Annotated in this window: 43 protein-coding genes and 6 tRNA genes (1 of these 49 running past the window's edge); 18 read left to right on the top strand and 31 right to left on the bottom strand. The window is 45.0% G+C overall.

Features of this window, described 5'->3' with window-relative positions:
• The 15 genes from rpoB to E2R66_RS13940 all read right to left on the bottom strand — a co-directional run.
• Window positions 1-2,755: the 5' portion of a DNA-directed RNA polymerase subunit beta gene (gene rpoB / locus E2R66_RS14010; protein WP_133231753.1), read on the bottom strand. The gene continues 1,049 nt to the left of window position 1, outside the view; only the first 2,755 of its 3,804 coding nucleotides appear in the window; it begins with the start codon at window positions 2,753-2,755; its stop codon lies beyond the left edge, outside the window.
• A 192-nt stretch (window positions 2,756-2,947) separates the two neighbouring features.
• Window positions 2,948-3,331: a 50S ribosomal protein L7/L12 gene (gene rplL, locus E2R66_RS14005; protein WP_073405423.1), complete on the bottom strand. Its 384-nt coding sequence runs from the start codon at window positions 3,329-3,331 to the stop codon at window positions 2,948-2,950.
• A 61-nt stretch (window positions 3,332-3,392) separates the two neighbouring features.
• Window positions 3,393-3,911, bottom strand: a complete 519-nt coding sequence (gene rplJ / locus E2R66_RS14000; protein WP_133231751.1) for a 50S ribosomal protein L10 — start codon at window positions 3,909-3,911, stop codon at window positions 3,393-3,395.
• Between the two features lie 2 nt (window positions 3,912-3,913).
• Window positions 3,914-4,612 (bottom strand): 50S ribosomal protein L1, encoded by a 699-nt coding sequence (rplA, locus tag E2R66_RS13995; RefSeq protein ID WP_133231749.1) that lies wholly within the window; start codon window positions 4,610-4,612, stop codon window positions 3,914-3,916.
• Between the two features lie 103 nt (window positions 4,613-4,715).
• On the bottom strand, window positions 4,716-5,156 hold the full coding sequence (gene rplK / locus E2R66_RS13990) for a 50S ribosomal protein L11 (RefSeq protein ID WP_128531932.1): 441 nt from the start codon (window positions 5,154-5,156) through the stop codon (window positions 4,716-4,718).
• Between the two features lie 193 nt (window positions 5,157-5,349).
• Window positions 5,350-5,892, bottom strand: coding sequence for a transcription termination/antitermination protein NusG (gene nusG / locus E2R66_RS13985; protein ID WP_133231747.1), 543 nt, complete (start codon window positions 5,890-5,892; stop codon window positions 5,350-5,352).
• Window positions 5,893-5,906: 14 nt separating this feature from the next.
• On the bottom strand, window positions 5,907-6,101 hold the full coding sequence (gene secE, locus E2R66_RS13980; protein WP_133231745.1) for a preprotein translocase subunit SecE: 195 nt from the start codon (window positions 6,099-6,101) through the stop codon (window positions 5,907-5,909).
• Window positions 6,102-6,119: 18 nt separating this feature from the next.
• A tRNA-Trp gene (locus E2R66_RS13975) sits at window positions 6,120-6,190 on the bottom strand.
• Between the two features lie 127 nt (window positions 6,191-6,317).
• The gene (gene tuf, locus E2R66_RS13970; RefSeq protein WP_133231743.1) at window positions 6,318-7,505 is read right to left on the bottom strand and encodes an elongation factor Tu; all 1,188 of its coding nucleotides are present in this window, start codon (window positions 7,503-7,505) and stop codon (window positions 6,318-6,320) included.
• Between the two features lie 65 nt (window positions 7,506-7,570).
• Window positions 7,571-7,642, bottom strand: a tRNA-Thr gene (locus E2R66_RS13965).
• A gap of 85 nt (window positions 7,643-7,727) precedes the next feature.
• Window positions 7,728-7,803 (bottom strand) — tRNA-Gly (locus tag E2R66_RS13960).
• 134 nt (window positions 7,804-7,937) lie between these two features.
• Window positions 7,938-8,018 (bottom strand) — tRNA-Tyr (locus E2R66_RS13955).
• A 63-nt stretch (window positions 8,019-8,081) separates the two neighbouring features.
• Window positions 8,082-8,154: transfer RNA gene (locus E2R66_RS13950), tRNA-Thr, on the bottom strand.
• 432 nt (window positions 8,155-8,586) lie between these two features.
• Complete coding sequence (locus E2R66_RS13945) at window positions 8,587-10,272, bottom strand: hypothetical protein (protein WP_133231741.1); 1,686 nt, start codon at window positions 10,270-10,272, stop codon at window positions 8,587-8,589.
• An 85-nt stretch (window positions 10,273-10,357) separates the two neighbouring features.
• A complete protein-coding gene (locus E2R66_RS13940; protein ID WP_133231739.1) occupies window positions 10,358-10,615 on the bottom strand; it encodes a DUF6886 family protein in 258 nt (85 codons plus the stop codon).
• 113 nt (window positions 10,616-10,728) lie between these two features.
• Here E2R66_RS13940 and E2R66_RS13935 point away from each other — a divergent pair, with 113 nt between their 5' ends.
• Window positions 10,729-12,465, top strand: coding sequence for a thiamine pyrophosphate-dependent enzyme (locus E2R66_RS13935; RefSeq protein WP_133231737.1), 1,737 nt, complete (start codon window positions 10,729-10,731; stop codon window positions 12,463-12,465).
• 7 nt (window positions 12,466-12,472) lie between these two features.
• Window positions 12,473-13,138 carry a phosphatase PAP2 family protein gene (locus E2R66_RS13930; RefSeq protein WP_133231735.1) on the top strand — a complete coding sequence of 222 codons (666 nt, stop codon included), beginning with the start codon at window positions 12,473-12,475 and terminating at the stop codon, window positions 13,136-13,138.
• Between the two features lie 155 nt (window positions 13,139-13,293).
• Here E2R66_RS13930 and trxA read toward each other — a convergent pair whose 3' ends face one another.
• On the bottom strand, window positions 13,294-13,593 hold the full coding sequence (gene trxA / locus E2R66_RS13925) for a thioredoxin (RefSeq protein WP_133231733.1): 300 nt from the start codon (window positions 13,591-13,593) through the stop codon (window positions 13,294-13,296).
• Window positions 13,594-13,926: 333 nt separating this feature from the next.
• On the opposite strand from trxA, the gene ispG reads away from it, so the two are divergent.
• A complete protein-coding gene (ispG, locus tag E2R66_RS13920) occupies window positions 13,927-15,960 on the top strand; it encodes a (E)-4-hydroxy-3-methylbut-2-enyl-diphosphate synthase (RefSeq protein WP_133231731.1) in 2,034 nt (677 codons plus the stop codon).
• Between the two features lie 215 nt (window positions 15,961-16,175).
• On the opposite strand, the gene E2R66_RS13915 is transcribed toward ispG, so the two are convergent.
• A complete protein-coding gene (locus E2R66_RS13915) occupies window positions 16,176-16,487 on the bottom strand; it encodes a hypothetical protein (RefSeq protein ID WP_133231729.1) in 312 nt (103 codons plus the stop codon).
• Between the two features lie 237 nt (window positions 16,488-16,724).
• Here E2R66_RS13915 and E2R66_RS13910 point away from each other — a divergent pair, with 237 nt between their 5' ends.
• From E2R66_RS13910 to dnaK, 5 genes are all read left to right on the top strand, one after another.
• Window positions 16,725-17,849: a sensor histidine kinase gene (locus E2R66_RS13910; protein ID WP_133231727.1), complete on the top strand. Its 1,125-nt coding sequence runs from the start codon at window positions 16,725-16,727 to the stop codon at window positions 17,847-17,849.
• Entirely contained in the window at window positions 17,846-18,565 is a 720-nt protein-coding gene (locus E2R66_RS13905) for a LytR/AlgR family response regulator transcription factor (protein ID WP_133231725.1), read from the top strand. The genes E2R66_RS13910 and E2R66_RS13905 overlap by 4 nt, the downstream gene beginning before the upstream one ends.
• A 330-nt stretch (window positions 18,566-18,895) precedes the next feature.
• Window positions 18,896-20,056: a helix-turn-helix domain-containing protein gene (locus tag E2R66_RS13900; protein ID WP_133231723.1), complete on the top strand. Its 1,161-nt coding sequence runs from the start codon at window positions 18,896-18,898 to the stop codon at window positions 20,054-20,056.
• A 189-nt stretch (window positions 20,057-20,245) separates the two neighbouring features.
• Complete coding sequence (locus E2R66_RS13895; protein ID WP_133231721.1) at window positions 20,246-21,325, top strand: hypothetical protein; 1,080 nt, start codon at window positions 20,246-20,248, stop codon at window positions 21,323-21,325.
• Between the two features lie 226 nt (window positions 21,326-21,551).
• Window positions 21,552-23,447, top strand: a complete 1,896-nt coding sequence (gene dnaK, locus E2R66_RS13890) for a molecular chaperone DnaK (protein ID WP_133231719.1) — start codon at window positions 21,552-21,554, stop codon at window positions 23,445-23,447.
• A gap of 192 nt (window positions 23,448-23,639) precedes the next feature.
• On the opposite strand, the gene E2R66_RS13885 is transcribed toward dnaK, so the two are convergent.
• Window positions 23,640-26,027 (bottom strand): outer membrane beta-barrel family protein, encoded by a 2,388-nt coding sequence (locus tag E2R66_RS13885; protein WP_158288414.1) that lies wholly within the window; start codon window positions 26,025-26,027, stop codon window positions 23,640-23,642.
• Between the two features lie 232 nt (window positions 26,028-26,259).
• Between E2R66_RS13885 and E2R66_RS13880 the strand changes: the two genes are divergently transcribed.
• From E2R66_RS13880 to E2R66_RS13870, 3 genes are all read left to right on the top strand, one after another.
• Window positions 26,260-31,236: a YCF48-related protein gene (locus E2R66_RS13880; RefSeq protein WP_133231715.1), complete on the top strand. Its 4,977-nt coding sequence runs from the start codon at window positions 26,260-26,262 to the stop codon at window positions 31,234-31,236.
• Window positions 31,236-31,943 carry a fibronectin type III domain-containing protein gene (locus E2R66_RS13875; protein WP_133231713.1) on the top strand — a complete coding sequence of 236 codons (708 nt, stop codon included), beginning with the start codon at window positions 31,236-31,238 and terminating at the stop codon, window positions 31,941-31,943. The genes E2R66_RS13880 and E2R66_RS13875 overlap by 1 nt, the downstream gene beginning before the upstream one ends.
• 116 nt (window positions 31,944-32,059) lie before the next feature.
• Complete coding sequence (locus E2R66_RS13870) at window positions 32,060-32,845, top strand: DUF4261 domain-containing protein (RefSeq protein ID WP_133231711.1); 786 nt, start codon at window positions 32,060-32,062, stop codon at window positions 32,843-32,845.
• A 16-nt stretch (window positions 32,846-32,861) separates the two neighbouring features.
• Here the strand turns inward: E2R66_RS13870 and pth are convergent, their stop codons facing one another.
• The 4 genes from pth to E2R66_RS13850 form a co-directional block, all read right to left on the bottom strand.
• Window positions 32,862-33,422 carry an aminoacyl-tRNA hydrolase gene (gene pth, locus E2R66_RS13865; RefSeq protein WP_133231709.1) on the bottom strand — a complete coding sequence of 187 codons (561 nt, stop codon included), beginning with the start codon at window positions 33,420-33,422 and terminating at the stop codon, window positions 32,862-32,864.
• Window positions 33,423-33,576: 154 nt separating this feature from the next.
• Entirely contained in the window at window positions 33,577-34,161 is a 585-nt protein-coding gene (locus tag E2R66_RS13860; RefSeq protein ID WP_133231707.1) for a 50S ribosomal protein L25/general stress protein Ctc, read from the bottom strand.
• 94 nt (window positions 34,162-34,255) lie between these two features.
• Window positions 34,256-35,200: a ribose-phosphate pyrophosphokinase gene (locus tag E2R66_RS13855; RefSeq protein WP_133231706.1), complete on the bottom strand. Its 945-nt coding sequence runs from the start codon at window positions 35,198-35,200 to the stop codon at window positions 34,256-34,258.
• 146 nt (window positions 35,201-35,346) lie between these two features.
• Window positions 35,347-35,417: transfer RNA gene (locus tag E2R66_RS13850), tRNA-Gln, on the bottom strand.
• Window positions 35,418-35,631: 214 nt separating this feature from the next.
• Between E2R66_RS13850 and E2R66_RS13845 the strand changes: the two genes are divergently transcribed.
• Entirely contained in the window at window positions 35,632-38,778 is a 3,147-nt protein-coding gene (locus E2R66_RS13845) for a glycosyltransferase family 117 protein (protein WP_133231705.1), read from the top strand.
• A 216-nt stretch (window positions 38,779-38,994) separates the two neighbouring features.
• On the opposite strand, the gene hpf is transcribed toward E2R66_RS13845, so the two are convergent.
• From hpf to rpsU, 3 genes are all read right to left on the bottom strand, one after another.
• Window positions 38,995-39,342 carry a ribosome hibernation-promoting factor, HPF/YfiA family gene (gene hpf / locus E2R66_RS13840; protein ID WP_133231704.1) on the bottom strand — a complete coding sequence of 116 codons (348 nt, stop codon included), beginning with the start codon at window positions 39,340-39,342 and terminating at the stop codon, window positions 38,995-38,997.
• Between the two features lie 12 nt (window positions 39,343-39,354).
• Window positions 39,355-40,263, bottom strand: coding sequence for a tyrosine-type recombinase/integrase (locus E2R66_RS13835; protein WP_133231703.1), 909 nt, complete (start codon window positions 40,261-40,263; stop codon window positions 39,355-39,357).
• Between the two features lie 90 nt (window positions 40,264-40,353).
• Entirely contained in the window at window positions 40,354-40,545 is a 192-nt protein-coding gene (gene rpsU / locus E2R66_RS13830; RefSeq protein ID WP_128531938.1) for a 30S ribosomal protein S21, read from the bottom strand.
• Between the two features lie 147 nt (window positions 40,546-40,692).
• Between rpsU and E2R66_RS13825 the strand changes: the two genes are divergently transcribed.
• Entirely contained in the window at window positions 40,693-42,009 is a 1,317-nt protein-coding gene (locus E2R66_RS13825) for a sensor histidine kinase (RefSeq protein WP_133231702.1), read from the top strand.
• On the opposite strand, the gene E2R66_RS13820 is transcribed toward E2R66_RS13825, so the two are convergent.
• Window positions 41,999-42,685: a carboxypeptidase-like regulatory domain-containing protein gene (locus E2R66_RS13820; protein WP_133231701.1), complete on the bottom strand. Its 687-nt coding sequence runs from the start codon at window positions 42,683-42,685 to the stop codon at window positions 41,999-42,001. The genes E2R66_RS13825 and E2R66_RS13820 overlap by 11 nt on opposite strands.
• Window positions 42,686-42,786: 101 nt before the next feature.
• Window positions 42,787-44,757, bottom strand: coding sequence for a M1 family metallopeptidase (locus E2R66_RS13815; protein WP_133231700.1), 1,971 nt, complete (start codon window positions 44,755-44,757; stop codon window positions 42,787-42,789).
• Window positions 44,758-45,165: 408 nt separating this feature from the next.
• Here E2R66_RS13815 and E2R66_RS13810 point away from each other — a divergent pair, with 408 nt between their 5' ends.
• On the top strand, window positions 45,166-45,675 hold the full coding sequence (locus E2R66_RS13810) for a hypothetical protein (protein ID WP_133231699.1): 510 nt from the start codon (window positions 45,166-45,168) through the stop codon (window positions 45,673-45,675).
• Between the two features lie 278 nt (window positions 45,676-45,953).
• On the opposite strand, the gene E2R66_RS13805 is transcribed toward E2R66_RS13810, so the two are convergent.
• Entirely contained in the window at window positions 45,954-46,715 is a 762-nt protein-coding gene (locus E2R66_RS13805; RefSeq protein WP_133231697.1) for an ATP-grasp domain-containing protein, read from the bottom strand.
• A 1,040-nt stretch (window positions 46,716-47,755) separates the two neighbouring features.
• Here E2R66_RS13805 and E2R66_RS13800 point away from each other — a divergent pair.
• The 3 genes from E2R66_RS13800 (at window position 47,756) to E2R66_RS13790 (ending at window position 53,124) form a co-directional block, all read left to right on the top strand.
• Window positions 47,756-50,383, top strand: coding sequence for a non-ribosomal peptide synthetase (locus E2R66_RS13800; RefSeq protein WP_133231695.1), 2,628 nt, complete (start codon window positions 47,756-47,758; stop codon window positions 50,381-50,383).
• Window positions 50,384-50,988: 605 nt separating this feature from the next.
• Entirely contained in the window at window positions 50,989-52,431 is a 1,443-nt protein-coding gene (locus tag E2R66_RS13795; RefSeq protein ID WP_204985926.1) for a sensor histidine kinase, read from the top strand.
• 6 nt (window positions 52,432-52,437) lie between these two features.
• Window positions 52,438-53,124 carry a LytR/AlgR family response regulator transcription factor gene (locus E2R66_RS13790; RefSeq protein ID WP_240049318.1) on the top strand — a complete coding sequence of 229 codons (687 nt, stop codon included), beginning with the start codon at window positions 52,438-52,440 and terminating at the stop codon, window positions 53,122-53,124.
• A gap of 95 nt (window positions 53,125-53,219) precedes the next feature.
• Here the strand turns inward: E2R66_RS13790 and E2R66_RS13785 are convergent, their stop codons facing one another.
• Window positions 53,220-54,836, bottom strand: a complete 1,617-nt coding sequence (locus E2R66_RS13785; protein ID WP_133231693.1) for a carboxylesterase/lipase family protein — start codon at window positions 54,834-54,836, stop codon at window positions 53,220-53,222.
• 345 nt (window positions 54,837-55,181) lie between these two features.
• Window positions 55,182-56,195: a hypothetical protein gene (locus E2R66_RS13780; RefSeq protein WP_133231691.1), complete on the bottom strand. Its 1,014-nt coding sequence runs from the start codon at window positions 56,193-56,195 to the stop codon at window positions 55,182-55,184.
• Window positions 56,196-56,457: 262 nt separating this feature from the next.
• On the opposite strand from E2R66_RS13780, the gene E2R66_RS13775 reads away from it, so the two are divergent.
• Entirely contained in the window at window positions 56,458-57,276 is an 819-nt protein-coding gene (locus E2R66_RS13775; RefSeq protein ID WP_133231689.1) for an SDR family NAD(P)-dependent oxidoreductase, read from the top strand.
• Window positions 57,277-57,485: 209 nt separating this feature from the next.
• Here E2R66_RS13775 and E2R66_RS28805 read toward each other — a convergent pair.
• Window positions 57,486-57,671: hypothetical protein (locus E2R66_RS28805; protein WP_204985925.1), on the bottom strand; the 186-nt coding region annotated here is incomplete at its 5' end.

Here is a 57,671-nt window from a genome sequence, read left to right as displayed (position 1 = left end):
CAAGCTTTTCAATCTGCGCTTTCTCTTCGGCTTTAGTTGTCTTTTTAGCACGGCTGAACAATTTGGTATCGATAACCACACCAGCAATTGATGGCGGAGTTTTTAACGATGCATCCTTAACGTCGCCTGCTTTATCACCAAATATGGCACGAAGCAATTTTTCTTCCGGTGAAGGGTCAGATTCGCCTTTAGGGGTAATCTTACCAATCAGGATGTCGCCTTCTTTAACCTCGGCGCCAACGCGGATGATACCGTCTTCATCCAGATCCTTAGTAGCTTCTTCAGAAACGTTAGGGATATCCGGTGTCAACTCTTCTTCACCACGTTTGGTATCGCGTACTTCAAGCTCAAACTCTTCAACGTGCAATGATGTAAAGATATCCTGAGACACAACGCGCTCAGATATTACAATCGCATCCTCAAAGTTGTAACCCTGCCAAGGCATGAATGCCACTTTAAGGTTACGGCCCAATGCAAGCTCGCCATTTTGCGTAGCGTAGCCTTCGCAAAGCACTTCGCCTTTTGTAACCCTTTGGCCTTTCTTAACGATTGGTTTAAGGTTGATGGTGGTGCTTTGGTTGGTCTTTTTGAACTTGGTTAAGATATAGCTCTTCGTATCGCCTTCGAAAGAGATCAAACGATCCATTTCGTCGCGGTCGTATTTAATTTTTATTTCGTTAGCATCAACATACTCAACCACGCCATCGCCTTCGGCGTTGATAAGGGTACGAGAGTCTTTTGCCACACGGCCTTCCAAACCTGTACCTACTATCGGCGCTTCGGGGCGCAACAATGGTACGGCCTGGCGTTGCATGTTCGAACCCATCAGGGCACGGTTAGCATCATCATGCTCCAAAAATGGAATCAGCGATGCTGCGATAGATGTGATCTGGTTTGGCGCAATGTCCATCAAATCCAATCTTTCCGGCTCGATGATCGGGAAGTCACCCTCGAAACGTGCTTTTACTTTTGGTAAAGCAAATACACCATTGTCGTCATAATGCGCATTAGCCTGGCCTATGGTTTTACCGTCTTCATCTTCTGCAGATAAATAGATAACCGGCTCGTTAACCTGTACTTTACCTTCAACCACTCGTTTGTACGGAGTTTCTATAAAGCCTAAGTTGTTGATCTTAGCGTGTACGCAAAGTGATGAAATCAAACCGATGTTAGGGCCTTCCGGAGTTTCGATGGTACACAACCTACCGTAGTGGGTGTAGTGTACGTCACGAACCTCGAAACCGGCACGTTCACGTGACAGACCGCCGGGCCCAAGGGCTGACAGACGACGCTTGTGCGTGATCTCTGCCAGTGGGTTGGTTTGGTCCATAAACTGCGATAACTGGTTTGTTCCGAAGAACGAGTTGATTACCGATGAAAGTGTACGTGCGTTGATCAGGTCGGTTGGTGTGAACACCTCGTTATCACGAATGTTCATACGCTCACGTATAGTACGTGCCATACGTGCCAAACCAACACCAAATTGTGCATAAAGCTGCTCGCCAACGGTACGAACACGACGGTTGCTCAAGTGATCAATATCATCCACCTCGGCTTTTGAGTTGATTAATTTGATCAGGTACTTAACAATCGCAATGATATCCTGCTTAGTTAACACCTTAGTTTCGTCAGAGGTGTTCAGCTTTAATTTACGGTTGATGCGGTAACGGCCCACATCGCCCAGGTCATATCTTTTATCAGAGAAGAACAAGCGATCGATGATACCACGTGCAGTTTCCTCATCAGGTGGTTCGGCGTTACGCAATTGGCGATAGATGTGCTCCACCGCTTCTTTCTCCGAGTTCGAAGTATCTTTTTGTAAGGTATTATATATAATAGTATAGTCACCGCTGGTGGCAGCATCTTCCTTGTTCAGGATGATAGTTTTAACACCAGCATCGATGATCATATCAATATGGTCGTCTTCCAAAACGGTTTCGCGCTCAAGGATAATCTCGTTACGGTCGATAGATACCACTTCACCGGTATCCTCATCCACGAAATCTTCTACCCATTTTTTAAGCACCCTTGCAGCAAGCTTACGGCCAATGAATTTCTTCAAGCCGCTTTTGCTTACTTTCACCTCGTCGGCCAGTTCAAACAATTCTAATATATCTTTATCAGAATCGTAACCTATGGCGCGAAGCAGCGTTGTAACCGGGAATTTCTTTTTACGGTCAATGTAGGCATACATCACGTTGTTAACGTCTGTAGCAAACTCAATCCACGATCCTTTGAAAGGAATAACACGGGCCGAGTATAATTTTGTACCGTTGGTGTGACGGCTTTGGCCGAAGAACACACCTGGTGAACGGTGTAACTGAGATACAATTACACGCTCGGCGCCATTGATAACGAAGGTACCCTTAGGTGTCATATAAGGGATGGTACCCAAATAAACGTCCTGTACAATCGTTTCAAAATCTTCGTGCTCGGCATCGTTACATGATAAGCGAAGTTTTGCTTTTAATGGCACACTGTAAGTTAAACCGCGCTCAATACACTCGCGTATATCGTAACGTGGCGGATCAATAAAGTAATCAAGAAACTCCAAAACGAAGATGTTCCTTGAATCTGATATTGGAAAGTTTTCGGCAAATACTTTAAACAACCCTTCTTTGTAGCGGTTGTCTGACGTGGTTTCCAATTGAAAAAATTCCTGGAAAGACTGTAACTGTACATCCAGGAAATCCGGGTAATCAAGTACCTTTCTGCTGGTTGCAAAGTTTACTCTTTGGTTATTATTGTTTGCCAAGGTATTATAATTTTAGTTTATTAAACCTGTATTAGATATGGGATTTTATATCAGGATTTGAGACAAAATGAAAAAACACTTTTAAATAAATGCGAGATTTCATATCCCATATCTCACATCTCAAATCCCTTTAAACAGCAATAGACCCCGACCAAAAAGGTCGGAGTCTGATGCTATTTGGTGTGGGCTAAATTATTTAACCTCAACTACAGCTCCGGCTTCCTCTAATTGTTTTTTCAGAGATTCAGCTTCTTCTTTAGTTACGCCGGTTTTTACCTCTTTAGGTGCGCCGTCAACTAAATCTTTAGCTTCTTTCAAGCCAAGGCCTGTAAGGTCTTTTACTAATTTAACAACTGCTAATTTAGCGCCACCTGCTTCTTTCAGGATAACGTCAAACGCAGTTTGTACTGCTTCAGCAGCAGGAGCATCATCGCCACCTGCAGGAGCAGCAGCAACTGCAACAGCAGCAGCAGCAGGCTCAATGCCATACTCATCTTTCAAGATCTGAGCTAATTCGTTTACTTCTTTTACTGTTAAGTTTACCAACTGTTCAGCAAACGCTTTTAAATCCGCCATTTTATTTTAATTTTTTACTTTAATGCTTTTTGTTTATTTCGAACTTTTACTGAGGCGTTCGTTAACCTCTTTCTTGTAATGTTTTCACGAGGCCCGCAATAGTATTTCCGCCTGATTGTAGTGCAGAAATAACGTTTTTGGCTGGTGATTGCAGTAAACCTACAATCTCGCCTATCAACTGCTCTTTCGATTTCAGCTTGGTTAAAGTATCCAACTGGCTATCACCAATAAATACTGCTGAATCTATGTACGCTGCTTTAAGAATTGGTTTTTCGCCTTTTTTCCGCAATTGTTTAATCAACTTTGCCGGGGCAGTTGCTGATTTTGAGAAAAAGATAGATGATGAACCTTTCAATACATCGTATATCGAGCTGAAATCACCACCGTTAGCTTCCATAGCTTTTTTGATCAAGCTGTTTTTTGCTACCTTCATGGTGATATCTGCCTCGAAGCACTGGCGACGGATATTGTTAACTTTTGCAACTGTAAGATCAGACGTATCAGTAATATAGAAATTACCATACTCTTTCATCTGCTCGCTTAGAGCAACGACAAGGTCGTATTTTTCTTCTTTATTCATGATTAAATTCCCGTTACTGATTTAGTTTCAACTGTTATACCCGGCGACATTGTTGAAGAGATGTGAATGCTCTTAAAATATGTTCCTTTTGCTGCTGATGGTTTTAATTTAGAGATGGTTTGCAATACTTCTAATGCATTCTCGTAAATTTTATCGGCAGGGAAAGACGCTTTTCCTATCGAGGTATGGATGATACCTGTTTTATCAACCTTGAAATCGATCTTACCAGCTTTTACCTCGGTTACAGCTTTACCAACTTCTGGTGTTACTGTACCCGATTTAGGGTTAGGCATTAAGTTACGCGGACCGAGGATACGACCCAAACGACCAACTTTAGCCATAACGCTAGGCATAGTTATGATAATATCAACATCAGTCCATCCGCCTTCAATCTTGGCAATATATTCATCCAAACCTACGTAATCTGCACCTGCGTCTTTAGCTTCTTGTTCCTTATCAGGAGTACAAAGAACTAATACACGTACAGTTTTACCGGTTCCATGAGGTAAAGTTGCGATACCACGCACCATTTGATTGGCTTTACGCGGATCTACACCTAAACGCACATCGATATCAACAGACGAATCGAACTTGGTTAAGGTTAATTCCTTTACCAAAGCTGATGCTGCTTCTAATGAGTACGATTTGTTCGCCTCAATTTTGGATAGTGCCGCTTTTTGATTTTTTGTTAATCTAGCCACTGTCTTAAACTGATTTGTATTAATTAATAATTTAGACTTGAGATATTAGATGTGAGATTTGAGATTATAAATCCGAAATCGAACATCCGACACTCAAAATCATTTAGTTCCAGGGAGCCGTACCTGATACGGTGATTCCCATACTGCGGGCAGTACCTGCCACCATTTTCATGGCTGATTCTACTGTAAATGCATTCAAGTCGACCATTTTATCTTTGGCGATTGTTTCAACCTGTTCCCAATTTACATTGGCAACTTTTTTACGGTTGGGCTCTGCCGAACCACTCTTTAAGCCTGTTGCTTCTAAAAGCTGTATAGCTACCGGAGGGGTTTTGATGATAAATTCGAAAGACTTGTCGACATAAACAGTAATAAGCACCGGTAACACTTTCCCAGCTTTATCCTGGGTACGTGCGTTGAACTGCTTGCAAAACTCCATAATGTTCACACCTTTTGCACCCAATGCTGGGCCAATTGGTGGAGATGGGTTTGCAGCGCCGCCCTTTACCTGAAGCTTTACCATCGCACCGACTTCTTTTGCCATTTTACTTTGATTTAATTATAACTCAATGTTAGTAAGTGGAAGCTAAGTAACATTTAAGATTTTGTGAGTGGTGAGTTGAGATTGGTGAGTGGTTAACTCATTGTCCGGTTCAACACTCGTGTGTGTAATATTTTATCTATTTGGTTTCGGTTTCGGCAACTATTCTCTAATCAACCATTCACCACCCACCAAACTATTCTTTCTCTACCTGCATGTAATTCAATTCAAGCGGCGTACGGCGCCCGAATATCTTTACCATTACTTTCAGTTTCTTCTTTTCCTCGTTCACTTCTTCTATCACACCGCTGAAACCGTTAAAAGGACCATCCATTACCTTAACGTTTTCGCCAACGTAATAGGGTACGTTCATGGTTTCGCCCTGTGCGGTCATCTCGTCAACCTTGCCTAAAATACGGTTAACTTCGGCCTGGCGAAGTGGGATAGCATTGCCTGCTTTATCGCCAAGGAAACCAATTACACTGTTAATGTTTTTGATGATGTGTTCCAACTCGCCATCAAGCGCGGCTTCCATCAAGACATATCCAGGAAAATAGTTGCGTTCTTTAGCAATCTTTTTTCCATCGCGCATTTGGTAGTACTTCTCGGTAGGGATCAGTACCTGCGGTATAAGATGGGTTATGCCTAAGCGATTTACTTCGGCATCGATATATTGCTTTACCTTTTTTTCTTTACCGCTGATAGCCCTAACTACGTACCACTTTAATTGATCGCTCATCTATAATATATAATTTAGGCTACTGATGTATAGAATGTTTTTAGCAAGTACCCGATAATCTGGTCCATACCAAAAATAACCATGGCTATAATAATAGCAGCAACCAGCACCAGTACGGCACTGTTTTGCAACTCCCTCCAAGTTGGCCAGGTTACTTTCTCGGTCAACTCGATGTATGATTCTTTTATATACTCAGCTACGCCAGCCATATTTATTGATACTTAAAGCACGGGAACAAGGATTCGAACCCTGATCAAAGGTTTTGGAGACCTCTATTCTACCGTTGAACTATTCCCGTGTATTATTAAACCTCTTGTTTAGAGAGATTTGCTATGTTACTTATATTGTGAATAAAGTACCGAAGCGAAAGCTCCGGTACTTTACACAAAAATTAACCGTTTTGCTACCCATTTAAGGGTAAGAAATTATTTTAAAATTTCAGTTACCTGGCCGGCACCTACTGTTCTGCCACCTTCACGGATAGCGAAACGTAAGCCTTTTTCCATTGCGATTGCGTTGATCAACTTTACAGTGATGGTAACGTTATCGCCAGGCATAACCATTTCTACACCTTCTGCCAGGCTTATTTCGCCTGTTACGTCTGTTGTGCGGAAATAGAACTGAGGACGGTATTTGTTGAAGAAAGGCGTGTGACGGCCACCTTCAGCTTTTGATAATACGTAAACTTCTGCTTTGAAATCTGTGTGTGGTTTTACTGAACCTGGTTTGCAAATAACCATACCGCGACGGATATCGGTTTTCTCAATACCACGTAACAATAAACCTACGTTGTCACCAGCTTCGCCACGGTCAAGGATCTTGCGGAACATTTCCACACCTGTAACTGTAGATTTTAAGTTTTCGGCACCCATACCCAGGATGTCTACTTGCTCGCCAGAGTTGATAACACCACGCTCGATACGACCAGTTGCAACAGTACCACGACCAGTGATCGAGAATACGTCTTCAACAGGCATCAGGAACGGAAGGTCTGTCAAACGCGGAGGGATAGGGATGTAGCTATCTACAGCATCCATCAACTCCATAATTTTGCCAACCCATTGTGGATCGCCATTCAAGCCACCTAAGGCAGAGCCTTGGATAACCGGGATATCATCACCTGGGAAATCGTAGAACGATAAAAGTTCGCGGATTTCCATTTCTACTAATTCTAACAATTCTGGATCATCAACCATATCCACTTTGTTCATGAATACAACCAATGAAGGTACACCTACCTGGCGAGCCAACAGGATGTGCTCACGAGTTTGTGGCATAGGACCATCAGTAGCAGCTACAACAATGATTGCACCGTCCATCTGAGCAGCACCTGTAACCATGTTTTTCACATAATCCGCGTGACCTGGGCAGTCAACGTGAGCGTAGTGACGGTTTGCAGTTGAGTACTCAACGTGCGCAGTGTTGATTGTTATACCACGCTCTTTTTCTTCAGGAGCTGAGTCAATTGAATCAAATGAACGAGCTTCTGATAAACCTGCATCAGCTAATACTTTAGTGATAGCTGCAGTAAGGGTTGTTTTGCCGTGGTCAACGTGACCGATAGTACCGATGTTTAAGTGCGGTTTACTGCGGTCAAATTTTTCTTTTGCCATGATTTATATTTGTTTGTAGGTTAATTTATACTTTAAAACGTATTATACTTATTATTAATATAATGAGCCAACAATGGGATTTGAACCCATGACCTCTTCCTTACCAAGGAAGTGCTCTACCCCTGAGCTACGTCGGCTTATGTTCAGTTTGCAGTTATCAGTTGCCAGTTTGCAGTAGATATAGCTTTTGCCAACTGCTAACCGCCAACTGCCCACTTATTTTGGAGCGGAAGACGAGGTTCGAACTCGCGACCTATAGCTTGGAAGGCTATCGCTCTACCAACTGAGCTACTTCCGCAATTTCAGTTTGCAGTTCCGGGTTTACAGTTGGCAAACCCGAAAACGCATTCTAAAAACTTTTTATTAAGTAAGCAGTTTACTATTCCGGCGTGCTACTGCAAACTGAGAACTGCAAACTGCCTACTCAAAAAGTGGGGGGAGAAGGATTCGAACCTTCGTAGCCGAAGCAGCGGATTTACAGTCCGCCCCATTTGACCGCTCTGGTATCCCCCCATTGTTGATTTCGGATCTGCCATGCTCAATTGGAAGCTAAGCATCACATCTCCGAAATAACAGAGCCTCCTATCGGGATCGAACCAATGACCTACTGATTACAAGTCAGTCGCTCTACCAGCTGAGCTAAGGAGGCTTAATTGTTACCAATTTGCAGTACTCACATTTAGCTTTCCCAAAATCGGCGGCAATTAATATTGCGCTATTTTTTTATTTTAAAGAACCTTTCCGTTTGCGGCGGGGATGTTAATGACCTCTCTGAAACGGATTGCAAATCTACAAAAATTTAGAGCCGTGCAAAATTATTTTTCAAAAAAAATAAAGGGGTGTTAAAGCAGCATAATCCGGTTGATTTTGTGCTGAAAACAGGCCCTTACGCCCGGTGTACAGGTGCGCAGGGGTATCTTTATCACTGTCAAAACGTTAAGTTTTGCGCCAGGGCGGGCCTTGAAGATTGGATGGGAATTGTTTTTGGGGTGTAAACGGCAAACACAACCGGGCATTTGCGGGGAAGAAAGCTATTCATAGTTATGCCCGATAATGGTGTGGTAATACAAGCGGCCACCGTTTAAGTAAATAATTGCTTCTTTACATAGGCAAGCAAGTTGTTTAATTTATTGCTATACCTGTTCTTTTCTTGTTCTTTAATTAATAGCATTAGATAATCAGTACTGAAATATTTTTTGGCAAGCTCAAATAATTGGGGTACAAAATCTTCGGCCTCTTTTTGTCGCATCTCGCTATAAAACCAGCTGTCGTCAGATTTTCGTACTAAGGCGTTTAATAGCTTCGCTTTATCTGCGGCAACCATTGGCTCAAAATACTGCAATATTAATCGGTACGGTGTTTTCGACTCAATGTAGTCTATCATTTTTTTATAGTTCCCCTCATGCTCCATCAATTTAAAACAAAATTCTAATGCACGGGTGTCGGGGCCGTGAGAAGTATTCCTTGCTTTTGTTAAAACTTTGGTGCGCCATTTTTTTTGCTCATCGGGTTGTAAGCGGGCTAAAATAAAAAGGTAGTCATCGAAATTAAAATCATAAGGAAAAAGCTGTGTTAATACATTAGCCAAATTGGCTTCGTCGGTACTGGCGGTATAAATTTGTTTCAGCAGCTTAAAATAAGCTACGTTGTATTCGTCGCGATAATTGGCTTTTATTTGTTGATTGCAATATTTTTCGGCAAGCTCTGTATGGTTATTCTCAATTAAAAGGGCAATTAGTTTTTCGTTAAACCCGTTTTCGAAATGTATTGGTTTAAACATATCATAATATACGGGGAAAAGGTTATTATCGTTAACAAGGCCGAAAATAACCTTAGTGTAATGGTCGCCGTTTAACAACGCATCGGGTTTAACTTTTTTATACTGGCCAGCAAGTGCGGCAATTAGCTTACCCCTTTTTTCGGTGCCGGCGGCGTTTATAATGGCTTGAAGGTGCAGCAGGTAGTACATCCTTACTTCATTTTTCCCTTCAAAAAGATTATTGATAAAAAAACCGGTAGCACGGTACCAGGCCTCATCGTTCTGCAAATTGTTTATCGGCGTTTCCGAATCTTTTAAAATCGCCTCCAAATACTTTGTTATCCTAACGCTGGTGGTATTAATGCCAAACTGAAACTGGTAGCAACACTGCAGCATGGTATGCAGGTTTTTAAAGGCATTCTCATCCATTACGCCCAGGTAATAATGGTCAACTATCGGCTTAAGCACTTCCGCCCACAGTTCCACTAATTTTTTCACCTGTGAGGCATCTACGTTCTTTTTGTTGCAACCTGCCGCCTTTACAGCATTACTAACAAGCTTTACAACATCTTCGGGCTCGTACTCCTTGTTTTTGGCCGAAAAGTATTGAACAAAAGCCAACTCAATATCCTTGTTTTTGCGGATGATGCCGGTTACCCATTCTTTCAGCATGGCAAATTCAACACCATTCATCAAAGTTTCCGTGGCACTTTCTTTCTTCTTTAATTTTAGGGCACTTTTTGGCTTTCGGTCTTTAACAATATGGTTAAGCAGCGCTATTTTGTGCCTGCAATAAGCAATCTTGGTGCCGCAGTCGCAATCGCTTTTGCCAATTTCGTTACCGGGCAACATCGTTATTGATACATCAAAACTGTTATTGCCTTCATCAACATAAGCAACAAACTGCCCTGCTTCGGTTTCATCACATTCCCTTACCGTATTTTTTTCGGCCAGCTGTAATAGTTCTTTGGGTAGTTCTTTCGTATAATTTTTAAACGTTAACGCCATAAAGTTTTACTACTGTTTTAAACCACTAAATTAGTTAACGCATTGCTTGCAGAAAAGCAAGTAAGGCAAATAAGGCAAATCCGCTTCAAAACGGAGTTATTACAAGTGTGGCTTTTGATGGGCCGATAAACCTGCACCTATCCGCCTGCGTGGTTTGTTCGCCTGCATAAAAAGTAACCGGTTGGCAATTGCGCGGCAGCAAGTAGTTAAGCAATAGTTTATCGCTAATTGCAAAAACCACATCGCCGGTAATTGCCTCGAGATATGAGGCCGGTGGCCGCAGCGCAAATAATTTGGCGCCTGCTTCTTCGCTCACATGATATAAATTGTTGGTCTGTTGCATTTGAATAATTATACCTGGACTAAGATATAGGCAAATTCCAAATAATATCCACCCAATTAACAAATTTTAAAACCCGCGCCGCTGTATCCGGTTACCTACTAAAACAACACAACATGGCAAACGTAGCAGATCAACTGGTAGCAATGCTGGTAAACGCAGGCATTAAAAGGATATACGCCGTTACCGGCGATAGCCTAAACGAAGTGAACGATGCCGTAAGGCGCGAAGGCAGCATACAATGGGTGCACGTACGGCACGAGGAAGCCGGCGCTTATGCCGCAGGGGCCGAAGCGCAACTCACTGGCAACCTGGCTTGCTGCGCCGGGAGCAGCGGCCCCGGCCACGTGCATTTGATCAATGGCTTGTACGATGCACACCGTTCGGGCGCGCCGGTTATAGCCATCGCATCAACCATACCGAGTTTTGAGTATGGCACCCAATACTTCCAGGAAACCAATACCATAAAACTATTCGACGATTGCAGCCATTACAACCAGGTAGCCGCCACGCCAAAGCAGTTCCCCCGTATGTTGCAGGCCGGCATACAGGCGGCATTGCATCGTAAGGGTGTTTCGGTAATTGGTTTGCCCGGCGATTTAACCAGTATGGATGCGGAAGAAATCACCACTGCTACGGTTAGTTTCAATCCTAAACCTGTTATCCGTCCATCGGATGAGGACCTGGCTGAATTAGCCGCGTTGATTGGAGAGCATAAAAAAACCGTCATTTTTTGCGGCATAGGCGCAACCGAAGCGCATGATGAAGTGGTGCAACTTTCGCAAATGCTGAATGCGCCGGTGGCTTATTCGTTCCGCGCCAAAATGGGCATTCAGTACGGCAACACCAACGAAGTAGGCATGACGGGCCTGCTGGGTTCACCATCCGCCTATCATAGCATGCACGAGGCCGATTTATTGCTATTGTTAGGAACAGATTTTCCCTACACGCCATTTATGCCTACCGATTGCAAGATAGTGCAGGTAGATATCAGGCCCGAGCAAATAGGCCGCCGCGCCAAGGTAGACATTGGACTCTGCGGCGACGTGAAAGATACCCTTACCGCGCTGATGCCCCTCATTACCCAAAATACCGACGATAGCTTTCTGAAGGCACAGCTCGATTTTTACGCCGGGGTAAAAAAGAATATGATGACCTATGTGGAAGATACCGGGAAAAATGAGAAAATACATCCAGAGTACATTGCAGGGTTACTTGACGAATTAGCCACAGATGATGCTATATTTACCGCAGATACCGGCATGTGTTGCGTTTGGGGCTCCCGTTATATCAACGCTACCGGCAAACGCAAGATGATCGGTTCGTTCAACCACGGCTCTATGGCTAATGCCATGCCGCAAGCCATTGGGGCAGCGCTGGCATGCCCGGGCAGGCAGGTAATAGCGCTTTGCGGCGATGGCGGCCTTTCTATGTTGCTGGGCGATCTGGCGACCATTGCACAATACAACCTGCCGGTGAAGCTTATCGTGTTCAACAACCGCTCCTTAGGTATGGTGAAGCTGGAGATGGAAGTAGCCGGCCTGCCTGATTGGCAAACCGAAATGCACAACCCCGATTTTGCCATGGTGGCCCAGGCAATGGGCATCAGGGGTGTTACAGTTAAAGAACCGGAAGAGGCTAAAGAGGCAATCCGCGAGGCGTTAATGTTTGATGGGCCGGTGCTGGTAAACATATTTACAGACCCCAATGCCTTGGCCATGCCGCCAAAAATTGAATTTAGCCAGGTGAAAGGGATGGCATTATCTATGACGAAGCTTATGCTTAATGGCCGGATGGATGAAGTACTTGACACCGTGAAAGCGAATTATAAACATTTAAAAGATTTGATATAAATTATAGATGAACAAACGCAGGCAACACATCTTATTTTTGGTATTGGCTATCATCAGCATCGGCTTTATCGCGCTTACCATTTTGGTGATGTTGCACCCTACCTCGTTCATCGATATCGAATTCTCGGAGGAGATTCAGGAACATCAGAATAAATTCCTGGATACGGCGATGTATCTCATCAGTTGCCCCGGCTTTATGCCCGAATCGCCCATCATGATTGTTTGTACTAGCCTGCTGCTTTTTATTTTTAGATATAAAAAGGCCGCGGTATATATATTGTTCACCATGATAGCCGGCCTGGTAAGCACCATTGCAAAAGTACTAATAAACCGCCCCCGCCCTACCGATGATCTGGTGCGGGTAGTACTTAAAACCACACAGCAGAGCTTCCCCAGCGGGCATGTGCTTTTCTATGTGGTATTCTTCGGCTTCGTTGTTGTGTTGATGTATCAGCTAGAAGGCATTGCCAAATGGGCAAGGGTATTGGTAGCATCAATCAGCCTTTTTATGATATTTGCAATACCCTTCTCGCGTATTTATTTAGGCGCACATTGGTTTACAGATGTTGCTGGTGGCTTCCTGCTCGGCCTGTTATGCCTCTACCTGCTATCCTGGTTGTACCTGCGCACACCGGCAAAACGCGACGAGGCACCTGTGGCAGAGCAGCAATAATTTCCACGTATCCTGCTTTTTGTTTCGGCAATAATAATTGTATCTTCAAGGATCAAACCCTGGCAATTTATCTGAAACAGAATTTACAGGATTTGACAATAATTCTTTCGAACCGGGTCTTCCTTTTTAACTTTTCCAACCCTTCCAACCTCACCTCACTTAATAAATTGCTGTATTACCTGCTGCAATTGGCTAGCGGGTATTACGCCGCTTTGGCGCCATTTACTTTCGCCGTTCTGGAAAACCATTAGTGTTGGTACGCTTTGCACATGGTAGGCGTTGGCCGCCGAGGGGTTTTTATCGATATCTATCTTCAGGATGGTAACTTTATCGCCCAGGGCATCTTTTACCTGTTTTAAGATAGGTGGCATCATTTTACAGGGGCCACACCACTCGGCGCTAAAATCAATCAATACCGGTATTTCTGATGCAATGATGTCTTTGAAGTTCGCCATGGCGTTTTCTTTTTATGCAATATTAACGGATGAGTTGGTAAAACGTTTCGAAAATATTGCTGTTTGCTGTATATTTTACTCCCCACTGAAAAATACCGACTATCGGACAGCCTTAATTAGCCCTTTAAGCTCGTCTACCAACTTTTCTTACCTTTTCCAACCTTTCTAACCTTTTCTAACCTTTTCTAACTTTTCCACCTTTTCTAACTATCGCCAACTTTTCTAACCTTTTTAACTTTTCCAACTATCGCCAACTTTTCTAACTATTCTCAACCTTTCTAACTATGACCAACTTTATCCTTAAATTTGCGACTTATTAATACCAACCTGCAAATGAATGCTGACGCTGTAAAAATGCTGCAAGGCCGTTACTGTAATTCGTTAACCGACTACTCACGTTTTGTTACCCGCGAGGTTTTCATCGGCGATGTGCCGATGGGCGGCAGCAACCCTATCCGCATCCAAAGCATGACTACTACCGATACGATGGACACGCTTGGTACCGTGGAGCAAACTATCCGCATGGTTGATGCCGGCTGCGAATACGTACGTATTACTGCGCCCAGCATCAAGGAAGCCAACAATCTTGCCGAAATAAAGAAGCAATTGCGCCAGCGCGGTTATACCGTACCGCTGGTTGCCGATATACATTTTACGCCCAACGCTGCCGAAGTGGCCGCCCGTATTGTAGAAAAAGTACGCGTAAACCCCGGCAATTACGCTGATAAAAAGAAATTCGATCAGATAGATTATACTGATGCGCAATACAGGGGCGAACTGGAGCGTATCTTTCAGAAGTTTACGCCGCTGGTGAACATCTGCAAGGAATACGGTACCGCCATGCGCATCGGCACCAACCACGGCTCGCTGAGCGACCGTATCATGAGCCGCTACGGCGATACCCCGCAGGGCATGGTAGAGAGTGCTATGGAGTTCATCCGCATGTGCGAAACATTGGGTTATTACAGCCTGGTGGTATCTATGAAGAGTAGCAACCCGCAGGTAATGGTACAAGCCTACCGCCTGCTGGTACAAACCATGGTAGCCGAAGGTATGAACTATCCCCTGCACCTGGGCGTAACCGAAGCCGGCGACGGCGAAGACGGCCGCATTAAATCCGCAGTAGGTATTGGTACGTTGCTAGAGGATGGCCTTGGGGATACCGTACGCGTATCCCTCACCGAAGAACCAGAAGCCGAAGCACCGGTGGCCATTGCGTTGGTAAACAGATATTTGAAAAGGACTCAAGAATCAAGAATCAAGAATCAAGAGACCGAATCAAATATCTCATCCCCTTTGGAGAGCGCCGGGGTGAACCTACACAATCCCTACGAATACAAAAAACGCGATACCTACGAGGCCAATGCCTTTATAGGCGGGCACATGGTACCAAGGGTGGTGGTAGATCTTTCGCAAGCGAACCTGAAAGACGCGGCTGTGATGAATGCAGCAGGCTACCTATACTCGCCGCTATTGGATAAATACAACATGGCCGAGCAATCGGTAGATTTTGTGTATTTGGGCGATAGCTTGCCATCTTTCAATCTGCCCGGTAACCTTAAGCAGCTTTACAACTACGCCACCTGGCTAAAACTGACCGATAAAACACTTTGCCACCCTTTATTTACTTTACAGGAATTTATTGCCGATGATGCCAACCGCACATCTGCTTTAAACCTGGTAAGAATTACCCATGCCGACTTAGATTTGGAAGCTTTTGGTTTATTGCCGATGGATAAAAGCCTGGTATTCGTTCTCGAAACCAATCAACTCCATGGCATGGCCGACCAGCGTGCGTTCTTCCTGAAACTGGAAGGGTTTGGTTTGGATGTGCCGGTAATTGTAAAGAGAAGCTACGAATTTGAGAGACAAGAATCAAGAGACAAGAATCAAGAAGAAATACCTTTAACTACAAATTTGCAATTATACGCTGCTACCGACCTCGGCGCTTTATTGGTTGACGGTTTTGGCGATGGTATTTGGATTGATGCGCCGCAGGTAGAAACCTCGGTGATTACCTCAACCGCCTTCGGCATATTGCAGGCCACGCGCTCGCGCATATCTAAAACGGAATATATCAGTTGCCCAAGCTGCGGGCGCACCTTGTTCGATTTGATGGTAACCACCCAGATGATCCGCAGCCGTACCAGTCACCTTAAAGGACTTAAAATTGGCATTATGGGCTGCATCGTAAACGGCCCCGGCGAAATGGCCGATGCCGATTATGGTTATGTAGGCTCGGGTACGGATAAGGTTACCCTTTACCGCGGCAAGGAGGCCGTGAAGAAAAATATCAGTTCGGCCAATGCCCTGGACGAACTGATAGGCATTATCCAGGGCGATGGCAACTGGATAGAGCCGGCGTAAAGAATTTCACAATCTAGTCCCCATGTCGTTTCGAACCAAGCGATAGCGAGGGAGAAATCTTGTTAGATAAGCAATTCAGATATGCAAGGTGGCCAACTTTGCGTTAACAACAAGATTTCTCCCTCGTTCCTCGGTTCGAAATGACAAATTTTTTTCTCCTTTAAAAAAGAACAGGGCGAGCCTCGCGCCCGCCCATGCACTTAACGTTAAAAAAACTATCTTTCTAAATTGAAGGCGGTAGTCACTAACTTATTGCCTTCAATCGCCTGCTTTTGCCGGTATAAACTTTCGCAGATATCGTTCAGCATCATCTGCACTCGTTTGCGCTTTACGTTTACCGGTCTGGTTACGGTTTCTTCATAAACCAGTTTGGCATCGTCGTTATAAAACCGAATGGTTTGCACCTTTGAGTTATGCTTGTTGCTTTCGGCCACCCAATAGCCGTGGGTTAAATTTTTGGTTTGCTGTGCCTGACTGTATATAGTGCTTAGGGCTACGATGATTGCGGTTATGATAAATTTTTTCATGGTTGTTATTTTAAATAATGATGCTAAAGTATTCCGCGCGTTTTTTAATCGAAAGCATCGCAGTTATACAGCAAAAAGCCGATGCCCGGCAGTAACTATTGGCCAACAAAATGCGTCTGTAGGTAAAAACGGACGATTATTGAGGTTTAGCTGTCGTTAGTCTGCGAAACGCTGTTGTTTGTCGACGTTGGTAACCGCCTTATTATCTTTTCCTTATAATCGCTTTATTTTTACAGCATGAACGCGTTTGCAGGAATCAATTCTATTAAAATACCCCGGGTATGGCAGCACATCCTGTTCTGGATAACAGCATCGGCCTTTATCACCAGTATTTATGCCGTGCAAACCGACTACGTGCTATCTTTCCGTAACAACCTGTTTTATATGCCGGTACAGATAGCCTACTATTATGCACTTGCCTACTGGCTATTGCCACGTTATCTTTTTGTGGGCAAATACCTGCTGTTTTTTTTGATGACCGTACCGCTGGTACTACTGTCTACGCTTGTAAGCCGTGGCATCGGGCTAACATTCGTCATCCCTTACATGATAAAACAGCATTACGCTACCGACCCTGATTACATTAGGGAAAACTCTCGCCCCTTCTTCACTATGCTGTTTGATTTCCCGCTGTACATCAATGCCTTTAAGGGTACCAATCTTATCATTGGCTTTGTACTTGCTATTAAGTTTTTTAAGATGTGGTACGAGCGTAAGCAATCGGCGCTGGTAGCCGAACTAAGCGCATTGAAAGCCCAGGTACATCCGCACTTTTTATTCAATACACTTAATAATTTGTATGCGCTTAGTTTGAGCCAGTCGCCCAAATCGCCACAGGTGATATTGGGCCTGTCGGATTTGCTTCGCTATATGCTTTACGAATGCAATACCGGCGAGGTACCGCTGGAAAAAGAAGTGTTTATGATGCAGCAATATGTAAAACTGGAAAAGCTGCGCTACGAGGACCGCATCGACCTGTCGTTCAATATAACCGGCAACCTCAGGAATAAAATGATAGCCCCGCTCCTGATGCTGCCCTTTATAGAAAATGCCTTTAAACATGGCGCAAGCGAAACCATGGGGCAGGTGTGGATTACCATTGATATTGCTGTTAAGGGCGAAAGCCTTAAACTAAAGGTTGCCAACAATAACCCCGAGAAGCAGCAAGCGACACCTGGCGAAGCACATGGCCTTGGGCTTAAGAACGTTGCCAAAAGGCTGGCGCTGCTATACCCCGGCACATCAAACCTCAAAATAATAGACGAAGACGACACCTTTTTAATCGTGCTGGATCTCGATCTGAAAGTAGTGCCCCAGCCGGCTGCCGAACCCCAGCCTTTAAATGAATTGGCTACCGCATGAAAACACGCGTACTCATAGTTGACGACGAGCCGCACGCCATTGAGGTGATTGAGAAATACCTGGCCATGTTTAGCCAGATGGAACTTGTGGGCAAATGCACGGATGCCATACAGGCCTTCCAATTGCTGCAGCAAAAACAGGTAGACCTGATGTTCCTGGATATAAAAATGCCGGGCATAAACGGCACCGACCTCCTGCGCAGCCTTAACAACCCGCCGAAAGTAATATTTACCACGGCCTACAGCGAATTCGCGCTGGAGGGCTTTGATTTAAACGCAGTTGATTACTTGCTGAAACCCATCCCGTTCGACAGATTCTTACGCGCCGTAGGCAAGCTGTACCAGCAACCCGATAGCCAAAGCAAACCCCTGCTTAGTTATGAAACACCCGTTAGCGACCGCGAAGCTTTTATTTACCTGAAAGTTGACCGCAAGACCATCAAGATCAATATCAACGATATTTTGTGGATTGAGAGCCTGCGCGATTATGTGAAAGTGGTGGTGAAAGAGCAGGTGTACATCAGCAAGCAAAAGATAAGCCTGCTGGAAGAAATGCTGCCCGAAAGCAAATTCGTACGCATACACCGCTCGTTCATCGTAGCCATCAATAAGATAGCTTCCTTTTATTCTTACAGTATCGACATCAACGGCCACGAACTGCCAATAGGCAGGAATTACAAGAAGGATGTGCAGAAGAAATTGAAGCAGGCTATTTGATTTACTGAGCGATTTTTTAACCACTGAGCGCACAGAGATTTATACAGAGAGCCACAGAGGAGAAAGAAAAGTTGAGCCACACTTAAAAAAACCTCTGTGTAACTCTTTTTTCCTCCTTGTAACGCTGTGGTTAAATTAGCCACCTACCCTCATCGGTAAAGTTTAAATATCACAAACTCATTCCGCGTACCCATTTGGGTAAACCCGGCTTTCTATATTATCAATTACAGTGGCAATTTGTCGTGTCCAATAAAAATAGTGGTTAAAAAATATCTACTTCTCCATTTTCAAATCTTCAAATATCTCATTTTCAAATTGTAATTTTAAAGTATGAGCGCCGAGCTAATTTTACACATCATCACCTGCAACTGCTTTTTCCTGATGGCTTTTGTAGCCTGGTTCAATCCACACAAGGTAAACGTGGTGGCCAACCGTTGGCTGGGTTTGTTTTTTGCCGCGGTGGGGTGCATGGTTTGCAACGTGGTGCTTTATGACGCAGGTTTGGATGCGGCATATCCCCGCATCATCGGCTTTAATGAGCTTTCCCGCTTTGCGCTGGCACCGGCCTTGTACCTCAGTATTGCGCAGTTCACCACCCCTGGCAGCAAGTTTAAGGCAAGCGATTATTTGCACTTTATCCCCTTCACCATTTTCTTTTTGTATATGGTGCCCTTTCTGTATTTCCCGGATTACCAATTGATAGGCGGGCACTTCAATTTGCCGCCAAAGCTGAATTTCGCAATTGGCTTCTTAGTGCGCTGGTCTATAAATGTGCAGTTGCTGGTGTATTGGGTACTGGCATTCAATACACTGCGGAAGCATCAAAAACACTTGTTGCTTATCGCATCCGATACTGTCCCTGTAAACCTTGCCTGGCTCAAATACCTGCTGATGAGCGTTGGTGGTATGCTCGTATTGTTTTTTGCGTCCATTTTCTTCGGCATACACTTATCGCCGGTTGTTATTGCTACCGGTTACCTGCTTGGCACCCTTACCATATTTTATCATTCGCTGGCGCAGAAGGAAATCTTCCCTTTCGAGGTATCGGAATTAACGGCTATTAATGAAGTAATTATTGCAGATGACAACCAGGTAAAACCCATAAAACAACGCCTTAGCGATGAGCAAGCTCAACATATGCGTATCAAACTCGAAAGCCTGATGACGGCAGAAAAACTTCACCTCGATAACGAACTCAGCCTGCCCCAATTAGCTGATGCCATCGGCGCATCCGTACACGACCTTTCTTTTCTGCTGAACGAGAAAATTGGCCTCAACTTCTTCCAGTTTGTGAATGCTTACCGGGTGGAAGAGGCCAAACAGATTATGCTGTCAGATAAATATAAGCACCTCAATATTCTCGGTATTGCCTATAGTGCCGGGTTCAGTTCTAAAACTACGTTCAATACCGTGTTTAAAACGCAGACAGGCATGTCGCCCAGTGCGTTTATGAAGCAGCATAAAAGCATAAACCCTTCCTTGCAATCTTAAGCGTAGAGACGCAATACCTTGCGTCTCAGATTTGTAATTCCGGATTTGCATTGTGGATTTGCATGCGGGAGACGCAAAATATTGCGTCTCTACGTGGATTTTTATTACAAACATGTTCCGTTGGATAATTCCGAACGACGCGTATTGCCCATTCGCCTAACATTGTGCCAATCAATTACACAATGTATTATGGAACGTAAACCTTTCTCCCCACTTGCCCTTGCGGCTTTTATTGCTGCCTTTTTAGGCTTTATGGTTTTTGCCCGCGCTATCCGTGTTGCCCTTGGCGAAAATATCCCGCCGGTATTGCTTTATGGTATAACGGCAGGGTACTTCCTCACCGTTTGTATTTTAATATTTGTTTGGAAAAGCCAAGCCGCCAAAGGCACTATCGATGTTATCAATTACACTGCTTTTTGGCAAAACGCGGTGCGCTATACGCTCGCGCTGGACATGGTGATGTTTGGCGGACAGAAATTTTGCCACCTGCAATTTTACGTCCCCCTCGGCATGCTTGATGACCCATTTACCGCCATCCCCAATGAAATGCTGATGTGGGCCTTTATGGGGCGATATCACTCTATGGTGGATATTATAGCCTCTATCGAAATCCTGGGTGGCGTGCTTTTGCTCTTCCGCAAAACCAGGCTGGTAGGTGCATTTGTGCTGCTGCCCATGTTGCTAAATATTATGCTGCTTGATTTTTATTACCTCAACCTACTCGTACAGGTATATGTGGTTATCGAGGTGCTTGTGGTGATATACCTCATCCTGTTGGAGTACCGCCGTTTGGTAAAGTTTTTCCTTATCGACAAAGGCAGTTCGCCCTTGTACAATTTCCGCAACAAAGGGTTTGGCTATGCAGTAAAAGCATCGGTAATCATTATACCCGCAATTGCCCTGGGTATGCACAAATACCCAAGCAACTACACCGAAATAATGGGTAAATACGAAGTGAAGCGTGCCTTCATCAACAACGTCGACCAAAGCAAGGCCCCCTGCCGCGACAGTGTGCTCACCAACATATTTATCGACCATTTCGACCTTGTTTTGGGCTACCCCGATTACCGCAACAAAGTAATTGGCAGGTACAATTACAACCCCGAAACCAAACAAATTACCGTAAAATTCCAATACCCGGCTACGATGAAAGATTCGCTTACCGCCGCCATTACGCCAGGCAATGGTGAAATGAAAACACTGGCTGGGAAAATAGGTGGTAAGACATTCAAGGTGGAGATGGTGAGGGTAGCGCCGGTGAATAATTGATGTCAGAGCTTAGAGATTGAAGATTAGAGGTTAGGCAGCAAAACTAACCTCTAATCTCTAACCTTTGGTATCTAAACCTCTGCCAACCTGTCACCACAAAGTAAGGCCTTATGCCGCCCTGTAAGTATTCTGCCAATTACCGACAATTTTTTCTGCCATTTAAGTATTGGCACAACCATTGTTAAATAGCATCGGTAAGCAATACTTAATAAAAAAATCAATCAACATGTCTAAAATAATTGGAATCGACTTAGGAACAACAAACTCCTGCGTTGCTGTAATGGAAGGCAACGAGCCTGTTGTTATAGCCAATAGCGAGGGTAAACGTACTACGCCGTCTGTAGTAGCTTTTGTAAACGATGGCGAACGTAAAGTTGGCGATCCGGCAAAACGCCAGGCTATCACCAACCCAACAAAAACTATTTCTTCTATCAAACGCTTCATGGGCAACCAGTTTAACGAGGTTACCAAAGAAGCCGAGCGTATGCCATACAATGTGGTTAAAGGTGATAACAACACCCCACGTGTAGAAATTGGCGACCGTAAATACACGCCACAAGAGTTATCTGCCATGATTCTTCAGAAAATGAAGAAAACTGCAGAAGATTTCTTAGGCCACGAAGTTACCGAAGCGGTTATTACCGTTCCGGCTTATTTTAACGATGCACAGCGCCAGGCAACCAAAGAAGCCGGTGAAATTGCTGGTTTAAAAGTTCGCCGTATTATTAACGAACCTACTGCTGCTGCCCTTGCCTACGGTTTGGACAAAGCACACAAGGATATGAAAATTGCCGTATTCGATTGCGGTGGTGGTACACATGACGTTTCTATCCTGGAATTGGGTGATGGCGTGTTCGAAGTAAAATCTACCGATGGTGATACACACTTAGGTGGTGATGACTTTGACCAGGTAATTATAGACTGGATGGCAGACGAATTCAAAAGCGACGAAGGTGTTGACCTGCGTAAAGACCCAATGGCTTTGCAACGCTTAAAAGAATCTGCTGAGAAAGCAAAAATCGAGTTATCAAGCTCAACTCAAACAGAAATCAACCTGCCATACATTACTGCAGGTGCCGAAGGCCCTAAGCACTTGGTTAAAACGTTAACCCGTGCAAAATTTGAGCAATTGGCAGATAGCCTGATCAAACGTACTATCGATCCTTGCCGTACTGCTTTGAAAAACGCAGGTTACAGCACTTCAGATATCGACGAAGTTATTTTGGTAGGTGGTTCTACACGTATCCCTGCTATACAGGATGCCGTGCAAAAATTCTTCGGCAAAGCGCCTTCAAAAGGTGTTAACCCGGATGAAGTTGTTGCTATTGGTGCTGCTATACAAGGTGGTGTATTAACCGGCGAGGTTAAAGATGTGTTGTTGTTAGATGTTACCCCATTATCATTGGGTATCGAAACTATGGGCGGTGTAATGACCAAACTGATCGAATCTAATACAACTATCCCAACCAAAAAATCGGAGACCTTCTCTACAGCAAGCGATAACCAGCCATCTGTTGAGATCCACATCTTACAGGGCGAGCGCCCAATGGCACAGGGTAACCGTACCATCGGCCGTTTCCACCTGGATGGTTTGCCACCTGCACCTCGTGGCGTACCACAGGTAGAAGTAACCTTCGATATTGATGCTAACGGTATATTGCATGTATCTGCAAAAGATAAAGCAACCGGTAAAGAGCAAAAGATCCGTATCGAAGCTTCTTCGGGCTTAACTGATGCCGAAATCAAAAAGATGAAAGATGAAGCAGAAGCAAATGCAGATTCTGACAAAAAGGCAAAAGAAGAGGTTGAAAAACTAAACGGTGCCGATGCTTTGATCTTCTCTACAGAAAAACAACTGAAAGAGTACGGCGATAAGATTCCTGCCGATAAAAAAGGCGCTATCGAAGCCGGCTTAGAGAAACTGAAAGCAGCTTATTCAGCTAAAGACCTTGTAGCTATTGAGCCAGCACAGGAAGAACTGAATGCAGCGTGGACAGCAGCCAGCGAAGATATGTACAAAGCATCTGCCGATGGTGGCCAACAGCCGCAAGGCGATGCCGGCCAGCCACAAGCTGAAAATGCCGATAACGTAACTGATGTTGATTTTGAAGAAGTGAAATAATTCACTTCGGATAAACATCCAAATAAAAACCCCGGTTGAGTAAAATCAATCGGGGTTTTGTTTTTGTATGCTATCGTCATGCTGAACTTGTTTCAGTACCCCACACGGCAGGTGGGCGACATGCATGGCAGGTTAGCAAAGTGGCAACTTTTATGATGGGATGTTGAAACAAGTTCAACACGACAAGGCTTTTTAATTCCTCCCTCCCCCACTGGTATCATCGTTATTGATGCCGCGCTGGTTCTTTTTAAGCTCGCTATTCAGCTTGCCGAATTTGTAGTTGAAGCCTATGCCGAACGTGCGGAATATCTGGTAATTATAAGATGTATTGATGAAATCCTGCGTTCGGGTAGAAAAATCCAACTTGATGAATCGCTTGAACGGCCCTTGAGTGTACACGAATATGCTGGCCCTTTTGTTAAATAGTTCTTTGGATGCATTGGCACTGTAGCCCAGGTAATAGTTATCGGTACCCTGCAACAACACGTAGCGGCTATCGAAACCTACGTTTAGCCCAATACGATACCCATTGTCGAATTTATAACTGCTATTGGTAAATACATGGCCCTGGTAGCCACGGTTCTTGAAAAGTTGGTTGCTGTAAAAACCCTCCAGCCAAACGCGCATGAGTTCGGCATTTATGTTCACATTCAGCTTTTTGGTAATGGGGTAGTTCATATTCAGATCCAGGCCAAGCTGTTTGTTTTTGCCCACGTTAGCGTAAGTGGTAGTGGTAACCGTTCCGTTTACGCTGGCCAGCTGCTGTATGGTATTATTGGCGAATGAATAGCTGGTGCTGATGTTGACCGAACCCTTGGCGAAGTTGCCATAGCTCAATTCGAAGCTGTTGTTTACAGCGGGGACAAGCGCCGGGTTACCTGTTGTGATGTAATTAGGGTTACTCCTATCCACAAAAGGATTCAGCTGAAAGATGCCCGGGCGTTGGATGCGCTGGGTAAAGCCAAACGTAACGCTGCTGTTTTTGAGGTTGCGCTGTATAGACAACGAGGGCACTACGTTGGTAAAGTTTTGATCGAGGCTGGTATTGGTAGAGGAGAAATTGGCATCTATGTTAGTCCGTTCGTAACGTACGCCGCCCTTTACGGTAAACTTGGTGAACTTGAGCGTGTAAGAGTTGTACAGGCTGTACACATCCTGCCGGTAATCGAAAACGTTATCCTGCGCAGCATCGGGCAGGTACTGTTGCGTGGCCACGTTATAGACGTCAGTATGGAAGTCGCTGAAGTTATTGCGATCAATAAGTTTACCGCCGGCTTCAAAGGTAACCACTTTGAAGGGCTGTATATAATCCAATTGCGTAGTGTGCTCTTTGGCGCCCGAGCTGTTGAACTGGCGGTAATCTGCAGTGTTGCCGGGGCTTACATTGTTGAGCGTGCTGTTGCGGTTATCGCTGAATTTGTACGAAGCCGTAAGCAGCCTTTCTTTATTTCCCTTGAAACCCAGTTGGTAGTTCAGCCCGAAATCCTTGCCTTCGAATTTGCCGGTGCCCATGTTGATGGTGGTAAAATCGGTTTCGGTACCATTATCAGTTTGTTGGGTAATTTGGTTGCTGCCCGTGGTATTGGCATTGCGGTAATAGTTGAAGGAGCCGGTGAGCAGGTTAAGGCTATCTGCCTCGAAGCTAAGCTCCGTGCTTACATAATTATTGGTGCCACTATTAAAGCGGCTACCGTTTTGTATGATAGATGAGGGCTGCTGCAAAAAGTCGGTTTCGTTGAAATACGCAGTGTTGCGTTGCGGGCGTTTACCCGTGCCGCTAAAACCACTTAAGCCGAATTTGCCTTGTTTTACCGTAAAATTAAGGTTGGCACGCGGCCCGTATTCGGAATTATAGTTAGCGTTGACGCCTACGTTGTACCCTTCGTCGGCATTTTTTTTGGTGATGATATTAATGATACCCGCGAGGCCCTCGGCATCGTACTTGGCGGGCGGCGTGGTAATAACTTCTATCTTCACGATGTTGGCACCAGGCATTGCCTTCAATATGTCCGATGGATTACGCGCCATAATGGCCGATTCCTTACCGTTCAGCAATATCTTATAATTGCCGCTCCCGCGCAGCTTGATGGCATCGTTGGCATCTACCGAGAGCAGCGGTACCTTGCGTATCATATCCAATGCAGTGAGGGTCTTGCTTTCGGGGTCGGCCAGTACGTCGTAACTCAGGCGGTCAACTTCCTGCTTCATTAGCGGCTTTGCCGCCGTTACAGTTACTTCGTTCAACTGGCTGCTTGACGGAGAAAGCAGCAACCGGCCTAAATCAATAATTGCACCTTTGAGTTCTATCGCTTTTGTTTTGTAACCAACAGATATCAACGATAATCGGTAGGCTTTTGCCGCAAGGCCGGTAAACTCAAACGAGCCATCATCTTTACTAAGGGAGCTTTTTATGGGGGCGTTGTCGGCAATATCGCTTATGGCAACGGTAACGTAGCTAAGCGGCTTGTTGGTGGCAGAATCTATTACGATACCTTTGATACTGATCGTAGGTTGATTACTTTGCGCGAAAGTTATCAGGCTTAGGAAACAGCCAAACGCTGCCAGTAAAAGTATTTTCATATAATAGTGTAATAGTTGCTGAAAAGACGCACAAAAATACGGTTCCGTTACAGGCAGAAAGGGTTCTGGATCGTTTTTAACTAAAATATTAGGTAACAAAAGCATTACGATTAATCGTAATATCTTTTCGAAATATCTGAATATTTATCATTGAGGGCCTTTCCTTTACTTACATATTTTATTATTTTAGCATGGCCATAATTGGACGAAACCTTATTACTACCTATACCTCATGTTTAAAAGAGCTCTCGCTTTAATTGCCCTATTTGCCCTTGCATTAACTTGCAGCGTACACGCACAAAGCCTCGTTAAAAATTTCAAAGCTATAGGCACTTTCGCTAAAGTGGGAAACATTACTTTCTTCACAGCCGAAGACACCGACGGAAAAAAAGGTGTTTGGAAAACTGATGGCACAACAGGGGCTACCACGCTAATTAAAGCCAGCAACGTTTACATAGACCAGAATTATCCGAGCCAGATTTATGCTCACAACAACAAAGTTTATTTTGCGGGAAACGACGCCATAAACGGGGATGAGCTTTGGCAAACCGATGGTACTGCTGCGGGCACCATTTTACTTAAAGATATAAACCCTCAGCATGTGGGGAATATTGGTTCGCAACCCAACAATTACATTTCATACAAAGGTTTGTTATATTTTACCGCGACCGAAGACAGCAACCAGTTTAGTTTATGGAAAACCGATGGTACGGCGGCCGGCACTGTTAAGGTATTTGATGCAGGGTATACAGGCATATCAAGGCCTTTGCTGATTGGTAATGCCCTTTATTTTACCGAGAATTCCCGCTCGCTTTGGAAAACCGACGGCACAACGGCCGGCACGCAGCAAATTACGGTTGACGAATACAGTACTGTTGAAGGCCTTACCAACGTGAATAACGAATTGGTATTTTTTACCAGTGAAAATTACGACCATTATAAGGTCAACCTGTACAAAATAAATCCCAGTGATGACACACCTGTAAAGTTGGGTTCTTATAATGCCGTAACTTACGGCAGCAACGATATAGGGAACATCACCGCCGTTGGCAGTAAGTTTTTCTTTTCCATCAGGACAAGCGATATCAATGGTAATGCTACTGATGCATTATGGGTGAGCAATGGCACGGCCGATGGCACGGTGATGGTAACCTCAAAGCCGTATATTAGATACTCATATGGCTCACCCGCTACAAACTTTATCGCTTATAAGAACAAACTCTATTTTGCTGCGCCCGACACCCATACGTTATGGACGAGCGATGGCACAGCTGGTGGCACAAGCCAGGTTTCGGCCATTCCCGAAAATTATGAAGTAAGGCCCGTTGTTTTTAACGAGAAATTGTATTTCAACAGCAATAACCAACTGTGCTATTTCGATGGCACTAAAACAGCAACCGAGTTACAGCAACCGCTACAACCTGTCCAGCTATTTGACGGCGGCAACCAGTTGTATTTTCAACTGAAACAATACGGTTTGGCAGCCGCCCTTTGGAGCAATGCCCCTGCCGCGCAATTACAGGTAACCATAAATTATCAGGCATTGGCTAATAACGCAACCACTACGACAAAATTTTTCGCGAAAGCCGATAGTACCGTAGCATGGCCGGTAACCGTAAAAAATATCGGGAACAAGGAAATGGCGTTTAGCGAGATAAGCGTGGCCGGCAGCTCGTTTTATGTAAACGGCTCTCCTGACAAAATTTTACCCCCCGGACAAACGGCCAACTTTAACGTGTTGTACTCGCCAATTAAAGAGGAACAAGTTAATGCCTTATTAATTATTAAAACAAATGATAACAGCGGGCTAACTAACTTTTCCGGTTACTTAACAGGCACTGCAACCGGCTCAGCCACAAAAAAAGCCAGCGCTATTGCAGGCGGGCTTTTTAAAGCTATAGCCTTTAAGGATACTGTCCCTAATTTTACACTTAACCAAAATAGTGTGGCCGAAACGGCAACTGTTAACACCACGATAGGCACATTTAGCCAAGCTGGCGCCACACCCACTCCGCAATTTAAACTAGTTGCCGGCTTGGGAGATACGGACAACGGACACTTTAAGATTGAGGCCGGACAGCTAAAAAACCTAAATACCTTCAATTTTGATATCAAAAGCACCTACACTATTAGGATAAAAGCGGGCAACAATGCTGATGCCGCAGAAAAGGTATTTACGATAAAAGTTACCGATGTTCAAACAGATGCCGACCCTGCTGTATGTGCGCCGGGGTTCAAAAACTTGCTGTATTCGTTAAATGATGCGGTGTATGTTGGCACGCGCATAGTAACTGTGGGCATGCAAGGTAAAATTTTGATATCAGACGATGACGGAAAAAACTGGCAAGAGATTAAAACCGGTATTACATCAGACCTTAAACTTGTACGTTTTACCGACAGCAAAACCGGCTACATATTGGCGGACGGCAACGCTTTATTAAAAACCGAAAACGGCGGCGATAGCTGGTTCCCGTTGCTATCGCCCACTACAAGCTATCCTTATCTAAATAACATGTATTTTGTTTCGTCTACCGCTGGTTATGTGTTTGGCGGGGACGGTATTTACAAAACAAAAGATGGCGGGCGCAGCTGGCAAAGAGCATACTCTACCTACAATTCTTTACACGGCGGCTGGTTTGCCGATGAAAACAACGGCTTTGTATGCGGTACGTCCCGAACGCTTTTGCAAACCACAGATGGTGGCAAAACCTGGAAACAAATAGCTGTACCTGCTGTCGGCGAAAACACCGCGCTTAGCGCCATTACTTTTGTAAATGCTACAACAGGCTATTTAACCAGTACAGCAGGCGATATATTGCAAACCAAAGACGGCGGAAAAACATGGATACGCATAAGCACTGTTAGTGCCGACGGCTACACGGGACAGTTGTACTTTGTAAATGAAACTACCGGATACCTGTTAAGCGGCTATAATACTACCGTTCTATACAAAACAACCAACGGCGGACAAAATTGGGAAGCTGAGACTGGCTTACCTTACAACACAGCGCTGTTGGGTTTGGGTATCAATAAAACAGCCGATAAATTTTGCGCGGTTGGCCACGGCGTAGGATTGGGTTATGGATCTGAACAGGGGAGCATAATTGTATTAAAAAGCGGCACCGGCAACTGGGAAGAGCGTTCTTTAACGGGTAACAGCACCTACAATTCCGGCCATTTGTTTGCGTCAGGCACAGGGTATGTTATAGGAGAGTACAGCCGCAAAACTACCGATGGAGGCGTCACCTGGAAAAGTTTAAACATCCCTTACGACTACTTATACCGAACTTTGCAAAAAGGTTACTTTATCGATGAAAATGTAGGCTTTTATTCCGACTACTACAGCATCTATAAAACTACAGATGGGGCAGCCACCTGGGCCAAAAAGAATACCGACAGCACTTCAGGCATAAGAACCATATTTTTTGTTAATCCAAAAGTGGGCTTTTATTCAACCGACCTCAGTTTGTATAAAACAACCGATGGCGGGGATACCTGGAAAAAAACGCCGTCGCCAATTCCGTACTATTCGCTTTTCTCCATCAGTTTTCCCGATGAGCAGACGGGTTACATAGGCGGTATTGGCTCGACCATTGCTAAAACTATCGATGGCGGAAACACCTGGAAAACCATTGATATGGGGGTGAACAAAACAATAATTTGTATAGGCTTTTTTGATACAAAAGTGGGCTTAGCAGGCGGCATAGATGGGGCGCTTTACCGAACGACTGATGGCGGCGACACCTGGGCACCTGTGTACACCGCCATGAGGCAGTCTACCACAAATTTTCAATTTGTGAACACCACGCACGCTTATTTACTTAACAAAAGTTACAGCGGCGGTATACAGGAAATCTACGAAACGAAGGATGCAGGACTAACCTGGGAACTCACCTACAAAACCTGGACCACCATTTTTGGTTTTAGTTATAACGACGGACACTTGTTTATAACCGGCGACGGTGGCAATATGGCGCAGAATAACAACCCGAGGATGCCGCCGGTAAATGCGGGCTATATTATAGGCGACACGGTAACTGCGGTAGGCGGTAAGTTTATTTACTCGGTGCCGCCTGTGTACAATGCAAAATATAAATGGCTGGTTAATGGCGCCGAAAGTGTAGAATATCAAAATAGTCAGGTTGTGATCTCCTGGAAAAACACTGGCACGCATACATTGCAGGTAATGCCCTATAACGATTGCGCTAACGGCGAAAGCAGGCTGGCTGATATTGATGTACAAGATATGCCCGACCCTATTTTAAGCGGACCCGACACCGCGTTGAGTAAGTCGGTTAACATCGAGTACACTGCCAAAGTTCATGATGGTAACACCTACAGCTTTATGGCTGCTAACAGTACCGCCGTTTTAACAGATGCAAATAAAGCGCTTGTTAACTGGGACAGGCCAGGCACAGGTGTAGTTACAGTAGTTGAATCTAACCCGAAACTTAATCTCAAAAAATCAGCCTCAATAAATGTTACCATTAAGGGTTTTAAACTACCTGAGAATAACTTTAGTGTTTTGGTAAACAGCGTAACCTGCAAAGGCAGCAATAATGGTTTTATTACGGTTAAAGCCTTGCAGCCCTTAAGTTATAGGGCAACGGTTACAGGCCCGGGCGGCCGCAAAGATTATGCTTTTACTGATAGCCTCCGCATCCGCGATCTGGCACCGGGCGTTTACAATGTTTGCTTAAGTGTAACTACAAACACCGAGTATAAGCGTTGCTACGATGCCAATGTTACCGAGCCTAAAGATATTACGCTATATACAGTTGTTAACCCAAATACAAAAATAGTAACATTAAACTTATCCGGTGCCGATAACTACAGAATCGACCTCAATGACAAACACTACCAAACCAATGGCACCCAGATAGATTTGCCCTTAACTGCCGGCGCCAACAGGCTTAAAGTATATAGCGACAAGCCCTGCCAGGGAATAATTGAAAAAGTACTAAACCTTAATAAGGTTACCATTTACCCTAATCCGTTCACTGATAGGGTGAATATCGACCTTGGCGGAAACGAGGAAAAAAACGTAACTGTTGAAGTAACTAATGCAATTGGACTTCGGGTTTATCTCAAACAACTCATAAATAAGGGCGGGCCGATAGAAATTAACACTGCCGGTTTTAGCAAAGGTGTGTACATACTAAATTTAACCATTGGCCAAAGCAACGCCGTATTTAAAATTATAAAATAATGAAGCGATTAATTTATACTGCAACTATATTTGGTATACTACTTGCAGGTTGCGGCAAAGGCAAGAAAGGTGATAACCCCGCCCCGCCGGATCCTAAACCTCCTGTGGCGGCCGAATTGGTATTCCCGGAGCAAAATTCTACATGTATTTCAGGCGATATTATCTCTATAGCACAAAGCACGGTTACATTGAAATGGAAAGCAGCGCTTAATGCGGATAGCTATGCCGTAATCATTAAAAACCTGTTAACCGGCGACACGCAAACCTTATCATCCAGCTCAGCACAAATAAGTGTTACCTTACAGCGCAATACGCCATTTTCATGGCTTGTGCGGTCGAAATCAAATGCGCTTGCCGCAACTGCTGATAGCGAAACCTGGAAATTTTACAATTCGGGCGATGGTGTTAGAGCGTACGCGCCGTTTCCGGTCGATGAAATGTTACCCGCTACAGGCACCTTCGTATCTGTAACAGGCAATAAAGTAACCCTTAGCTGGCAGGGCAGCGATACCGATAATGATATAACCGGTTATGATGTTTATTTTGGTACAACTGAAACGCCAGGCCTTTTTAAATCAAATCTTACAGCGGCCGTTTTAAACGATATCGCATTATCTACTGGCATCAGGTATTATTGGAAAGTAGTTACGCACGACAGTAAAGGGAACACATCCACCTCAGAAGTGGCGGATTTTACTACAAAGTAGATTTACATACCTAAAGATGATAATGTATTATATTACTTCCCCGGAAAATTAAGCACCACGGAACGGCAATATTAGTGAATATAAAATATTGGGGAAGTACTTCATTATACAGAAACATGAGCTTAATTGATCTTTTTAAGAGAAAAAAAACAAAAAAGCAGGAATGTAAAGTTCTGCTGGCGATGGCTATTTTCAACAACGGCGATAGCTTTGATGTTCATCAAATTATAGCACATTTTGAATCGCACTGGGGTGTAAAACCGCTGGATAAAGAAGGCAATAAAGAAGTTGCCTCGTTTAGAATAGACGGAGAAACCGTTGCACTTGCCGAGATGCAGGTACAAATTCCTTGGGCTGATATAGAAGGAACAGCGCAATATGCTTACAATTGGCCAAAGGCCTCAGAAGACCTAAAACATCATACCGGCCATGCATTTGCAACGCTGATGGCGGGGCAAAAAAGCAGGCGGGAAAGATGTGAAATCTTAAGCAAGGTCATGTATTCCATTTTTAAAACGTCTGGAGCGATAGGTGTTTACTTGGGAAGCGAATCTTTGCTTATCCCCAAAAAACAGTACATAGACAGTATGGATATACTCGAAAACGGAGATTTCCCGGTTTCGTTGTGGATATATATTGGGTTGAGACAACTGGAGACCGGTAACTGTGCTTACACTTACGGCCTTAAAGAGTTTAATAAACAGGAGATAGAAATCATCAATTCAAAACTAAGTTTAGAAGACTTGTACGAATTTTTATTGAACATTAGTGCTTATATAATCGGAAACGACGTCACATTAAAAAGCGGAGAAACAATCGGTTTATCACAAGAGCAAAAAATCCCTGTTATTATTTCAAAAGGCAGCTTTGTTGAAGGAGAATCTATTAAGTTGTCTGTTTAACCGTATGTAAATAAACCTACTTATTAAACTTCGTCATCGTCAGCTCCGTACCGATAGTGCAGAAGCTTTTCACCATTTCGATGGAGCGGTCAATAAGCGCAGGGAGTTCCGGCAATTCATCTTTATCGAAACCGCTCAGTACATAATCAACCTGGCGGCCTTTGGGGTAATTATCACCAACACCAAAGCGCAGGCGGGCGTATTCGTTGTTGCCAAGGGTTGCTTCGATGTGCTTTAGCCCGTTATGCCCTGCAGCGCTCCCTTTGGGTTTAAGGCGCAGGGTGCCTAATGGCAAGGCAATGTCATCCACAATCACCAAAACATTCTCTACGGGAATCTTCAGCTCCTTCATCCAATGATTAAGGGCCTTCCCACTTAGGTTCATGTAGGTGGTAGGCTTAATGAGGTGCAGCGTACGGCTTTTATGGGTAACCTCGGTATAATAGGCCAGGCGCATATTGTAAAACTTTGCCCCTTCTTGTTTCGCCAATTCATCCAATACCATAAAACCGATGTTATGCCTGGTATCAGCATACTCCGGCCCAATGTTTCCAAGTCCAACAATTAGATATTTCATGCCCAGGCCCCCTAACCCCCTAAAGGGGGAACTTTTTGATTTGCTTATTCGATGCGAAGATATTCCTTTTATACAAAAATAGCGATGGGCATAAAACCCATCGCTATTACATTCCCATTCCTTATTCCCCCTTCAGGGGGTTAGGGGGCTGGGCTTACTTCTTACCTGAAGCAGCTTCTTGTTCTGCCTGGCGCAATGCACGTGAAGTAGTTACCGATACGATTGTATCTTCCTGTGCGTTGGTGATGGTTAAGTTTGGCAAAGAGATTTCGCTAACTTTTACCGATTTACCAACTTCCAATGCAGCGATGCTCACTTCGATGTTATCTAAGTGATCTTTAGGCAAAGCTTTAACACGCAGTTTGCGCAGTTTCTGTACCAGTTTACCACCCACCTTTACACCTGGAGAAGTACCTGTTAATTGCACAGGGATCTCGATAGTTACAGGTTTGTTCTCGTCTAACAACAAGAAGTCGATGTGGATAAGCTGTTCCGTTAACGGGTGGAACTGTGTATCCTTAATAATAGCTTGTGATGTAACACCAGCAACAGTAATGTCGATGAAATGAACAACCGGAGTGTAAATTACGGCTCTCAAATCAGCTGCGGACACCGAAAAGTGGGTCTGAGTAGCACCACCATAAAGCACTGCAGGTACCAAACCCTGGTAGCGCAGCTCTTTCGCGTCACGTTTCCCTACGTTCTCCCTTGGAGAACCGCTAATAGCAATTGATTTCATTATTTATTTATTTACTTAAGCCATGCCAACAGGGCATGATTATCTTTATTCTATTTTACACTATGGACTATCGACCATAGACTATTGACTTCCCTCAATCTACCTTAAACAACTGGCTTATCGAGCCGTGTTCGTTCACGTTGCTTATCGCTTTCGCAAACAGATCGGCAGTGGTAAGCACCCTTATTTTGGGGCTGCTGTGTTTAAGCGGTATGGTATCAGTCACAATCAGCTCGGTTAATGCCGAGGCCTCTATCGTTTCGTACGCTTTGCCCGATAATACCGGATGGGTACAAACCGCGCGTACGCTGCGTGCACCCCGTTCCATAATTAAGCCGGCGGCTTTTGCAAGCGTACCTGCGGTATCGCATATATCATCTATCAGTACAATATCCTGGTCGGTTACATCCCCAATAATGGTCATGCTCTCAATTTCGTTGGCGCGTTTACGGCGTTTATCGCAAATCACTACTTCAGCGTTAAAGAACTTCGCAAAGCTACGTGCCCTGTAGCTACCACCCATATCCGGCGATGCAATAGTCAGCGCTTTTAAGCCAAGACTTTTGATGTAAGGTACAAATATGATAGATGCATCCAGGTGATCTACCGGTACATCAAAAAATGCCTGTATCTGCGCGGCATGCAGGTCCATAGTCATGATGCGGTTGATGCCCGCTGCTACCAATAAATTAGCTACCAGTTTAGAGCCGATGGCCACACGTGGCTTATCTTTCCTGTCCTGCCGGGCCAAACCAAAATAAGGGATAACAGCGATGATATAATGGGCAGACGCACGGCGGGCGGCATCAATCATCATGAGCAGTTCCATCAGGTTATCGGTAGGCTGATGTGTGCTCTGTATTAAAAACACATCGCAGCCACGGATACTCTCATTAAAGTGTGGTTGAAACTCGCCATCGCTGAAACGCGATAAAACAACATCGCCAAGTTCCTGGCCATAAGATGCAGCAATGTGTTTCGACAGATCCAACGAACCGGTCCCTGCAAATAGCTTAACGGTATTAAACTGTAAAGGCATCTTTTGATTTTAGAGTTTAGATGTACGATTCTAGATTTTCTAATTTCGCCATTCTACTTAATCAGCAACGTGTATAAAAAACTTCGGATTTCTAATTTCCAACCGGTTAATCCGAAATTGAAAATCCGAAATCCGAATTCTTAATGTTGCCCGACCAGGATTCGAACCTAGACAAACGGTACCAAAAACCGTCGTACTACCATTATACTATCAGGCAATCTCCTGCGTTACGTTATCCGTTCCGAAAAGGAATGCAAATATAGGACGATTTTTTGGAACTCAAAAGCAAAATTTAAAAAAGTATTTGAAACCGTTTAATGTGCACGCACTCATACGTTAAAAAGTGTTAATCGGCAGCTTTTTCGCTTGAAAGCATAATTCTTTTGCTAATTTCGACTCTTTAAAAACCTGCATACACAGCATAACACGCTATGAACTACAATAAGTACAATAATATTTTTGGCTGGGCAACCTTCTTTATCGCATCCATCACCTACATTTTAACACTGGAACCATCCACCAGTTTCTGGGATTGCGGCGAATTTATTGCCTGTATTTACCGCCTGCAGGTGGCCCACCAGCCCGGTGCGCCGCTGTTTACCATGATAGGCAAAGTATTTTCGCTGCTCTCTATGGGAGATAGAAACCAGGTAGCCTATTTCACCAATATGTCGTCGGCATTGGCCAGCGGGGCCACTATCCTGTTCCTTTTCTGGACCATCACCGCCCTCGCCAAAAAAATGCTGGTAAAAGCCGGCGAAGAGATCAGCCTGACCAACCTTATCCTGATCATGGGGTCGGGTACGGTTGGCGCACTGGCCTACGCCTTTTCGGATACCTTCTGGTTCTCGGCAGTAGAATCTGAGGTGTATGCACAATCCTCACTTTGCACCGCTATCGTTTTTTGGGCTATATTAAAATGGGAGGCCCACGCCGATGAGCCAAGGGCTGATAAATGGATCGTGTTCATTGCCTACGTAATGGGCTTATCCATCGGTATCCACTTATTAAACTTATTGGTTATACCCGCTATAGCACTCATTATTTACTTTAAACGCGCCAAAAACGTGACCACTGCGGGCACGGTATGGACCTTCATCCTGGGTGTGATTACGGTAGCAGTTATCCTTTGGGGCGTTATCCAGTTTACGGTCAAGGGCGCGGCCTTCTCCGATCTGCTTTTTGTGAACACCTTCAATATGGGTTTCGGCAGCGGGGCCATCGTATTTTTCTTATTGGTAATTATTACCCTGGCAGCAGGTATCTATTATACCATCAAGCCAACAAACGCATTTCTCTTTATATCGGCAGGTGCCTTTGTGGTTGTACTTACCATGAGTGCGGGCATTGCCGGCTTTGTAGGCTCGGCAGTTGTATTAGCGGCCTTAGAGTACGTGCTTAAGGTACGCCAAAAGCTTGCCGCCCTCAACCGGGTTTTGATATGTGCCGTATTCATCCTTTTCGGCTACAGTTCGTTTGTGATGATCATTATCCGCGCTAAAGCAGGCACCAACCTCAACAACAGCGACCCAGAAGATGCTTTCGCACTAAACAGCTACCTTAACCGCGATCAGTACGGCGAAACGCCATTGCTGTACGGCGAGTTCTTCGATTCGGAACTGGTAAGCCAAAAGCCAGGCGCTATACTTTATCGCCGCGGCAATACCAAGTACGAACAGGCCGGCACCAAGATCGTCTCAGAATACGACCGCAACACTTTGTTCCCCCGTATGTTTAGCCAAAAGCCAAACCATGCCCAGTTCTACCGCGAATGGAGCCACCTTGGCGCGCAGGAACACCCTACCATGGGTACCAATATCAGTTTCTTCCTGAGCTGGCAAATAAGCCAAATGTACACCCGCTATTTCCTATGGAACTTCGCAGGCCGTGCAAACGACTTAGATGGACAAAACAATACTATCGACGGCAGCTGGATAAGCGGCCTTGGCTTTGGCAAGCAACTGCCTGCCTCGGTAACCAAAAGCAACGCTTATAACCGTTTATACTTTTTGCCGCTCATCATTGGCCTGCTTGGCCTGGTATACCACTTTAAACGCAACCAGCGCGATGCCGGCGTAGTGGTTGTATTGTTCTTCTTTACCGGCCTGGCCATTGTACTTTATCTTAACCAGGATCCGCTGCAACCCCGCGAACGTGATTACGCTTACGCAGGCTCCTTTTATGCCTTTGCCATTTGGATAGGGCTTGGTGTATTAATGATAGCCGAATTCCTGAGTAAAAAACTAAATGCCAAAACCGGCGCAATCATTGCCAGTGTAGTATGCTTGCTGGCGGCACCCGTGCTGATGGCAAACCAGGAATGGGACGACCACGACCGCTCTACCAAACTTACGCCGCACGACATGGCGTATAACTACCTCAACTCATGCGCACCAAATGCTATCTTGTTCTGCTTTGCCGATAACGATACCTACCCGCTTTGGTACATACAAGAGGTAGAGGGAGTACGCCCGGATGTGCGCATTGTGAACCTGAGCCTGCTGGGTACAGACTGGTACATCCGCCAGATGAAACAAAAGATGAACGATTCTGAACCGCTGCCACTTACTATGAGCAACGATAAATTCAAGATGGGTGTGCGCGATGTAATCTATTACGATGATGCTAAACTACCCGGCGCATCAGAACTGAAAGAAGTATTCGATTTTATCACCTCTGATAACCAAACCAACCAGGTACAATACAACGACGGGCAATGGGGCAACTACCTGCCAACCAAAAACCTTAAGCTAACCGTAAATGCAGATGAGGCTATTAAAAACGGCGCGGTACCTGTGGCGCTGAAAGACCGTATCCCGGCCGAGCTCGATTTTACCTACCCGGGCAAATATGTAACCAAAGACAACCTGGCCATTATGGATATACTGGCGCACAACAACTGGAAACGCCCGATATACTTTACCGTAACCGCCGGTAACGAAAACATGCTGGGCCTGGATAAATACATGTACAACGAGGGCTTTGCTTACCGCCTGATGCCACTTAAACCGGATAGCACCGTACAGGCACTTGACGCAACCAACACAATGGTGATGTACAACAACGTGGTAAACAAATTCAGGTACGGTAAACTAAAGACGGCCAAAAACCTTGATAACACTTCATCTACTTTATTTTACCCGGTAATAACGCGCATGTTTGTGAGCCTTACCGATGCATTGGTAAAAGAAGGCCATATCGATCTGGCAAAAAATACTTTGAAGAAATTCCAGGATAATTTGCCTGATGATATGTCGTCGCCCGAGATAGCTATACGCAAGTATTACCTGGCGCAAAGTGCTTATGCCGTAGGCGATGCAACCCTGGGCAATAAGCTCACACAATTGGTTTACGATTACGTGGTAGATCAATTGGCTTACAATTACATTGTGTACCAAAAAGATGCAAACGATGTAGATGTGCATGCGGTGCAGCTTTCTTTATCATTGCTCAACAGCATCAAAAGCTTAGCCACCGGCGTAAACCAACCCGGCTGGGCCAAAAAAGCCGAAACGCAGCTAAACGATTACAGCAACAAATTCTCCGCACTGATGCCGCAAGGACAAGGGCAGCAATAACAGCTCCTTATATATATCATTGAAGACGCCCCGCAACTCGCGGGGCGTTTTTGTTTATGGCCATAACGTAACGTCGGGCCTTGCCTGCCGATGATTGCCACGCTATGGCTCGCAACAACGATGCGGTGAAATTTCGTGAAATACGGACACAAAAAAACCGGCAAACTTCACAGCCTGCCGGTTCCCGGGGGATTAAAACCCTTGTTTTATGATGGTCTAAAAATCGTCTTCGCTCGGCAGCAGCACTGCTTTTTTGGCAGCTTCGGCAGCTATAGATTTTTTGGTTTTATGTTTCTCTATTTGCAGGCGCAGGCTTTCAACTACTGCATCCGTTGCTTCTTCAAAAGTTTTACACTGTTCTTTAGCAAAGATCTGGTTGCCCGGGAGCAGCAGTTTTATCTCCGTTACCTTGTTTGCTTCGTCTTTTACGTTCTCCAGTTTTAAGTAAACCTCGCCACTAATAATGTGGTCATAAAATGTTTCCAGCTTGTCAACCTTTTTTTGGATAAAACTCAGCAGTTTCTGGTCTGCTGTAAAGTGAATAGATTGCACTGTAATTTTCATTTTTCCTCCTTTTTAACCCTTTGGATGGGCTTGTTTGTAAATAGACTTTAAACGTTCGACTGAATTGTGCGTATAAATTTGGGTCGCGCTCAGGCTGGCGTGCCCCAAAAGTTCTTTAATGGCGTTAAGGTCGGCGCCATTGTTTAGTAAAGTTGTTGCAAAGGTATGCCGCAGCACGTGTGGGCTCTTTTTAGTTTGGGTTGATATGTTGCCAAGGTGTTTATTCACTATCAGGTAAATTAACTTAGGGTATGCTGCTGCTCCTTTAGTTGTAACGATAAAAGTTAAGGAATTGTTATGAAAATTTTCAATTCGTTTGGCCTCCATATACGCCTTTAGCAGTATCAGCAACTCGTTATTGAGGGGTATTATCCTCTGTTTGTTGCGCTTACCTAAAACTTTGATGGTTTTTTCATCGAAATTTATATCTGCATCCTGCAGACCCAATAATTCGGCCAGGCGTATGCCGGTACCAAACAGCAACTCGATGACCGTTTTATCGCGGATGCCTTCAAAATCATCGGCAAAAATAGGCGCACCGGGTTTATCCAGTTTACCATCCAGCATATCGGTCAATTTAGCGCCTTCTACTACGGTGGGCAAATTCTTTGGCGTTTTGGCCGGGCCCAGGCGCGATGCGGGATTGGTTTGGATATCCCCCTCCTGCAATAAAAATTTGAAGTACTTGCGCAGGGTGGCCAGTTTGCGGTTAAGGCTGCGCGGGGCGAGGGTTTCGTCGCTCACCATCCAGCTGCGGATATCGTGATGGGTGATTTCTGAGGGGTGGTTTATGGCGGGCGGTTGGCCGGCGGGATTCAGGAAAAGCATGAACTGCTCCAGATCCGACCGGTAGGCGGCTACAGTATGCGGCGAGTACCGTTTTTCGTATTGTATATACTGTATGAACTTACCTAAAAACATAAAAACTATTTATACACCGAAGGATTTCAATGTACAAATAGTTTTTTTATGTTGACAAGAAAATATTTAAAATTCTTTCAGTAGAAAAAATTAAACAGTTTCTATATTCATATTCTGCTTGTAGATGGCATGTTTAATTTCGTGCCTGCGGGTGATAGATTTCTTCTCGAATGCCTGACGGCTGCGAAGTTCTCTTAATACACCTGTTTTCTCAAATTTCTTCTTGAAGCGTTTCAATGCTTTATCTAATGATTCGCCGTCTTTTACGTTGATAATGATCATAATCCCAAATACCTCCTTTCAGGGACGACAAAGGTAGATAAATAATTTAAAATCTGAAACACAATCTTTTAATATTTATTTATGCGTTACAACCCCTGTTTTTATTCGGATTGTTATTATAAATTTGGGCTCTATTGATTAGCCCCGATGCCCGTATCGTTCAAAAATTTCCTGCAAAAATACACCTATAAAATCATAGGCAGCCCCGAAAAGCTTACGCTCGAAAGCCGTATTTTTCATACCTTCTCGTTTTTTGTACTTATTGTGGTGATGATAGAGGCTTTTTTTAACCTCTACCTTCACCTGTACGTTTCGGCTGGGCTGGCTTTTGGCGTTATATTGATACAAGGTGGCCTGTATTATCTATCGCGCATCAAAAACAAGTTGCAACTCGCGGTTATATTATCGGCCATTGAGGTTAACGGACTAAAGGCTGTAGGCTATTATTTTAACGACGGCATTACCGGTGCTACCCTGCTGTTGTTTGCCGCATCGCTGTTTATCCTCATGTCGGTATCCAGCAAAAAGCTGTGGCCGTTTTTACTGGGCATCAACATTATCGTAGTGGCATCGCTCATCGGGTCAGAGTATTTGTACCCCGGTATTATACAGCAGCATTACCAATCGCGCGCAGATCAATTTACAGACAATATCATCTCGTACCTGGTTACGGTGATATTGCTCTACGTAGGTACGGCATCTATCCGCCAAAGCTATATCCGCCAAAAAAACCTTGCCGATGAGAAGACTTTGGCCCTTGAACTGCTGAACGCCGAAAAGGTGAAGCTGTTCTCTATCATCGCGCATGATTTGCGCACGCCGCTGGCATCGGTACAACAATATTTCACCGTAATGGCCGAAGTGGGCATAGATGCCGAAGAACGGGCCGAGATGGAAAAGAATCTGATGGAAACCATCGGCAAAACGCAGGACCTACTCACCAACTTGCTTAAATGGGCCAAGAACCAGATGAACGGCGAAACCGCTTACCTACAGGCGGTAAAGCTTAGCCCCTACCTGGAAGAAACCACACAGCTATTCAAAACCATTGCGGTAAAAAAAGAAATTACCCTAAGCACCATTGCCGACGCAAGCATTACCGTACGCGCCGACCCGGATATGTTGCAGATTGTTATCCGCAACCTGCTCAACAACGCCGTAAAATTTACCCGCCCGGGGGGCCGCATTGTAATGAAGGCTATTGCAGACGGCCCCAACTGTATCATATCTATCAGCGATACCGGCATCGGCATATCGCGCAGTAAGCAGGCAGATATCTTCTCGCTTAATACCTCATCAACCAATGGCACGGGTAACGAAGGCGGCACCGGCCTGGGCCTGGTGCTTTGTAAAGATTATACCGAATTACAGGGTGGCCGCATATGGTTCAACAGTGTAGAGAAAGAAGGCACCACCTTTTATATATCGCTGCCGCTGGTGCAACTACAACTGTTTACGGGGTAGTAAGTGGCTGCAGGCTGCGCTTATCGGCCGGTAGGGCCTCAAACTTTTTATAGCTATCATTAATATACGCCACTAACGATTCTGCATTGTTGTTGCGCAAAAACGCATAAGTTGGGCGGTATAACGTAATGAAATTCTCCAGGTCCTGGCCCTTTAGGGGCACAATGCTGCCTACGTAAACCTTATTGAAAACCTCGTCTACATGCCGCTCCTGCGCTTCGCTCTGAAAGTATTTCTTCAACCTACGGGCATCCTTCCCTTCTTTGCTGAACCAGGTAGAGGGCGAAAAAGCGTACACCCTACTCTTGGTGTAAACCTCCGGGTATTCTTTCTGCGGATCGAAAGCCAAACGCGTCGAGCGGATATTCACCTGCCCCAAAGCAATAGCCACCGAATTCAACAACACCCGTGTGGGGCGCAAATCAATTACGTACAAGGTATCAGGCGTATAGCCAGGCGAAGTAAATATTAGGGTATGCCCTGTAGCGGTTTTGATACTAAAATCGCCGTTCTTATCCGTAAGGGTTATCTGCTTGTTATTGGCATCGCGGATAAAAACATTATTGAGCTTGGTGTTGCTACCGTTTTCTACAACCGTACCTTTTAAAAGGTCCTGTGCCTGGGCAAAGGTGGTTGCGATTAGGGTGAGGATAATTAGGGAGAATAACTTTTTCATAGCGACGGGTATATTTAGTTTAACTTGCTTAAGGCTGCAATAGTTTGCCAATTTAGCATTTATGCCAACAAAAAACCCGGCTTGCGGCCGGGTTTCGTTGTTTATTGCTTTCTCCAAACATTATTGTCCGGGTTGTAATCAGGAAGTGATTTATCCGGATCGTAGGTTACCGATTCTATTTCTTCGGTAGATGGGTACTTCACTACGAAGCTGCTGTTGCGTTCCCATATCTCTACCGGTAGTTTCAACCTGCTTACTTTACCGCTTACGGTTTTGATATCCAATATCACCGGCATGGCCAGTTTTTCCATATTGGTAAGGGTGATGTAGCTGCCTTTTGCCGGGTCACTGCCTACGTATTTCACATCGGTTACGGCAACATCCAAACGCCAGTTGTTTACAAACCAGCCTCTCCAAAACCATTGCAGACTCTCGCCGCTGGCGTTCTCCATGGTGCGGAAGAAATCATCAGGTGTTGGGTGCTTAAATGCCCAGCGTGCCACATAGGTACGGAAAGCAAAGTCGAAACGCTCGGGACCCAGTATCTGCTCGCGCAGCAGAGTAAGGCCCATGCCGGGCTTAAAGTATAACAGGATACCGTTGTTGGCTTCTTTCAAATTCTCGGGATTGCTCAATACCGGCTCCAGGCTTGGGTTGGTAATGGTGTTGCTCATGCGCTGCATATCGGTAGGGCGTTTGGGGCCGTACTCGCCTTTGTTGAAATCGGCGGTGGTGAGGGTGTTGATAAAGGTATTGAAGCCTTCGTCCATCCAGCCGTACAGGCGTTCGTTAGAACCTACGATCATCGGGAACCAGGTATGGCCAAACTCATGGTCGTTAACGCCCCATAGCTGGGACTTTTTGGCGCGGTACCCGCAGAACACAATGCCCGGGTACTCCATACCACCTACGTTACCCGCAACAGCAGTAGCCGCAGGGTAAGGGTACTCAAACCATTTTTGCGAGTTGAATTCAACAGATTTCTTTACGTACTCGGTACTGCGGCCCCAGGCATCGTTGCCGTTGCTCTCCACCGGGTAGGCCGATATGGCGATAGATTTTTTGCCGCTGGGCAAATTCATCTTAGCTGCATCAACAATAAATGCTGCCGATGATGCCCATGACACATCGCGGGCGTTCTTGATCTTGAATTTCCAGGTGAGTTCTTTTTTGCCTGCAGGTCGCGATGCGGCGTTGGTTACCTCATCTGCAGAGCGGATGATCACCGTTGTTTCGCTCTTCTCGGCATCTGCCCAGCGTTTCAATTGCTCGGTAGTGTAAACCTCTGCAGGGTTCTGCAACTCGCCCGATGCTACCACAATGTGGTTGGCCGGCGCGGTAATCGCCAGGTCGAAATCGCCGTACTCCAGGTAAAACTCGCTGGGGCCGGTGTATGGCAGGGCGTTCCAGCCCATTACATCATCGTACACGTACATGCGCGGATACCATTGTGCAATAGTATAAATTTTGCCGTTTTTGGTAGTGAGGATACCCGTACGGTCGCTGCCATACTCTGGTGCGATGTACGAATATTCGATGTTCAGCTTCACGATGCCGCCGTTCGGCTTAACCGACTCGGGCAGGAAAATCTGCATGCGGGTATCGTTGATGAGGTATTTAACATCTACCCCACCCATTTTTACCGATTTTATCTTGTAACCGCCTTCGGCCATATCGCCGTGGCCACCGTTGCGGCTGCCGCTTGGCGGGATAATAGCCGTACCGCGCGAATCTGACTTGAACAGGTTCTGATCCAGCTGCATCCACAAAAAGCCTAGGCTTTGGGGGCTGTTATTGGTATAAGTAAGGGCCTCGGTGCCCAAAATTTCGTTGGTTTGATCGTTAAGGTGGGCCGTTAACTGGTAATCGGCGCGGTTTTGCCAGTATTTAGGACCAGGCTGCCCATCGGCGGCGCGGTATTCGCTGCCATTTTTGGTGTAGAATAGCGGCGCAAAAGCATCGTGGTAATTGTAGTTGGATGCCCCGGGGCTGGGAGGCGTTTGCTGTGCCTGGGCAACACTGCCAACGGCCATCATGGCCAGCGCGCAGCCGGCTAACAGGTTTAATCTCATAATAATAAAATCAGTAATCGTATTTAATGTGCAAGTATAGTAAATATGGATTAGTGATTAAGCAATTAAGGGCTTGTAATGTTTTAGTTACGAAATTGTGAAGGGGGATGTTAGGGAATGGGTTGGTAGATGAGGTTGTCATTTGCGCTGCCGCAAGCGTCCCCGGCTTGTGGCTCGCACGCAAAGTAGTCAGGTATGTAAGTATGCGGCATTGAAGTAAATTTTGTGTTTTAGAGCGGGGACTGAATTAATGCTTTGCAGTTGGTGTTGGTTAATTACCATTGTTATTTGCTTTGCATGTGTTTACCTTGCAAATGGGCCACAAGCCGGGGACGCTTGCGGCAGCGAGGTTGATGGTTCGGCTTTAGATATTTTTTATTAAAAATCCATAAACTATAGCGTGATACAATGAAAGCAAAATTCAGTTCAATAGTAAAAGCATTGTATGAGAGGCGTATAAATGAAGCGGATTTTCTTAAACAATATTTCGATGGGAAAGCTCCTTCTGCAAATTATTTAAAACATTTGATTGAAAAGGCAATTGCATATAAAGATGCTGATTTAGTGGAAGAATCAATACTTTTATTAGATCTATTGAGTTTTTATAATGATTCCTTTTTATTGTTATTATGTCGGCTTCTTAAAGAGAATTGGCATATGAAACATGAAGATATTGCGATGTTATTGAAAGAAATAAAATCACCTCAAACAATTGATTATTTGTATGACGCTACAGAAATGCAGTTTGACTATTTGGATTATGACGATACTTACCAGTTTGCAAAAAAATGTATTAAAGCACTATCTGCAATAGGAAATGAAAAAGCGATTGATAAGCTAAGATTACTTGCGGCTAGTAGAAACTTAGAAATAGCAAAATATGCCCAAAAAGAACTTCGATATTTAGACAAACTTTAATTGAATTTTTCCTTTTTGTATCAGGCAAAGGATAAAGCTTTTCACCATGCAATACCCACCCTGGCGCGAGTGTCCCCGGCTTGTGGCCCGCTTGCAAAGTAGCCAGAAATGCCAGACCTGTATTAAGGTAAATTTGTATTTTTCCGCCCTCGTTGGTGTTGTCACCAAACAAGCTAATGTAGGTTCATGGCGTAATTTCATTCATCAACATAAAAGCCGTTGGTCACAAGACCAACAGCGGCGGACATTTTTCAATGGGCACTTATCCGGCCTACTGTTTATTTTTTTATTGAAATCAGTTTTCTGTTGATAAATGAAAAGAAATACCGGCACACACTGCCGCCAAACCTCGGGTTGATTTCAAAAATATAGGGCCGGCCTTCAATAAGTTTATAATCAAAACAACACTGCCCTTCAAACCCAATCGATGTTAAAATAGCCGAAAATATGCTTAACTGCTGGCAATCTACAATGTTTTTAGCTATGAATTTTTCTTTACCGTTGATAGATGTGGGTGTAGGATATTCATACTCAATGGTAAGCGAGGATATGATTTCGCAATTCTTAAAAATTATATGGGTTGCATACTCATAAATTCCGTTAATTATTTCCTGGCAAAAAAAGTCAGGCCGCGCAATCAAATCTTTATACGTTGCTACATCACATGCGTTTGTAATGCGGTAACAGTCACTCCCCGAAATGGAAGTTTTTTTCTTTAACATATAGGGATAGGGCAGGTTACTGCCAACCTTTGGTATTACATACCCAAAGCCCTTATGTGTAAGTGTTTGTATAAAAAGCCATTTATCATCGCATATATCAACAGCCTTCAAATTGGGAAGGGGGATGGCGTTATTGCTCGCCAAGTGGCGGTTTTGAATTAAAATGCGCAAATCTGTTATTGTTAAGGGCACTACCAGGTCTGCATTTCGGATATTTTCGGGAGTAAAAGCTTCAAAATAAAGTTTATGCCGGGTAAAAAGGAAGCCCTTACGTATCTTTTTCTCCCATTCTGGTTTTACCGAAAACAGAATTTTCATGGCGGGCACCGGGGTAAACAACAATTTAATAGTTTCAATAAACTGATACCGGGTATGGTTAGCTAAGGAACGTAAAAGCCGGCCTTTTTGATTGCTTTTTAAAAAAGAGGCAAATAGCGTCATTGATTTAGGGTTTTAAGCGATTACTTTTTTATCGATGTATTATTTAATTACCACAGCAATGTCACATGCTATTATTTTGGTCTTTAATTAATTATTTTTTCTGCTTAATTAGCAACAAAAGTGCCCACTTTTGAACGGTTTGCGTAGTTAAAAGTTGTGTTACCACCGAGATAAACAGATAAATAGGAATATATAAAATGTCAATAAAAAGTGTGTTAAGTTTATTGGAAATATGTGTTCTTTAGAAGGCCCATATTTAGTATGTGGTGAATGGAGAGCGGTGAGTGGTTGCATCGGGGTTAAACCTTCCCATCCACGTCATGCCGAATTTATTTCGGTATCCCACACGGCAGGTAGCCCCGCAGGAAGGCCCGTATTTAGTGTGTGGTGAATGGAGAGCGGTGAGTGGTTGCATCGGGGTTAAACCTTCCCATCCACGTCATGCCGAACTTGTTTCGGTGCCCCACAAGGCAGGCAGGCCCGCAGGAAGGCCCATATTTAGTGTGTGGTGAATGGAGAGCGGTGAGTGGTTGCATCGGGGTTAAACCTTCCCATCCACTTCATGCCGAACTTATTTCGGCACCCCACGCGGCAGGTAAACGGTACGCAAAGTGGCTAGGAATATTGGCCACTTTTATGATAGAGTGTTGAAAAAAATTCGACATGACGACCGTTTTAAGGTTCAAAGACCACGGGCCGTAAGCCGGGGACGCTTTACAGTAGCATACGACTTTGCTTTTTTAACCCCTCCCCCGCCTTAGTGATTGGCGCGAATTCCATCCTCGCGGGCCACAATCGGCTTACCTCAGAAAAAATCAGCAAACTCAAAGTTTCTATTTTTCGTATAACATCGTAGCTTTACGATGGCTATTTCAATTCATTTGATGGTTTAACGCAAAATTCCATTTCTCTAATTAATGACATCATTAAACAACACCACGGTAATCTATCCGAAAGAAATTTCATTGTTCGATTTGATCGATGAAAGCGCGAAAACCTATCCTGATAATATAGCGATAACGTTTGATGATCGCTCCTTAACCTATACGCAGGTAAGCCACACCGCCAATCGCATCGCAAAAATACTGGTAGACCAGCAGATTAAAAAAGGGGATGTAGTGGGCCTTGCGCTCGACCGTTGCCCCGAGATGATCATTGCGCTGATAGCCATTTTAAAATCGGGCGCTGCTTATCTGCCGCTCGATCCGGAATACCCTAAAGACCGTATCGAATTTATGCTGGAAGATTCCGGCGCTAAAAAACTCATCACCTCTTTAAAGTACAAAGGCCATTTTACCTCAACCGCCGAGGAGATTTTAATAGAAGATGCCCTGCTGATATCGGCTGATTACCCACCGCTAAAGCCCGAGGTAGCGGTAACTGGCGACGATTTAGCCTACATATTGTACACCTCCGGCTCAACCGGCAAACCAAAAGGGGTGCAAATTGCGCATCATAGCATGGTAAATTTGATGCTGAGCCTGCAAAAGGCGCCCGGCATCAGTCCGGCAGATAAGGTAATGGCCACAGCTACAGTGTGTTTTGATATTGCCGGCCTGGATATTTACCTGCCCCTTAGTGTTGGTGCCGAAATATTGTTGATTGATTCTATTATGGCTAAAGATGGCCGGGCATTGCTGGATATGGTAAGGGAAAAAAAGGTGACCATGTTTCAGGCTACACCCTATACCTGGCGCATGATGCTTGAAATGGGCTGGGAAGAGCAACTTCCACTAAAGATATTATGCGGGGGCGAGGCATTAACCAAGGATTTGACTGCCAAATTATTGCACCGTTGTTACCAGCTTTGGAACATGTACGGCCCAACCGAAACAACGATATGGTCTACCCTTAAGCTGATCAATAGCGATAGTGAAATTACGATAGGCAAGCCGGTGGCCAATACTTCGGTTTATATACTGAGCGAAACCCTAGCCATGGTGCCCGACGGAGAAATTGGCGAGATTGTTATAGGCGGCGACGGGGTTGCGGTAGGTTATTTAAACAGGCCGGAACTGAATGCCGAAAAATTTGTAAGCAACCCTTTTAGCGGCATTCCCGGCGATAAAATGTACCGTACGGGCGATTTGGGTAAGATTAACCCTAACGGCGAGATAAGCTGCCTTGGCCGTATAGACCACCAGGTGAAAATTAGAGGGTACCGTATTGAGCTGGAAGAAATTGAACACGCGCTGGGCAAACAGCCCGATGTTAAACAAGCGGTGGTAATTGCGCGGGAAGATTTGCCCGGCGACCCGCGTTTAGCCGCCTATATTGTATTAGCCGCTGAGGGAGAAAAAACGCCCGACTTTAAATTGCTTACCGAACAATGGCAGCGCGAATTATTGGCCACCTTGCCGGAATACATGGTTCCGGACGATTTTGTGGAGATGGAAACCATACCAAGCACACCAAACGGTAAAATTGACCGCAAGGCGCTGCCCAAGCCCGATTATAGCCACATTAACCGTACGGAAGCCTATTGTGCGCCCCGCACAACTAACGAAAAACTGGTAGTAGATTTATGGGAAGAGCTAATGGGCTTAACCAAAATAAGCATATTCGATAACTTTTTTGAACTTGGGGGCCGGTCGCTGGTGGCGGTTAGGATAATGGCACGGCTGGAGCAGGCAACCGGTAAACGCCTGCCCTTAGCTACTTTGTTTGAACACGCCACGGCAGAAAAGCTTGCCGCCCGGCTGGAGATAAATGCCGAGGCAATCACCTGGGATTCGTTGGTGCCTATTAAGCCAAAAGGGAGCAAAATGCCGCTTTATATAGTGCATGGCGCAGGCTTGCACGTTTTGCTGTTTAATGCACTGGCAAGCCACATGGATACCGAACAACCGATATTTGGTTTACAGGCAAAAGGGATTAACGGTGTAGACGAACCGCTGGATGTAATGGAAGACATTGCCCGCAACTATGTAAACGAAATAATAAACCGCGATGCTGTTGGCCCTTATGCCTTAGCAGGCTATTCGCTTGGTGGCGTAATTGCTTACGAAATGGCCAGGCAGTTGATTGATATGGGTAAAGATGTAAAAATGCTGGCCATGTTTGATGCTTCGACGGATTACACCAAAAAAGATTTGACATTGCAAGCGAAAATAGCCGGGGCTGTGTGGCGCGTATTAAAACAAGTGGCTTATACAGCGGTATTATTTGCCGACGACCCAAAAAGAACTATCGAATACAAAAGCGGCGAAATAAAAAAGCGGGTACGCAAGGTTTACAAAAAGCTGTTTAAGATAGGCCCTGCGAAAAAAACGGGTATCCTTATTTTCGGCGATGAGATAGATGAGAAGAGCGAAACCGCTTTGCACAATTATAAGTTGGTGCCAATAAACGTTGGCATTGAGCTATTCCGTGCAAAAAAGAAGACGTTTTATATTGAAGATTTTAAATATTTAGGGTGGAAACCATACGCGTTAAAAGGAGTTCACGTGCATGATATCCCCGGCGAGCACAACACGATATTTGCACCGCCAAATGACAAGCAATTTGCTGAAGTATTGCAAAAGTGCTTAAATGAAGCGGTTTAAGATTATAAAACAGCATTGAGGGGAGCACACATTAATTTTTTAAGCAGTGATTGGTGAGTAGAGAGGGTTGAGTGGTTGCATTGGGGCTAAACCTCGCTCCCACCAACGTTATGTCGATTTATTTGAGCACCCCATACGGCAGGTAAACGGCAAGCAGTTCCATCTATACGATCTTCCCCACCGCCATGCCGAACTAGTTTCGGCACCCCACACGGCAGGTCAGCGGTATGCAAAGTGGCTAGCATTTGGCGACTTTTATGATGGGGTGTTGAAACGAGTTCAACATGACGACAGTTTTTTTTACAATATCCCCCGCTGCCGCAAGCGTCCCCGGCTGGGATAAAGAACTAACGTTACGGCTTTGCACCTGTTTACCTTGCATACGGGAAACAAGCCGGGGCGCTTGCCGCAACGGCGAATTCATTTGATACCCTCCTTCGATACCTGCTCTTATGCATTAGCATAGTTGCTTTAAATTATCTGCACAATTAGAGAATTTCCGTCCATCACATTTTTCGGATGGTTTATCACATTTTACTTTCACAAGAAAAACAGGCTTTGTACCATTGCAATACAAAAGACATAAATCTTATATCACAAAAGCCATGTTAAAACAATTTAGTTTAAAATTTAAGAATGATGCAGCGCGGATAGAGTTTTGGGCTGCCACCGGTTTTGTACTTGTGGCGTTGCTTATAGCCACCTTTGATCTGGCACACAACGATCAATTAAGCGCGGGTACACTAATGCCTGTGCTTTTCAGTTACCTCGTAACCTTTACGGTGTATCTTTTACTTTGCTTCTACCTTGCACCTGCTTTTGAAAGCGAAGGCAAAGCGTTGTTGCGGGGGTCCTTGTACCTGCTTATTTTCCTGGCACTCGGTTACCTGGTGGGCATCATCAACATATATTTTACAGCCTTGCTCGCCCTCAAGCTTATGTTCATTTATTTCAACCGCAACCAAAAGAACAACGAAGCTGCTTTGTACAGCGAAGCTACCCTGCTTACTGCATCCTGGCTCTTGATCACCATAGGCCTGCTGTACCTCTCTACTCCGCTGATGATGCGATTTTACCTGCTTTTTGTGGTACCGGCTGCCATAGTGGTGTACTTATATGCCGTGCACGTATATTTGCCTGTTCTTAAACTGAATAACGGGAATACTTTTTACTATATCCTCCGCATGTTTCTGTTCACCGTACTATCCTGTATTACCGTGTATATGTTGGGTTTAGTATTTAGCGGCAATAACCGGGTGTTGGAAAGGCCTGCCGTAAATGCTGTAATGGTTATAGATACCGGGGATGTAGATAACAGACAGAACCTGGTGATCCTTAATTTTCTCACCCAATTGTTGCTGGTAACCCCATTAGCGCTCGGTACCTACAAGCGGCGCAACGCGAAGAAACAGGAGGAGATCAGCATGTTGAAGACCGAACTTGGCCAGTCAGACGCCAATCTCAATTTTTTAAAGTCGCAGATCAATCCACACTTTTTATTCAATGCCTTAAACACCCTTTACGGCACTGCACTGCAGGAACAAGCTGCCAGAACAAGCGAGGGCATACAGAAATTAGGCGAAATGATGCGCTTTATGCTGGAGGAGAACATCAAGGATACCATTACGCTTTCGCGTGATATTCAATACCTGAAGAACTATATCCTGCTGCAAAAATTGCGCAGTGCCACGTCGCCGGCTATAACGATAGAAACCGATATTGAAGAATATCAGGGCAAGCTCACCATCACCCCGATGCTGTTGATCCCCTTTGTAGAGAATGCATTTAAACATGGTATCAGCCTGCAGAACCCCTCGCATATTGAAGTTGCCCTGCAGATAGAAGGGAACACACTCTATTTTGATGTGCATAACAGCATACACAGCCGCCAGGAGAATGATCCGGAAAAAGACCGTGGCGGTATTGGCCTGGAAAACGTAAAGCAACGGTTAAGTTTGCTTTATCCAAACCGGCATGAACTCGTTATCCGTGAAAATGCCAGGGAGTTTTTTGTTCACCTAACCATACAGCTGGCGGTTAATAACTAATTTTAAATGATGATAGCCATCGCAATTGATGATGAACCCATAGCACTAGATGTGGTGCGCTCGCATGCAGCTATGGTTCCCTTTATTACATTAAAAGAAACCTTTACAAACGCATTTGAAGCACTAGCCTATTTGCAGAAGAATAAAACCGATCTGATCTTTCTGGACATTAAAATGCCCGATATCAGCGGTATCGATTTTTTGAATAGCATTAATAATGCGCCGATGGTTGTTTTCACCACTGCGTATTCTGAACATGCGCTACAAAGCTTCGAGCTGGACGCTGTAGACTACCTGTTAAAACCGTTCTCGCTACCGCGCTTTCTGAAGGCCTGCAATAAAGCACATGAACTCTATACCTTACGAAACAAGCCCGAGGCCAACGAGCCGGCCCCATCCATCTTCATCAAAGACGGCTACGAGCAAATCAAAGTAAAGTTAGACGATATCCTTTTTATTGAGGCTGCCGGCAACTATGCCAGGATATTTCTGCAGGGCAATACATCGCTAAGCACCCGCATCACCATAACAGACATGCAGTTTATGCTCCCTACCAAAAAATTCATACGCACCCACCGGGCATTTATAGTTGCGCGCGATAAGGTTAGCAAATTCGATAAAACACAAATCACCATCAACGAGCACACTATTCCCATAGGGGCAACTTATTCTCAATGCATGCTAATGTTATAAATAGTAGCGGGGAAAAAGAAACGCCGTTGGTTTTGCGACCAACGGCGAATGCTGATATTGAAAGATGCGTTCAAGCGAACAATACGCTTGTTACCTTAAGGTTTTGGCGCGGCGGCTATTTTTAACAGTTCGGCATCGGGATGGTTGCGGACTACGGGCTTAACATCCAGTATCATTACCGCGCCATTGGCTGTAGTGTAAGCCGGCCATTGCGGCAAGCCGGGTGTATTAGGGTTACCTGTGGCGGCAAAATTGATCCAGGCGCTGCTTATTTTGGAGGCAAGGGCATAGGCATCTTTGCCACCGCCGGTCATTTCTTCGCAGCGTTTGATATTATCAAACTGAAAGGCAATATCCATACAATGCATGGCTTTATACATACCATCGTTTACGGGCGACTGCCAGGTAAAAAGGTACGTGTACACCGGTGCTGCACCCGGTAGTGCTGATTTTTGATCTGCCTGCTTAATGGCTAAGGAACGAAAACCAAATTCGATATCGATATACTCCGATGGTTTGCTGGTATTTGGATACGCCTGCTTTACGGCTGCCATGTAGGCATCGGCATTACTGCCGTATTTCTGCTGCAGGGTTGTTTTTACCTTGTCCATGGTAAGGTCCTTAGGCGTGAGAGCGAAGGGTGTAAATTCATTTTTTGTGGTGCCTACCAACAAGGGTATTCCCCGGCCCAGTTCCATGGCCTTAGCGTCGGCAGGTTGGTATGGGAACATCTCTCCATCCAGTACGGCATTCCAGCCTACATTGGCCGGGTGCCCCTCTTTCCTTAATTCGGCACTCACTTTGCCTATCGCTTTTTTGCTTGCTAAATTCAAGGTTTCGTAAGGGATCTTTTGAAGCGAATCTACCTGCGAGGGCTGCAGATGTAATTCGGTTAGCAAGGCTGCCGCTATCCGTTGCGAAACAGCTTTATCTGTGAACGAAGTAATATAGCTGCCGCTTTCTACAATAGCCTTTTGAAACAGGCCCTTGGCCATGGGCGAATTCATCATGCAGGTAACTTTCCCGCCTCCGCCGGATTGACCGAAAATGGTAACGTTGTTTGGATCGCCCCCAAATTGGGCAATATTTTCTTTTACCCATTGCAAAGCTGCCACCAAATCGGCAAGCCCGGCATTACCGGAATTCTTATATTTATCGCCATAGGCAGAAAGATCCAGAAAGCCCAAAACGTTTAAGCGATGATTAACGGAGACCAAAACAACGTCGCCCTTTTTGGCGAGATTTTCACCATCGTAAGATGGCAGCTCGATAGCTGAGCCTGCGGTAAATCCGCCTCCGTGCAACCAAACCATTACGGGTCGTTTTTTTCCGTCGTTTAATTTCTGTGTCCACACGTTTAAGGTTTGGCAATGCTCGTTATTATAGCCTAAATTATGGTTAAAAGCAAATTCAAAAGGGTCGCTTACGCTTGTAGTTGGGTCTGTTGGGCAAACGGGGCCATAGGTCATGGAGCTACGTACATCCGTCCAGGGTGTTGGCTTTTGCGGAAGGGTAAAGCGGTCGGCCTTTGCGTAAGGGATCCCCTTAAAAGTAAAGATACTGTTGTGGACGTAGCCCTTTACTTTACCGTAAACGGTACTGGTTACCGCGATATCCGCGCCGGCTTTCACGGCGTCCGGGGTTTGTGCAAATGTGCTTGTACATAACAGGCACAAGCACAATAATGCTGACAGGGTGATCTTTATACTCATATGGTTCTTTGGTGGTTTACAATTTACTTTGTGTAAATGTAACGCAATGATTTTTAAAACTATGTATTACAAAATAAATTCCCATCCCCCCTACCAATCTCCTTCCCTGCATCTGTGCTAAACATCCCGTGTTTCTGCCGTGGTTGGTCTTGTGACCAACAACTCCCGGATCACTTAATTTACCGAATACCATTTCAGCTTGTCGATGTTGTCGTCGACAAGCCTATCGGTCAGAACGATAGTTCATCCCAATGCTGTTGGTCACAAGACCAACAGCGGCGGGAAGCATCATCGAAAGCAGTTGGTCACAAGACCAACTGCGGCGGAAAAGCAGGAAGGCTGCCATCAAGGTTTCAGTTTCTTATTACTATTCAGTTGATTTTGTATCTGTGCAAACTGCTTCAACATTTTTTGGCTGAGCTGGTCCTGCGCCTGTTGCTTTTCTTCCAGCTCGTTTATCTGCTTATCTTTCTCAAGCAAGTATAAAGTAAGTTCTTCTACTTTTTGAAGCAGCAGCTTGTTAAGCCCTGCGAGGCTTAAACCATCGTTAGCCACACCAGCCGCTGAGGGCATTTGCGGAAGACTGTGCGCCTGATAGATATAAGCTTTGAGCTTCACTAACGGAGTTAGCTTATAGCCTGGCTTTAAAATATCGCTGGTTAAATCTAAATCCACTTTAACATCGTTTGCACGGATAGTACCGCCAACCGACAATTTTTCCTGAGGGTTTGATACGCCTATCCCAACATTGCCCGCAAAAAAATTGTTTGCACTGCTATCTGCTACGTACACGCCGTACTTATAGTCAACTCCCGCGGGGAAAGTGTTTACAAACAGCCCATATGCATGGGCTATTTTGGCCCCGCCTGTATTACCTATGCCGGCGTTGAAAATTTTCCAACTGGTAACAGTGCCTGGCAGGCTGGTATTGCCGCCACCCTGTACACTAACGGCACTGGCTAAAGTTTGTATGCTGTTAAGCTGCACATTCCCAATGGTACCCAAAGCCAGGTTTACGATGCCGGAGGGGTGCGAAACCGCTACAAAGCCTTCTGTGCCCTGTATCGAGCCAATTGTTGCCGCCTTTTGCTCGGCATAATTAAAATTTGCTATCTTAAAATTATCACCCGCTGTAGTAGAAAAAATTGCCTGGCTGCCCAAAATGGCGGCCGGGATACCAAGCGCACCAACGCCGATGGGGGTGCCATCGGTAAAGGTTGCTATGCCATTAACCTGTAAGGGATATGCCGGTTTGCCGGTGCCGATACCCGTATTGCCCGATGCCGGAAACGTGTTTTGAGCATAAGCAAATTGAACTAAAACAAATGCTGTGGCTAAGGTAAAACAGAGTTTTTTCATAAGATAAAAGTAGTAAGGTTATGGCTTAAATGAAAAGAATACAAGCAGGCCCAGCTGGTATTTGTGTACGCTCTCTTTGCTGTAAGCTTCCGGGGTTTATACCCATATTGTTAGGTAACCATTCGGCAAAGTAAACCGCACGCAATCTAAATCTAATCTATAATTTTCCCAACCACAATCTGTGCTAAACATCCCGTGTTTTGTATAAATCCTGCCGACTGCGGCGCCATACCTTTGTTATCAACAAATAACAAAACAAGCAATGTCAAAAATAATCTTCATTACCGGTGCCTCGCGTGGTTTCGGTAAAATTTGGGCAAAGGCCCTTTTACAACGTGGCGATAAAGTTGCCGCAACAGCCCGCAATACCGATAGCCTTAACGATCTGGTTGCCGAATTCGGCGATGCCGTACTCCCCATCCAACTGGATGTTACCGACCGTGCCGCCAGCTTCGCGGCTGTAAACAAAGCCAAAGAACACTTCGGCGGTATAGATGTGCTCATCAATAACGCCGGCTTCGGCTTGTTCGGCGCAATAGAAGAAACCACCGAAGCACAAGCACGCCAGCAAATGGAAACCAACTTCTTCGGGCTGCTTTGGGTAACGCAGGCCATAACGCCTATTATGCGTGAGCAGCAGAGCGGACACATCATCCAGGTGTCGAGCGTATTGGGCCTCATGACCTTGCCGGTACTGGGCCTTTACAATGCATCCAAATATGCAGTGAACGGCTTAACCGAAACATTGGCTACAGAAGTAAAAGGCTTCGGCATCAACGTAAGCCTTATAGAGCCTAACGGTTTCTCTACCGATTGGTCGGGCGCATCAGCTGCACAAACAGAGGCTATAGAAGCATATGCCCCTGTAAAACAAGCCTTCGCCGAAGGTGCTACACCTGATAGCTGGGGCAAGCCCGAAGCGACTACCGATGCCGTACTGGCCCTGATTGATAGCCCGAACCCACCGCTTCACTTTTTGCTTGGTAAGGTGGCCTACCCTATGGTAGCCGGTGTTTACGCCGCCCGCCAGGCCGATTTTGATGCTTGGAAAGAAGTGGCTGAGGCTGCTCACGGGCATTAACATCGGGGAGCGGGGCCGCTCGCCTATTTGACTCACCCCGACTACGCTATCGCTGGTCGACCCTCTCTACTTCGTAAAGAGGGTGAGGAAAAAATAGCCCCAAGGCCTCCCCTCTTTGCGCAGCAGAGAGTTATACCGTTTAAAAGCAAGTAGTTTTCAAACAATTTTATAAGTTTGCGTAGAGAGCAGGTAGTAAGCCCGTATATTCTTCAACTCGAAGCTTGGGACGCTATCTGCTTTCTTATTTTTTGATCCTTCCTCCGGGATATAGGCCCATCTGTGGATACCTCCTGGAACCTGTGTTTTTTCTGTTTGATTATTTTGTTTTCAGTCTTATCCTGTAGTTCTTTTTCTTGCTGCTTTTCTGTTGACCTTTTTTGATTCAGTTCGTCGGT

This window comes from Mucilaginibacter psychrotolerans, from assembly GCF_004519315.1.
In the GTDB taxonomy this organism is placed as follows: Bacteria; Bacteroidota; Bacteroidia; order Sphingobacteriales; family Sphingobacteriaceae; genus Mucilaginibacter; species Mucilaginibacter psychrotolerans.
This window is presented reverse-complemented; position numbering and strand designations above follow the sequence as displayed.

Coding starts and splice junctions, on each gene's coding strand:
- E2R66_RS13790 (WP_240049318.1), top strand. CDS start 52,438: ATGATGATAGCCATCGCAATTGATGATGAACCCATAGCACTAGATGTG.
- E2R66_RS13815 (WP_133231700.1), bottom strand. CDS start 44,757: ATGAGATTAAACCTGTTAGCCGGCTGCGCGCTGGCCATGATGGCCGTT.
- hpf (WP_133231704.1), bottom strand. CDS start 39,342: ATGAAAATTACAGTGCAATCTATTCACTTTACAGCAGACCAGAAACTG.
- E2R66_RS13795 (WP_204985926.1), top strand. CDS start 50,989: ATGTTAAAACAATTTAGTTTAAAATTTAAGAATGATGCAGCGCGGATA.
- E2R66_RS13930 (WP_133231735.1), top strand. CDS start 12,473: ATGAACAAACGCAGGCAACACATCTTATTTTTGGTATTGGCTATCATC.
- rplK (WP_128531932.1), bottom strand. CDS start 5,156: ATGGCAAAAGAAGTCGGTGCGATGGTAAAGCTTCAGGTAAAGGGCGGC.
- E2R66_RS13780 (WP_133231691.1), bottom strand. CDS start 56,195: ATGAAAAAACTCTGTTTTACCTTAGCCACAGCATTTGTTTTAGTTCAA.
- dnaK (WP_133231719.1), top strand. CDS start 21,552: ATGTCTAAAATAATTGGAATCGACTTAGGAACAACAAACTCCTGCGTT.
- E2R66_RS13910 (WP_133231727.1), top strand. CDS start 16,725: ATGAACGCGTTTGCAGGAATCAATTCTATTAAAATACCCCGGGTATGG.
- E2R66_RS13810 (WP_133231699.1), top strand. CDS start 45,166: ATGAAAGCAAAATTCAGTTCAATAGTAAAAGCATTGTATGAGAGGCGT.
- E2R66_RS13945 (WP_133231741.1), bottom strand. CDS start 10,272: ATGGCGTTAACGTTTAAAAATTATACGAAAGAACTACCCAAAGAACTA.
- E2R66_RS13860 (WP_133231707.1), bottom strand. CDS start 34,161: ATGAAATCAATTGCTATTAGCGGTTCTCCAAGGGAGAACGTAGGGAAA.
- E2R66_RS13870 (WP_133231711.1), top strand. CDS start 32,060: ATGAGCTTAATTGATCTTTTTAAGAGAAAAAAAACAAAAAAGCAGGAA.
- E2R66_RS13805 (WP_133231697.1), bottom strand. CDS start 46,715: ATGAAAATTCTGTTTTCGGTAAAACCAGAATGGGAGAAAAAGATACGT.
- pth (WP_133231709.1), bottom strand. CDS start 33,422: ATGAAATATCTAATTGTTGGACTTGGAAACATTGGGCCGGAGTATGCT.
- E2R66_RS13885 (WP_158288414.1), bottom strand. CDS start 26,027: ATGAAAATACTTTTACTGGCAGCGTTTGGCTGTTTCCTAAGCCTGATA.
- secE (WP_133231745.1), bottom strand. CDS start 6,101: ATGGCTGGCGTAGCTGAGTATATAAAAGAATCATACATCGAGTTGACC.
- rpsU (WP_128531938.1), bottom strand. CDS start 40,545: ATGATCATTATCAACGTAAAAGACGGCGAATCATTAGATAAAGCATTG.
- E2R66_RS13915 (WP_133231729.1), bottom strand. CDS start 16,487: ATGAAAAAATTTATCATAACCGCAATCATCGTAGCCCTAAGCACTATA.
- trxA (WP_133231733.1), bottom strand. CDS start 13,593: ATGGCGAACTTCAAAGACATCATTGCATCAGAAATACCGGTATTGATT.
- E2R66_RS13900 (WP_133231723.1), top strand. CDS start 18,896: ATGAGCGCCGAGCTAATTTTACACATCATCACCTGCAACTGCTTTTTC.
- nusG (WP_133231747.1), bottom strand. CDS start 5,892: ATGAGCGATCAATTAAAGTGGTACGTAGTTAGGGCTATCAGCGGTAAA.
- E2R66_RS13785 (WP_133231693.1), bottom strand. CDS start 54,836: ATGAGTATAAAGATCACCCTGTCAGCATTATTGTGCTTGTGCCTGTTA.
- E2R66_RS13775 (WP_133231689.1), top strand. CDS start 56,458: ATGTCAAAAATAATCTTCATTACCGGTGCCTCGCGTGGTTTCGGTAAA.
- E2R66_RS13895 (WP_133231721.1), top strand. CDS start 20,246: ATGGAACGTAAACCTTTCTCCCCACTTGCCCTTGCGGCTTTTATTGCT.
- E2R66_RS13800 (WP_133231695.1), top strand. CDS start 47,756: ATGACATCATTAAACAACACCACGGTAATCTATCCGAAAGAAATTTCA.
- E2R66_RS13940 (WP_133231739.1), bottom strand. CDS start 10,615: ATGCAACAGACCAACAATTTATATCATGTGAGCGAAGAAGCAGGCGCC.
- E2R66_RS13905 (WP_133231725.1), top strand. CDS start 17,846: ATGAAAACACGCGTACTCATAGTTGACGACGAGCCGCACGCCATTGAG.
- E2R66_RS13855 (WP_133231706.1), bottom strand. CDS start 35,200: ATGCCTTTACAGTTTAATACCGTTAAGCTATTTGCAGGGACCGGTTCG.
- tuf (WP_133231743.1), bottom strand. CDS start 7,505: ATGGCAAAAGAAAAATTTGACCGCAGTAAACCGCACTTAAACATCGGT.
- E2R66_RS13820 (WP_133231701.1), bottom strand. CDS start 42,685: ATGAAAAAGTTATTCTCCCTAATTATCCTCACCCTAATCGCAACCACC.
- ispG (WP_133231731.1), top strand. CDS start 13,927: ATGAATGCTGACGCTGTAAAAATGCTGCAAGGCCGTTACTGTAATTCG.
- E2R66_RS13880 (WP_133231715.1), top strand. CDS start 26,260: ATGTTTAAAAGAGCTCTCGCTTTAATTGCCCTATTTGCCCTTGCATTA.
- E2R66_RS13835 (WP_133231703.1), bottom strand. CDS start 40,263: ATGTTTTTAGGTAAGTTCATACAGTATATACAATACGAAAAACGGTAC.
- rplJ (WP_133231751.1), bottom strand. CDS start 3,911: ATGAATAAAGAAGAAAAATACGACCTTGTCGTTGCTCTAAGCGAGCAG.
- E2R66_RS13845 (WP_133231705.1), top strand. CDS start 35,632: ATGAACTACAATAAGTACAATAATATTTTTGGCTGGGCAACCTTCTTT.
- rplL (WP_073405423.1), bottom strand. CDS start 3,331: ATGGCGGATTTAAAAGCGTTTGCTGAACAGTTGGTAAACTTAACAGTA.
- E2R66_RS13875 (WP_133231713.1), top strand. CDS start 31,236: ATGAAGCGATTAATTTATACTGCAACTATATTTGGTATACTACTTGCA.
- E2R66_RS13825 (WP_133231702.1), top strand. CDS start 40,693: ATGCCCGTATCGTTCAAAAATTTCCTGCAAAAATACACCTATAAAATC.
- E2R66_RS13935 (WP_133231737.1), top strand. CDS start 10,729: ATGGCAAACGTAGCAGATCAACTGGTAGCAATGCTGGTAAACGCAGGC.